This window comes from Streptomyces sp. NPDC107538 (assembly GCF_055657445.1).
The window spans coordinates 1-40728 of the sequence record NZ_JBVKAY010000027.1; the positions used below are offsets into that span (position 1 = coordinate 1).

General features: G+C 70.9%; 29 protein-coding genes. 13 read left to right on the forward strand and 16 right to left on the reverse strand.

Features of this window, described 5'->3' with window-relative positions; translation table 11 throughout:
* Both ACZ7MG_RS42790 and ACZ7MG_RS42795 read left to right on the forward strand, forming a co-directional pair.
* On the forward strand, positions 1-483 hold a 483-nt coding region (locus tag ACZ7MG_RS42790), incomplete at its 5' end, for an ATP-binding cassette domain-containing protein (protein ID WP_471946816.1).
* The gene (locus tag ACZ7MG_RS42795; protein WP_471384102.1) at positions 480-1265 is read left to right on the forward strand and encodes an ABC transporter permease; all 786 of its coding nucleotides are present in this window, start codon (positions 480-482) and stop codon (positions 1263-1265) included. The genes ACZ7MG_RS42790 and ACZ7MG_RS42795, both read left to right, overlap by 4 nt.
* A gap of 131 nt (positions 1266-1396) precedes the next feature.
* Here ACZ7MG_RS42795 and ACZ7MG_RS42800 read toward each other — a convergent pair whose 3' ends face one another.
* A complete protein-coding gene (locus ACZ7MG_RS42800; protein ID WP_471384100.1) occupies positions 1397-2470 on the reverse strand; it encodes a LacI family DNA-binding transcriptional regulator in 1074 nt (357 codons plus the stop codon).
* 94 nt (positions 2471-2564) lie between these two features.
* Positions 2565-3542, reverse strand: coding sequence for a homocysteine S-methyltransferase (gene mmuM, locus ACZ7MG_RS42805; RefSeq protein WP_471384098.1), 978 nt, complete (start codon positions 3540-3542; stop codon positions 2565-2567).
* A gap of 136 nt (positions 3543-3678) precedes the next feature.
* Between mmuM and ACZ7MG_RS42810 the strand changes: the two genes are divergently transcribed.
* Positions 3679-5163, forward strand: coding sequence for an amino acid permease (locus tag ACZ7MG_RS42810; RefSeq protein WP_471384095.1), 1485 nt, complete (start codon positions 3679-3681; stop codon positions 5161-5163).
* A gap of 10 nt (positions 5164-5173) precedes the next feature.
* Here the strand turns inward: ACZ7MG_RS42810 and ACZ7MG_RS42815 are convergent, their stop codons facing one another.
* On the reverse strand, positions 5174-7231 hold the full coding sequence (locus tag ACZ7MG_RS42815) for an autotransporter (protein WP_471384939.1): 2058 nt from the start codon (positions 7229-7231) through the stop codon (positions 5174-5176).
* 266 nt (positions 7232-7497) lie between these two features.
* Here ACZ7MG_RS42815 and ACZ7MG_RS42820 point away from each other — a divergent pair, with 266 nt between their 5' ends.
* Together ACZ7MG_RS42820 and ACZ7MG_RS42825 are read left to right on the forward strand one after the other, a co-directional pair.
* On the forward strand, positions 7498-8580 hold the full coding sequence (locus ACZ7MG_RS42820; protein WP_471384092.1) for a glycoside hydrolase family 43 protein: 1083 nt from the start codon (positions 7498-7500) through the stop codon (positions 8578-8580).
* Between the two features lie 11 nt (positions 8581-8591).
* Positions 8592-10004, forward strand: coding sequence for an RICIN domain-containing protein (locus tag ACZ7MG_RS42825; RefSeq protein WP_471384090.1), 1413 nt, complete (start codon positions 8592-8594; stop codon positions 10002-10004).
* A 24-nt stretch (positions 10005-10028) separates the two neighbouring features.
* On the opposite strand, the gene ACZ7MG_RS42830 is transcribed toward ACZ7MG_RS42825, so the two are convergent.
* Complete coding sequence (locus ACZ7MG_RS42830; RefSeq protein ID WP_471384088.1) at positions 10029-11708, reverse strand: rhamnogalacturonan lyase B N-terminal domain-containing protein; 1680 nt, start codon at positions 11706-11708, stop codon at positions 10029-10031.
* A gap of 191 nt (positions 11709-11899) precedes the next feature.
* Between ACZ7MG_RS42830 and ACZ7MG_RS42835 the strand changes: the two genes are divergently transcribed.
* On the forward strand, positions 11900-12964 hold the full coding sequence (locus ACZ7MG_RS42835; RefSeq protein WP_471384086.1) for a rhamnogalacturonan acetylesterase: 1065 nt from the start codon (positions 11900-11902) through the stop codon (positions 12962-12964).
* Between the two features lie 314 nt (positions 12965-13278).
* Positions 13279-15045: a DUF2264 domain-containing protein gene (locus ACZ7MG_RS42840; protein ID WP_471384083.1), complete on the forward strand. Its 1767-nt coding sequence runs from the start codon at positions 13279-13281 to the stop codon at positions 15043-15045.
* Here ACZ7MG_RS42840 and ACZ7MG_RS42845 read toward each other — a convergent pair.
* From ACZ7MG_RS42845 to ACZ7MG_RS42855, 3 genes are all read right to left on the reverse strand, one after another.
* Complete coding sequence (locus ACZ7MG_RS42845) at positions 14990-16399, reverse strand: hypothetical protein (protein WP_471384080.1); 1410 nt, start codon at positions 16397-16399, stop codon at positions 14990-14992. The two genes, ACZ7MG_RS42840 and ACZ7MG_RS42845, sit on opposite strands and share 56 nt — an antisense overlap.
* Positions 16400-16459: 60 nt before the next feature.
* Positions 16460-17044 carry a TetR/AcrR family transcriptional regulator gene (locus ACZ7MG_RS42850; RefSeq protein WP_471384078.1) on the reverse strand — a complete coding sequence of 195 codons (585 nt, stop codon included), beginning with the start codon at positions 17042-17044 and terminating at the stop codon, positions 16460-16462.
* Between the two features lie 97 nt (positions 17045-17141).
* Positions 17142-18461: a jacalin-like lectin gene (locus ACZ7MG_RS42855; protein ID WP_471384076.1), complete on the reverse strand. Its 1320-nt coding sequence runs from the start codon at positions 18459-18461 to the stop codon at positions 17142-17144.
* A gap of 273 nt (positions 18462-18734) precedes the next feature.
* Between ACZ7MG_RS42855 and ACZ7MG_RS42860 the strand changes: the two genes are divergently transcribed.
* Positions 18735-20468, forward strand: coding sequence for a PHP domain-containing protein (locus ACZ7MG_RS42860; RefSeq protein WP_471384073.1), 1734 nt, complete (start codon positions 18735-18737; stop codon positions 20466-20468).
* 8 nt (positions 20469-20476) lie between these two features.
* Entirely contained in the window at positions 20477-21001 is a 525-nt protein-coding gene (locus ACZ7MG_RS42865) for a hypothetical protein (RefSeq protein WP_471384937.1), read from the forward strand.
* Positions 21002-21028: 27 nt separating this feature from the next.
* On the opposite strand, the gene ACZ7MG_RS42870 is transcribed toward ACZ7MG_RS42865, so the two are convergent.
* From ACZ7MG_RS42870 to ACZ7MG_RS42905, 8 genes are all read right to left on the reverse strand, one after another.
* The gene (locus ACZ7MG_RS42870) at positions 21029-22114 is read right to left on the reverse strand and encodes a glycoside hydrolase family 10 protein (RefSeq protein WP_471384071.1); all 1086 of its coding nucleotides are present in this window, start codon (positions 22112-22114) and stop codon (positions 21029-21031) included.
* Positions 22115-22209: 95 nt separating this feature from the next.
* Positions 22210-22791 (reverse strand): hypothetical protein, encoded by a 582-nt coding sequence (locus ACZ7MG_RS42875; RefSeq protein ID WP_471384069.1) that lies wholly within the window; start codon positions 22789-22791, stop codon positions 22210-22212.
* A 79-nt stretch (positions 22792-22870) separates the two neighbouring features.
* Positions 22871-25792, reverse strand: a complete 2922-nt coding sequence (locus ACZ7MG_RS42880; RefSeq protein ID WP_471384066.1) for a glycoside hydrolase family 2 TIM barrel-domain containing protein — start codon at positions 25790-25792, stop codon at positions 22871-22873.
* A gap of 19 nt (positions 25793-25811) precedes the next feature.
* A complete protein-coding gene (locus tag ACZ7MG_RS42885; RefSeq protein WP_471384064.1) occupies positions 25812-26714 on the reverse strand; it encodes a carbohydrate ABC transporter permease in 903 nt (300 codons plus the stop codon).
* Positions 26711-27676: a carbohydrate ABC transporter permease gene (locus ACZ7MG_RS42890; RefSeq protein WP_471384061.1), complete on the reverse strand. Its 966-nt coding sequence runs from the start codon at positions 27674-27676 to the stop codon at positions 26711-26713. The genes ACZ7MG_RS42885 and ACZ7MG_RS42890 overlap by 4 nt, the downstream gene beginning before the upstream one ends.
* Before the next feature lie 23 nt (positions 27677-27699).
* Positions 27700-28962 (reverse strand): ABC transporter substrate-binding protein, encoded by a 1263-nt coding sequence (locus ACZ7MG_RS42895; RefSeq protein WP_471384059.1) that lies wholly within the window; start codon positions 28960-28962, stop codon positions 27700-27702.
* A gap of 282 nt (positions 28963-29244) precedes the next feature.
* On the reverse strand, positions 29245-30546 hold the full coding sequence (locus ACZ7MG_RS42900) for an ROK family transcriptional regulator (RefSeq protein WP_471384056.1): 1302 nt from the start codon (positions 30544-30546) through the stop codon (positions 29245-29247).
* Between the two features lie 190 nt (positions 30547-30736).
* The gene (locus ACZ7MG_RS42905) at positions 30737-31984 is read right to left on the reverse strand and encodes an FAD-binding protein (protein ID WP_471384054.1); all 1248 of its coding nucleotides are present in this window, start codon (positions 31982-31984) and stop codon (positions 30737-30739) included.
* 165 nt (positions 31985-32149) lie between these two features.
* On the opposite strand from ACZ7MG_RS42905, the gene ACZ7MG_RS42910 reads away from it, so the two are divergent.
* On the forward strand, positions 32150-33157 hold the full coding sequence (locus ACZ7MG_RS42910) for a hydroxyacid dehydrogenase (RefSeq protein ID WP_471384051.1): 1008 nt from the start codon (positions 32150-32152) through the stop codon (positions 33155-33157).
* A gap of 45 nt (positions 33158-33202) precedes the next feature.
* Here the strand turns inward: ACZ7MG_RS42910 and ACZ7MG_RS42915 are convergent, their stop codons facing one another.
* A complete protein-coding gene (locus ACZ7MG_RS42915) occupies positions 33203-33985 on the reverse strand; it encodes a hypothetical protein (RefSeq protein ID WP_471384049.1) in 783 nt (260 codons plus the stop codon).
* 156 nt (positions 33986-34141) lie between these two features.
* Here ACZ7MG_RS42915 and ACZ7MG_RS42920 point away from each other — a divergent pair, with 156 nt between their 5' ends.
* From ACZ7MG_RS42920 to ACZ7MG_RS42930, 3 genes are all read left to right on the forward strand, one after another.
* Positions 34142-35344 (forward strand): helix-turn-helix domain-containing protein, encoded by a 1203-nt coding sequence (locus tag ACZ7MG_RS42920; RefSeq protein WP_471384047.1) that lies wholly within the window; start codon positions 34142-34144, stop codon positions 35342-35344.
* Positions 35345-35456: 112 nt separating this feature from the next.
* Complete coding sequence (locus ACZ7MG_RS42925) at positions 35457-35894, forward strand: hypothetical protein (protein WP_471384044.1); 438 nt, start codon at positions 35457-35459, stop codon at positions 35892-35894.
* Positions 35895-36089: 195 nt separating this feature from the next.
* On the forward strand, positions 36090-40601 hold the full coding sequence (locus ACZ7MG_RS42930) for a Tat pathway signal protein (RefSeq protein WP_471384042.1): 4512 nt from the start codon (positions 36090-36092) through the stop codon (positions 40599-40601).
* Positions 40602-40728 lie beyond the last annotated feature (127 nt).

Genomic DNA, 40728 nt, shown 5'->3' on the forward strand with positions numbered 1-40728 from the left:
CTCGACCCCCGCTCCCGCCACAACATGTGGCAGATCATCCGCGAACTCGTCTCCGACGGCGTCACCGTCTTCCTCACCACCCAGTACCTGGAAGAGGCCGACGAACTCGCCGACCGCATCGCCGTCCTGAACAACGGCAAGATCGCGGCAGAGGGCAGCGCCGAGGAACTCAAGCGCCTCATCCCCGGCGGCCACGTCCGCCTCCGCTTCACCGACCCGACCGCCTACCGCTCCGCGGCCTCCGCCCTGCGCGAGGTCACCCGCGACGACGAGGCCCTCGCCCTACAGCTCCCCAGCGGCGGCACCCAGCGCGAACTGCGCGCCGTACTGGACCAGTTGGACGCCGCCGGCATCGAGGCGGACGAACTCACCGTGCACACCCCGGACCTCGACGACGTGTTCTTCGCCCTGACCGGCCCCGCCGCCGTCACCGGCACCGCCGCCGTCACCGTCCCCAACCAGCCCAAGGAGAACGCCCGATGAGCGCCCTCGCCCTCGCCGTCCGCGACTCGAACACCATGCTGCGCCGCAACCTCCTGCACGTGCGCCGCTATCCGTCGCTCACCCTGAACCTGCTGCTGACCCCGATCATGCTGTTGCTGCTCTTCGTCTACATCTTCGGCGACGTGATGAGCGCGGGCATCGGCGGCAGCGACCGCTCCGACTACATCGCCTACATCGTCCCGGGCATCCTGCTGATGACCATCGGCGGCACCGTCGTCGGGACCGCGGTGTCCGTCTCCACCGATATGAACGAGGGCATCATCGCCCGCTTCCGGACGATGGCGATCCACCGCGGTTCCGTCCTCATCGGGCATGTCGTCGGCAGCGTGCTGCAGTGCGTGGCCAGCGTGGTCCTCGTCGGCGGCGTCGGGGTGGCCATCGGCTTCCGGTCCACGGACGCCACGGTGCTGGAGTGGCTGGCGGCGTTCGGGCTGCTGGTGCTCTTCTCGCTGGCGCTCACCTGGATCGCGGTCGGCATGGGCCTGTCCAGCCCGAACGCGGAGGCCGCCGCCAACAGCGCCCAGCCGCTGATCCTGCTCCCGCTCATCTCCAGCGCCTTCATCCCGGCCGACACGATGCCGGGCTGGTTCCAGCCCATCGCCGAGTACCAGCCCTTCACCCCCGCCATCGAGACCCTCCGCGGCCTCCTCCTCGGCACCGAGATCGGCCACAACGGCTGGCTCGCCCTGGCCTGGTCCCTCGCCCTCGCGACCCTCGGCTACATCTGGTCCTCGGCAAAGTTCAACAGCGACCCGAAGTAACCACCGCAGTGTTCGAGGTAGACGCCGGGATCTCGTACCCCGCGCCCTTCAGGGGCGCGGGGCTGTGTCGATATGCGGCTCCGCCGCGTGGGCGCGATCAGCCACAACCCACCCGCACCCGGCCCCCCACCTCACCCGGCAGACGAGACCCCGCCCCCGACCACCCCCACAGACCCCCGCACCACCACATGCGTCCCCAACAACAGGTGCTCGTCCCCCGACCCAGCGGAGCGCAACGCGGTCCGCACCGCCAGCCGCCCCAGCTCCTCATACGGCACCCGCACCGTCGTCAACGGCGGCCACAGATCCCGCGCGAACGGAATGTCGTCGTACCCCACCAGCGACACCTCCTCCGGCACCGACACCCCCGCCTCACGCAGCGCGGTCAGCGCCCCCGCCGCCACCATGTCCGTCGCCGCCATCACCGCCGTGAAGTCGAGCCCCGCCTCCAACGCCCGCCGCATCGACCGGTACCCGGAGTCCCGGGTGAAGTCCCCGGCCAGCCGCAGCGCGGGATCCGCCTCGACCCCCCGCGCGTGATGGGCCGCCAGATACCCCCGCTCGCGCCCCTGCGCGGTCGTGTGCTCCGGCTCGCCGCCGAGGAACAGGATCCGCCGGTGGCCCCGGGACAGGACATGCGCGCACAGGGCGTACGCGCCGCCCTCGTTGTCGTACTCGATGACCGTGACCGGCGCCCCCGGATCCAGCGGCGGCCGGCCGCACAGCACGAGCCGGGACCCGGCCGCCGCCAGCGCGTCGGCGAACCGCGCGGTGCGCGACCGGTACTCGGGGGTGTCCGCGCCGCCGCCGACCAGGATGACCGCGGCGGCCCGCTGTGCCCGCATCGTCTCGATGAACTCCGACTCGTGCGCCGCGTCCCCGTCGGTGCTGCACACCAGGCAGAGATGCCCGAGCCGGGTCGCCTCGCGCTCCACGCCGTGCGCCATCAGCGCGAACGAGGGGCCGGTGATGTCGTCGAGGACGAAGCCCAGGGTGGGGGTGCCGGCGCCGGCGATCGCCTTGGCGCGGGCGTCGGCCACATAGTCCAGTTCCCGGACGGCCCGCAGGACCTGCGTACGGGTCGCCGTGCTCACCGGATAGACCCCGCCGAGCACCCGGGACACCGTCGCCGCCGAGACCCCGGCCCGTGCGGCGACGTCCCGGATCGTGCTGCGGCCCCCGCCCTCGGCGCTCTTCCTTGTCATGCCCCGCCCCACCCTGCCTCTCGGCAACATCTCGGTAACCGGTTACCCCGGAACGGAGGCTAGCAGCGCGGGAGCCGCGGGTGCCCCCTGTCGGTCAGCCCAGTGTCCTCGCGATGGCCGAGATCGCCTCGGGCCCGACCCGGCAGCAGCCGCCGATCAGCCGGGCCCCGGCCGCTCGCCACGCCTCCACCTGCGCGGCGGTGAACGTCGACCGCCCGGTCCAGCCCCGCGCGGTCGCGTCCCAGACCTCGCCGCTGTTCGGATAGACGACGACCGGTTTGCCGGTGACCCGGACGGCCGTCTCGATCGCGCCGCCCACGTCGTCGGGCGAGCAGCAGTTCACCCCCACGGCGACGACCTCCTCGGTGTCGGCGGCGAGCGCGAAGGCCTCCTCCAGCGGCTGCCCGGCGCGGGTGCGGTCACCGGCCACGGTGTACGACAGCCAGGCGGGTACGTCCAGTCCCCGGAGGGCCCGCAGGAGTGCCTCGGCCTCGTCGGTGTCCGGGATCGTCTCCAGGGCCAGGACGTCCGGGTAGGTGGCGGCCAGCACCTCCAGCCGGGGCCGGTGGAACCGTTCCAGTTCGGCCACGCTCAGCCCGTACCGGCCCCGGTACTCGGAGCCGTCCGCGAGCATCGCCCCGTACGGGCCGACCGAGGCGGCCACCAGCAGCGGGCGGGTGCCGTCCTTCGTCCCGCCTCGCGCCGCGTCCCTCGCCTTGGCCTCGACCGCCGCGTCCACCGCCAACTCGACGCTCAGGGACATGAGTTCGGCCGCCCGCTCGTGCGGGATGCCGCGCTTGCCGAAGCCCTCGAAGGTGGCCTGGTAGTTGCTGGTGATCGCCACGCTCGCGCCCGCCTCGTAGTACGCGAGATGGGCCTCGGTGATCGCCTCCGGCTGCTCCACGAGCAGCCGCGCCGACCAGAGTTCGTCGCTCAGGTCGTGCCCGGCCGCGTGCAGTTGGTTGGACATACCGCCGTCGAGGACGAGGACATCGGAGGCGAGGGCCGCGGCGAAGGGGCTGGTGGACGGGCCGGGGAGGTGCGGGAGGCCGCCGGGTGCGTTGCTGGTCATGCCGACGACGGTAGTCCAGCCCCCAGGGTCGACCGCTGATTGTGTCCAGTCCGTGAACAGATTGCCCACCATGTGGAACGCGGCGGTACGATCACGCCCTCCCCGTCCCACCCCTCCCCATCCCCCGGGAACCGCGATGACCACCAGCACCCCCGAGGCCACCGAGCCCGAACCGACCCCGGCGGCCGAGACCGACGCGAAGCCGAGCACGAGCACGAGCGGGAGCGGGAGTGCCTCCGCCCCGGGCCGCAAGTTCGGTCTCGCCGCGGCGACCGCCCTCGTCATGGGCAACATCATCGGCGGCGGCATCTTCACCCTCCCCGCCGCCGTCGCCCCGTACGGCACGGTCAGTCTGGTCGCCTTCGGCGTGCTCTCCGTGGCCGCCGTCCTGCTGGCCCTGCTCTTCGGGAAGCTGGCCCGGCGCAGCCCGGTCACCGGCGGTCTGTACGTCTACCCGCGCGACGCCTTCGGCCCCTTCGCGGGCTTCCTGTCGGCCTGGTCGTACTGGACGATGTGCTGGGTCAGCATCGCCGCGCTCGCCGTCGGTGTCGTCGGCTACGTCGACGTGCTGATACCCCTGGGCGACAGCAAGGTGGTCCTCGCGCTGGTGGCCCTGGCCGCCCTGTGGCTGCCGGCCGCCGCGAACTTCGCGGGCACCCGCTATGTGGGCGCCGTGCAGATCGTCTCCACCGTGCTGAAGTTCGTGCCGCTGCTGCTGGTCGCCACCATCGGGCTGTTCTTCATCGACACCGACAACTACGGCCCGTTCAACGCCTCCGGCGAGAGCACCCCCGGCGCGATCGCGGCCGCCGCCGCGCTCCTCCTCTACAGCTTCCTCGGCGTCGAGTCGGCCGCCGTCAGCGCCGGTGAGGTCAAGGACCCCGAGCGCACCGTGGCCCGCGCCAGCGTCCTCGGCACGCTCGCCTCCGCCCTGGTCTACCTCCTCGGCACCATCGCCGTCTTCGGCCTGGTCCCGCACAAGGAACTCGTCGAGTCCGGGGCGCCCTTCGCGGACGCGGTCGACTCCATCGCCGGCGGCAGCTGGGGCGGCACGGTGATCGCGCTGGTCGCGGTCGCCTCGATCGTCGGCTGCCTCAACGGCTGGGTCCTGCTCAGCGCCCAGATGCCGTACGCCGCCGCCCGCGACGGCCTCTTCCCGAAGCCGTTCGCCCGCGTCGGCAAGGGCGGCGTCCCCGGCTTCGGTGTCCTCGCCACCGCCGTCCTCGGCACGCTCCTCATCGTCGTGAACTACGCGGACGACCCGGACACCGCCTTCCGCGTCCTCGTCCTCATCACCACGTTCACCGGCTGCGTCCCCTACCTGCTCTCCGCCGCCGCCCAGCTCTACTGGCTGGCCCGCGGCACCCGCGAACGCGTCCGCCCCGCCGGACTCGTCCGCGACCTGATCGTCGCCGCCCTCTCCTTCGCCTTCTCCTTCTGGCTGATCGCCGGCGCGGGCTACGCGGCCGTCTACCAGGGCGCCCTGTTCCTCTTCGCGGGCATCCCGGTGTACGTGTGCCTGCGGGGACGGCAGGAGGGGGCCGAGACCGAGACGGGCGACGTCGCCGTCCAGATGCCCGCACACCCTGACCCGGCTCGGCGTCGCCGTACCGAGGGGTGAGACTCCCGTGTCAGCCGGTGGCCGCGTGTCGGCCGCCCCCGCGTCGGTTGTTGCGGCGGCGGGCCACCGGTACCAGGAGTCCGGAGAGGCCGCCGAGGGCGAGGGCGTACGGCCACCAGCCGAGGCCGCTGTCGGTGGAGGCGCTCGCGTTCTGCGTCAGGGTGTCCTGGGTGCCGGGGGCGGAGCCGGAGCCCGCGGCGGTCTTCACGGTCGGCGACGGGCTCGCCTTCGCCTCGGTCAGGACGACGTCGTTGCCGTCGCCGCCCTTGTAGCTGATCCGGTAGGTGTTGTCGGCGAGCTTCACCTTGCCGCCCTCGCGCAGCCCGGTGAACGTCCCGGTGGTCGCGCCCTTGCCGCGGTGGTCGAGGACGGTGACGCGCTCGCCGGGACCGCCGACGGCGGCCAGCGCCGCGAAGTCCAGCCCACCGGCCAGCCGCACCGCCCCGGTCACCTTCAACGGCTTCTCCCGCAGCACCAGTTGTCCCTTCTTGCCCTGGGTGTAGCCGCCCGTCACGGTGAGCCCGGCCACGACCACGCCCTCGTTGGTCACCGCGCCCTTCACCGTGCCCTTGCCGGACAGGGACCCGGTGACCTTCAGTCCGGCGGTGCCCACGTCGAGCCGCGCCCCGGCGGTGGTGAGCCGAACGGTCCTGCTCCGGCCCAGACTCGCTCCGGACCGGAGCGCCAGCGTGCCCTTGGTGACGGTCGTCGCCCCGGTGTAGGTGACCGCGGAGCCCGTCAGGGTGGTGGTGGCCGCGCCCGACTGGGTGAGCGAGCCGCTGCCGCCGAGCCGTGACAGCGTCACCGGCTTCGCGGTGTTCCGGACGATCAGCGAGCCGTTGTTGACCACCTTGGAGAGGCCGCCCTTGGTGTAAAGGCCGCCGTCGCCCCCTGACCTGCCGCTCCCGAGCCGCAGCACGGCGCCCTTCTCGACCGTGGTCGAGCCGTCGTAGTACTGGACGGCGGCGAAGGTGACGTCGTTGCCCTTGGTCCCCGCGATGACGACGTCCCCGGCGCCGGGCGCGGCCAGCGTGTCGTGGAACCTGCCGCCGCCGATGGGGGCGCCCAGGGTCACCGGCCCGTTGTAGTCGAAGGTGAGCAGTGAACGGGAGCGGGCGGCGAGGAGGTTGATGTAGACCGTCTCGGCGGTGCCCGGCATGAAGATCCTGCTCGTGGTGCCGTCGCCCCACTGGACGTTCGCGCCCTTGATGTTGGCGCCGCGCTTGTTGACGTTCTTGCGCGCGGGCGTCCAGTTCAGGGCGGGGTCGCTGAGCGAGGGGTCGGTGTCGCCGCCCTGGTCCGACCAGCTGTACTGGCCGGTGAGGATCACCTTGCTGCCCGGCCGCGACTGGACGTTGATGTCGCTGCCGTACTCGCGCTGGTAGAAGTCCATGCCCTGGGTGACGGTCTGGCCCAGCGGGGTGTCCACGGTCCAGGTGCCCTGGTTGAGGACCTTGCGCGCGTTCGGCAGCGCGGTCGCGAACTCCGGCCGTCCGGCGTTGACTTGAGTGCCGTTGTCGATGACCCCGCTGAAGGGGTGGGTGCCCGACAGGTCCCAGGTCGCCCACAGGAACCTCGGCTGGCTGACCAGGCCGGTGCCGCTGATGGTGCCCAGGTTGTACTGCACGTTCTTCAGGGCGAGCCGCAGGGTGCCGTCGACCCGGATGTTGTTCTGGTTGAGCCGGAACGCCGGGGTGCCGTACGGGTAGTGGCCGATCACCCCGGTCGAGCCGCTGTTCCCGTACTGGAGGGTCGCGCCCTTGGCGACGGTCACCGCGGGCGGGTCCGGGCGGGTGACGGTGACGTACGGGTGGTTGCCGCCGAGCGTCTTCACGCTCTGCCGCTGCCGGGACTTCGGCAGGGTGAAGTCACTGTCCTTGGTGAGGATCAGCGTCCCGCTGCCGCGCACGGTGAGCGTGCCGGTGCCGCTGAACACGCCGTCGTACGTGGTCGTCCCGGACGGCACGGTCACCACCGTGTCCCCGGTGAGCGTGACGTTCCGCCCGGCGAGGACGTCGGCGGTCACGTCGCGGGGGCCGGCGGCGGTCGCGGTCGGGGCGCCGAGCATCAGGGCGGTGACCGCCAGGGCTCCGGCGGCCGACGCTGTCTTGTGGATATGGGTGCGCACGACAGGGAGACGGTCCGGGCGCCGTCCCGATAACAGAAATCCCGTGAGGACCTCGGTTCGGTTCCTGTGAGCTCGTGTTCGTCTCGCGTAACCCGTTGACCTCTCCGTAACGCGCCCTTACCTTTTCGGCGTTCGGAATGAAAGATTCTGTGCGATATGTCGAACATTTCTGTTTCCTTTTGTTCCCCCCTCCGAGAGGAAGCCGCATGGGCCGCGACCACACCTTCCCCGAACCCCCCGACCGCCGCCTGCTCCTGAAGGGCGCCCTGGCCGCCGGTGCCCTCACCGCCCTGCCCGCCGGTGTCGCCCAGGCCGCGCCCGGGTCCGGGGCCCGCCCGGCGTACGTCAACCCGCTGGTCCGCAACCGCGCCGACCCACACATCAACCGGCACACCGACGGCTTCTACTACTTCACGGCGACCGCCCCCGAGTACGACCGGATCATCCTGCGCCGGTCCCGCACCCTGCGCGGCCTGTCGACGGCCGACGAGTCCGTGATCTGGCGCAAGCACGCCACGGGCGTGATGGGCGCGCACATCTGGGCGCCGGAGATCCACCGCATCGACGGCAAGTGGTACATCTACTTCGCCTCCGCGCCCGCCGAGGACATCTGGGCGATCCGTATCTGGGTCCTGGAGAACTCCCACCGGAACCCCTTCAAGGGCACCTGGGTCGAGCGCGGGCAGCTGAAGACGGCCTGGGAGACCTTCTCCCTGGACGCCACCACCTTCACCCACCGGGGCTCCCGCTATCTCGCGTGGGCGCAGCACGAGCCCGGGATGGACAACAACACGGCCGTCTGGCTCTCGAAGATGGCCGACCCGCTTACTCTGACCGGTCCTCAGGTACGGCTGACCACACCGGAGTTGGACTGGGAGGTCATCGGGTTCAAGGTCAACGAGGGCCCTTCGGTCATCAAGCGCAACGGCCGGCTGTTCATGACGTACTCGGCGAGCGCGACCGACTTCAACTACTGCATGGGCCTGCTGACCGTCGACGCCGACGCCGACCTCATGGACCCCGCCAACTGGTCCAAGTCGCCGACCCCGGTCTTCACCAGCAACGACACCACGAAACAGTACGGGCCGGGCCACAACAGCTTCACCGTCGCCGAAGACGGCCGCACCGACGTCCTCGTCTACCACGCCCGCCAGTACAAGGACATCGTCGGCGACCCGCTCAACGACCCCAACCGCCACACCCGCATCCAGCGCCTCGGCTGGAAGCCCGACGGCACCCCCGACTTCGGCGTCCCCGTAGCCGACACCCCCACCCCGAACACCCTATAAGGAGAGCTGAGATGAGACGTGCGTACGCGATGCTCCTCGCGCTCTGTCTGGCCCTGGCCGGCGCCCTCGTCACGGCCGGTCCCGCCCAGGCGGCACCGCAGACCGTCCCCAACGGCACCCAGTTCACCGACAGCGGCGGCAACCCCCTGCACGCCCATGGCGGCGGCGTCATCAAGGTCGGCTCGTACTACTACTGGTTCGGCGAGAACCGCAACACCGACAACACCTTCCGGTACGTCTCGGCCTACCGCTCCACGGACCTCAAGACCTGGGAGTTCCGCAACCACGTCCTGACCGAGGCCACCGACCCCGAGCTGGCGACCGCCAACATCGAGCGGCCGAAGGTCATGTACAACGCGGCCACCGGCAAGTTCGTGATGTGGATGCACAAGGAGAACGGCGTCGACTACAGCGAGGCCCGCGCGGCCGTCGCCGTCTCCGACACCGTCGACGGCAACTACACCTGGCGGGGCAGCTTCCGCCCGCTCGGCACCCATATGTCCCGTGACATCACCACGTTCGTGGACACCGACGGCACCGGCTACATGATCTCGGCGGCCCGCGAGAACTACGACCTCCAGATCTACCGGCTCACCGCCGACTACACCGGCATCGCCGCCCTCGTCGCCGACCCCTGGCACGGCGGCCACCGCGAGGCCCCGGCCCTGTTCAAGCGCAACGGCGTCTACTTCATGCTCACTTCGGGCGCCACCGGCTGGAACCCCAACCAGCAGCAGTACGCCACCGCCACCAGCATCGCGGGCCCCTGGACCGCCATGGCCAACGTCGGCGACTCCACCACCTTCGGCTCGCAGACCGCGTACGTCCTGCCCGTGCAGGGCACCTCCACCACCTCGTACCTCTACCTGGGCGACCGCTGGGGCAACTCCTTCGGCGGCACCGTCAACGACTCCCGGTACGTGTGGCTGCCGCTGACCTTCCCGACCTCCACCACGATGTCCATGTCCTGGTCCCCGGAGATCACCGTCGACACGGCCACCGGCACGCTCAGCGGCACCAGCGCCACCTACAACACGCTGATCGCCCGCCACTCCTCCAAGTGCGCCGATGTCACGAGTCAGTCGCAGTGGGCGGGCGCCCAGATCAAGCAGTACACCTGCAACAGCGGCAACAACCAGAAGTACTGGTTCAAGTCCGTCGGCAGCGGCTACTACCAGCTGACGACCCGTCACAGCTCCCTGTGCGTCCAGGAGAACGCCAACACGGTCACCCAGGAGACCTGCAACTCCTCCTCCACCGCCCAGCAGTGGTCGGTGGTGACCTCGGGCTCCTACGTCAACATCGTCTCCCGCGCGACTGGCGAGTGCCTCGACGTGAACGGCGCGTCCACCGCCGACTCCGCCGCCGTCATCACGTACACGTGCAACGGCGGCACGAACCAGCAGTGGACGCGCGGGACATGACGGTAAGTCAGTCCCACCGGACACTCAGTTCAGCAGGTCGATCGCGTCGATCGCCGTGCCCGCGCTGAGGTAGGAGGTCGTCCCCGACCCGCTCACCACGTTGATCCGCAGCACGTTGTACTGACTCGTGTCCGTCTGCCAGGCGGACGCCGGGACGCTGTAGGTGAACGTGTGGTTGTTGCCCCGGTAGGAGCCGTTCGTCAGTGAGCGGGTGTTCGGCTGGGTGGGTGGGGAGGGGATGGCCGAGGTCCAGTCGTTGACGGAGATCTGGGGCCGGCCGTTGGCGTAGGCCGTCGTCACGCCGATGCGCAGGGTGTGGGCGGCGGCGGCCTGCGCGGCGGTCAGCCGGAAGTAGACGAGGAGACCGCTGTTCACGTCCTTCCAGAGGTAGCAGGGGAAGGCCGACGTCTCGGTGCCGCTGCCGATCACCACGTTCCCGGTCCAGGACGCGGCCCGTACGTCCGACGGATGCGCGTACGTCATCAGGTCGGCGTTCTTGAAGCCGCTCGGTGTGCCGTTCCAGTCGTTGATCCGCCAGATCGCGCCCGCGTTGGACGGATCGTTCGATGACGGGATCGCGATCGAGTTCAGCGTCGTCGTCCCGCCCGCGCTCACCGACACCGAGGTCGTGTACACCGCCAGCTCACCCTTGAAGACGGTCAGCGTGTACGTCCCCGGAAGGACCCCCGGGATGGAGAAGTAGCCGTCCGACGCCCGAGCCGAACCCCAGTACTGAGCAGCGGAGTTGGCGAGTCCGACCGTGTACGCGTACGACGTGTTCCGGCCCGTGATGCCGACGCCCGCGACCCGGCCACGGCCGCCCGCACCCACGTATCCGGACAGGCCGAGCGAGTCCGCCCAGGAGGTCGTGAGCGTGCCCGGGAACAGTGACGAGGAGGGCGCGCTGCCGTCCGTGAGGGCGATGACGTACGGGCCCTGGAGGCCGAACCGCTGCGCCTCGGTCTGGTTCTGGCCGTAGTACAGGATCTCGTACAGGCCGCCGCCGTCCGCGCTCTGGTGACGCAGCAGCGAGCGGTAGAAGGGGCCGCCGGAGGCCTTCTCGTGGTTGCTGCGGACGACGTACAGGCCGACGCCGTTCGCCGACCAGCCGACGTAGTTGTAGTCCATGACCCGCAGTCGGGAGAAGTGCTTCGAGCGGGTCTGGCCGTCGGACTTCCTGAACACGTCCGAGGCCTCGATGGTGCTGTTCGTGTACGTGTACGAGTCGGGCTCGTCGTTGAGGAACAGGCCGGCCTTGACGCGCAGGATGAACCGGGTGGCCGAGACCGAGGTGTCGGCCTTGTTGGTCCAGACGTAGATGTTGTTCTCGCCGCTGCGGGCCGCGTAGTAGTGCCTCAGCGTGCCGTAGGTGACCGAGACGAGGATCGTCGAACCGGACTGCCGGATCGTCACCGTGGAGCTGCCGAGGCCGGACTCGATGTGCGAGTTCATACCGCCGTAGCCCTGGTACTCCGTGCCCCGGTAGACGAGCGAGGACAGGTCGCCGTTGCTCTTTCTGACCTTGAACACGAGGTTGGCGCCGGTGTCGACGACGTAGTTGGTGCCGTCGTCGGACCAGCCGAACGCCGCCGCGCGTGCCGTACCGGCCAGGGGCCCGGCGAGCGCGGCACCGGCGGCGGTGGCGGCGGTGCCGACGACGAAGCTGCGGCGGCCGATGGGCGCGCTGTCTGGGGATCCGGACATGGGGGTGCCTCCTCGGAGGTGTGGGGGGAGTGCGGGTGATTCGGAAGGGTGACAGTTGAATCGTTTTCGCGAAAGGGCTTTCGCATCAGGGAAGTTGGCGATCGTGTGAAAAATGACGGAGATCTAGAAAGCGCTTGTCAAACGATGTAGCGTCCAGCCGCCGGGTCTTGTCTTCCTCGTGAGGAGCCGCAATGAGACGTTTCACCATCGCCGCGCTGACGGTGGCGACGATCCTGGGGACCGTCCTCACCGCCGTACCCGCCGTACCCGCCGTACCCGCCGAGGCGCACGGGGGCCGCCCCGGGCTCGGCCTGGAGAACTGTGCCGCGAACGCCTGTCACTTCGACGTCCCGGCCGGCACGTACGACGTGACGGTCCGCCTCGGCGGCGCGGCGGCGGCGAGCACGAGCGTCAGCGGTGAGACGCGCCGCACGGTGCTCGCGGAGACGGCCACGGAGGCCGGGCGGCCTGCCGTCCGGAGCTTCACCGTCGACGTCCGCACGCCCGAGGGCGAGCCGACCGGCGCGGACGGCACGCCCGGGCTGGACCTCGTCATCGGCGGCGCGGCGCCCGCCCTCGCCGACATCCGGGTGACCCCCGCGAAGCGGGCGCGGCAGATCTTCCTCGTCGGCGACTCCACGGTCTGCGACCAGCCCGGCGATCCCTACTCCGGCTGGGGGCAGCAGCTCCCGCAGTACCTCCGCAAGGGCGTCTCGGTCGCCAACTACGCCGACTCCGGCGAGAGCACGGTGTCCTACCTCGCCGACTCCCGGCTGTGGGCCACGGTCCAGCCGAAGATCCGGCGTGGCGATCTGGTCCTGATCCAGCTGGCCCACAACGACAAGCAGACCGACGAGGCGACGTACCGGGGCAACCTGGAGACGCTGGTCGAGGGGGTCCGGGCGCGGGGTGGGAAGCCGGTGCTGGTGACGCCGATCGTGCGGCGGTGGTTCAACACGGACGGCACGCTGAACAACGGTACGGCGCTGCTGGTCAACGGGCTCGGCGTGGATCACCCGGCGGTCACCCGTGCGGTCGCCGCGGCGCGGGGGGTGCCGCTGGTCGATCTCACCGCGCGGACCAAGGCGCTGGTGGAGTCGCTGGGGACGGAGGGGTCCAAGGCGCTGTACCTGTACAACGAGAAGCGGGACAACACGCACACGTCGGTGTACGGCGCGACGGTCTACGCCGGGCTGGTCCGTGACGAACTTGTCGCCCAGGGGCTGGTGTCCGAGGGGCGGGTCAGGGTGGGATGAGACTCCTGGGGCGTCCCGACCGGAACCGGGGCGTCCCAGGGCTGTAGGCGGGCGGGGTGGGTGAGTGGGTTGTCGGGTGCGTTGTCGGGAGCGGCTCCGGTGGGGCTTCTCGCGCAGTTCCCCGTGCCCCTGAAAAAGCAGGGGCTGCGCCCCATTGCTTTTCAGACCCGCCCCCGGTCGCCATTCAGGGCCGCGGGGGCCTGGATCTTTAGGGGCGCGGGGAACTGCGCGAGAAGCCCCACGCACCCGCACCCGACGACACACCCCAATCACCCCCACCCACCCCGAACCCCACCCAGAAAGCGGCGCACGCCATGCTCTCCCTGCCCCCAGAGGACCGCGTCCTCAGCCCGTACACCGGCTACACCCGCGCCCACTGGGAGACCGCAGCCGACACGCTGCTCGCCGCCGTCGCGCCGTACGCGACCGCCGACGGCGCGCTGTACGACCTGCCGGGCGACCGCACGAGCTGGTCGGGAAGGCGCTCCGACGGCCTGGAGGGCTACGCCAGAACCCTCCTGCTCGCCGCCTTCCGCCGGGACGGCAACGCGCTCGCCCGCTACGCCGACGGCCTCGCCGCCGGAGTCGCGGGCGTCTGGCCCCGCATCGAGGACCGCAGCCAGCCCCTCGTCGAAGCCGCCTCCATCGCCTTCGCCCTGCGCGTGACCCGCGACCTGCTCTGGGACCACCTCGACGACACCGTCCAGCAGCGCACGGCGGCCTGGCTCGGCGACGCGCTCACCGCCGAACCCTGGCCCTGCAACTGGGAGCTGTTCCCGGTGACGGTCGGCGGTTTCCTCGAAGAGATCGGCCACGAACCGGAGTTGGCGCGCCAGGTCATCGACCGGCGCCTGGACCGGATCGAGCAGTGGTACCTCGGCGACGGCTGGTACACCGACGGCGACGGCCGCAAGTTCGACTACTACAACGGCTGGGCCATGCACCTCTACCCCGTGCTGCACGCCTGGCTCGCGAAGGACGAAGCCCTCCTCGCCCGCTACGGCGACCGCCTCTCCGTCCATCTCGGCGACTACGCCCGCCTGTTCGGCGGCGACGGCGCCCCCCTCCACCAGGGCCGCTCCCTCACCTACCGCTTCGCGACCACCGTCCCGCTCTGGCTGGGCGCCCTCACCGGCCGTACGCCGCTGTCGCCGGGCGAGACCAGACGGCTGGCCTCGGGTGCGCTCAAGTACTTCCTCGACCGGGGCGCCGTCGACGACCGCGGCCTGCTGTCGCTCGGCTGGCACGGCCCCAACTCCGCGATCCTGCAAGAGTATTCGGGCCCCGCCTCCCCGTACTGGGCCAGCAAGGGCTTCCTCGGCCTCCTCCTGCCCCCGGACCACGAGGTGTGGACGGCGACGGAGGAACCGGGCCCGGTGGAGCGGGCGGACGAGCTGCGCCCCGTCGGCCCGCCCAACTGGCTGCTGCAGTCCACACGTTCGGACGGCCTGGTCCGCCTCCACAACCACGGCAGCGAGGACGTCCGCTACGACCCCTTCTACACCCGGCTCGCCTACTCGACGGTCACGGAACCGGTGCCGCTCGCGGAGCCCCCGGCGTCGTACGACAACAGCGTGATCGTCGGCGGCGACGCGAGCCGTACGGACATCGAGCCGCTGGGAGTGGGGGAGGGGTGGGCCGCGTCCCGGCACACGGTCGGTGACGGCGGTGTGCGGGTCACCAGCCTGGTGGTGGCCCGGGGCGCGGCGGAGGTCCGGGCCCACCTGGTGGCGGGCGCGGTCCCCGGTACGCCGGTGCGGATCACGGGATGGGCGCCGGCGAAGGGCGTACGCGCGGAGCTGCTCGCGGCACACGACCTGTCGTCGGACGCGGACGCGGACGCGGACGCACCCGGCCTCGGACTCGTCGGCCGGACGGGAGACGATGCGACCCTCTTCGTCGCCCTCGCCCGTCTCACCGCCGACCCCGACGCCCCGCCCCTCCCGGAGCTGGTCTCCGTGGAGGTGCGGGGAGCGTACGAGGTGGGCCTCACCTGGGCCGGAGGCGAGCGGGCTCACTTCGTGTTCACGGAGTCAGACGAGCGACCTTCAGCGTCTTCGTGGTCGGTGACGCCCCGTTGAGCGGGGTCGTGTAGGACGGGGTGACGGCGGCGTAGGCCCAGGTCAGCGTCCCGTCCTTGAGGACCGCGATGTCACCGGAGATCCGCGCCTTGACGACCTTGTCGGCGCCCTGGAGCTTGCCGTTCCAGTCGACGAGGCGGAAGTGGGTGCCCGTGAACGTGCCGGTGCAGGTGCCGCTCGCGCACTTGGCGTTCTTCAGGGTCTCGTAGGAGACGAGGAGCCGGTTCTTGCCGTACGGGGCGACGCGCACGTTGACGTGCTCGGTGCCCTTGGCGGAGGTGAGGTAGACCGGCTTGCCCGAGGGCGTGTCGCGGTTCTTGAGGAACGCGAGGGCGACCTGGTGGGTGCTGGTCTTCGGCTTGACCGTCCAGCCCCGGCCGCTGGAGTCGTCCGGGTTCTTCTTGGCGGAGGCGGCGCCGCGCGAGGCGAACGCGGTGGCGTAGCGGCCGCTGGAGGACTTCACCAGGTCGCCGGTGCGGCCCGCGAAGGTGCCGCCGCAGTAGCCGGCCCAGCACTGCTCGCGCTGGACGACGGGCGCGTTGTCCGGGGCGGCGATGCCGGTCGAGACGAAGAGGCCCGAGCGCCAGTCGTCGAAGCAGAGGGAGGTGAAGTTCCCGGTGGTCTCGGCGCGCAGGGCTATGCCCTCGTTGTGGGAGCAGCCCCAGCCCCAGCCGCCGCCCTGCTTCTTGCCGGTGGAGCCGACATACGCGAGCTTGTCGCCGAAGTGGCCGTCGGCGAAGCCGCCCGCGCCGTGCACGACGAAGTAGGCGCCGTACTTCTTGCCGTTCCAGGCGAGCTGGCCGTCGAGCAGCGGGGCCGTGTCGTTGCTGGACTTGCCGGTGAGCTTGGTCCGCCAGGCCTGCTTGCCGTTCTTGTAGCGGACGAGCGCGGCGGCCGTCTCCTTCCACTTGTTGGTGTCGGCGACGCGGGTCAGCAGCGCGAACCCGTCGTTGTGCGCGACGAGACCCCCGACCTCCTTCGTGCCCTTGACCACCGTGTCGGCGCCCGAGCGCTTCCCGGCCGCCGTCAGCGGGGTGACATGGACACCGTCCGACGCGGGCCAGGCGACCCGCAGGGTGCCGTTCGGCGCCACGGCCGTCGCCGTCCGCGTCCACTCCCGGCTGTTGTTGTAGCCCGCCGAGAGATAGGGGAACTTCGCCGACAGGCTCACGGTCGTGTTCGTGACCGTGAGGTCACCGGCCGCGGCGGGCGCCGAGGGCGCGGCCCCGGCCGTCGCGTACCAGGCGCCCGCCAGCACGGACGCGGCCACGAGCGAGCCGATGACGGGCTTGCGCGCGAGGTGGCGACGGCGGTGTCTGGGCGGGGCGGAGGGGGTGGGTGTTGCAGATGTCATGTGCTGGGGTCGCCGCGCGGGGGCGAAAGGTTGCCGCCTGGGCGACATATGTTTGAGAACTCAAGCGTGGCCCCTGTCCTCCCGGGGCCAGTGCGTCAGCGCCAGATGCAGTGCCTCGACGGCCTTGTCCCACGACCGACGTACGTCCCGGGGCGCTCCGAACCCGCCCCCGGCCTCCAGCGCGCAGAAACCGTGGAACGTGCTGCGCAGCAGGCGTACGGCGTCGGTGAGGTCGGGTTCGTCGAGGCCGTACGCGCGGAGCATGCCGTAGGTGATCTCGGCGGTGCGGCGCAGCGCGGGGGAGTCGGTGACCAGCACCTGGTCGAGGGGGAGCTGCGTGGCCGCGTACCGGCCGGGGTGCCGCAGGGCGTACTCCCGGTAGGCGCCGGCGAAGGCGGCGAGCGCGTCCCTGCCGGCCCGCCCGGCGACGGCCTCGGCGATGTCGTCGATCATCTCGCCGCCCGCCAGCAGCGCGACCCGGGTCCGCAGGTCCTGGAGGTTCCTGACGTGCGAGTAGAGACTCGCGTCCTTCACCCCGAAGTGCCGCGCCAGCGCGGACAGGGTGACCTTCTCGAAGCCGATCCCGTCCGCGAGATCGGCCGCGGCCTCCACGACCCGGTCGACGGTGAGCCCGGCACGGGCCATGGAGACCACCTCTTCACCTGGAACTGCATGGACCCGGAACGCCAAGGCTACCGCCCGGTGATCAAGGGCCCGGAGGTGAGGGACGCCGGTCCGCCGGTCAGCCGATCGGCGCGTACAGCACGCCCAGCTTGTCGATCTCGGTGCCCGAGCGGCCGGTGAACCCGACGATCTGCCAGCCGGCGGGGGCCGTGAAGGTCTTGGTGTCGCTGGTGGCGGTACCCGAGCTGAGCGTGCGGCCCTTGTCGGTGCCGAAGGCGGCGGAGAAGATCCGGGTACGGCCGTCCTTCTGGCCCGAGGTGAGCTTCACCGAGGTGAGGTGCTCGCCGGAGGCCAGGGTGAGGGAGGTCGCCGTGCCGCCCGTGCCGCCGTGGGTCAGCGTCGTACCGCCGTCGTGCGTGAGCGAGACCGCGTCGAGGCGGGAGGCGCCGCGCAGGGTCAGGGTGCGGGGCGAGACGGACGACGGGAGGTTGTCGGCGTCGTTGTACGCGGTGCCGTGCGGGCCGCCGAAGAAGTCACTGGCCCGCAGGCCCGAGTTGAGCTTCCAGGAGAAGTCGACCGTGTGCGGGAAGTGGTCGGAGAGGTTGCCGCCCGCCGAGTCGAGGAATTTCGCCCAGTCGTTGTTGTAGCGGTTCGCGGTCAGGTCGACCACGTTGCTGTCCCGGTAGAAGACCTTGTCGACGACCTCGCAGTCGTTGGTCGGCGCGGTCGTCGGGCAGAGCAGCGCGTCGGCGCCCAGGGCCGGGGCGACACCACCCTTGATCAGCTGCACCCACGGGTCGGTGAGGCCGTTCTCCGACGCGAGCGAGCGGATGTTGTCGCCGGTGCGCGTGTAACGGGTGTTGGTGTCCCCCATGACGATCACCGCGTTGCCCGCCGAGTTCGCCTTGATGAACTCGGAGAGCTGGGTGACGTTGGCGCGGCGAGCGGCGAGGGCCGCGTCGTCGGAGTCGGCGTTGGTGTGCACGTTGTACAGGTCGACGAAGACCCCCTCGTCGAGCCGCACCCGGGCCAGCGAGAAGCCCTTCGGGGTGAGGCAGTTGGTGCCGGTGCAGTCGTTCCACTTCACCCGCTCGAAGTCCTCGAACGCGTAGTCCGAGAGGGTGTTGAGGCCGTCGCCGAACGGCACCCCGCCGCTGGTCGCGGTGCGGTACGGGTGGTTGTCGCCCGCGTACAGCGCCGCGTGGTAGTTGAAGTCCTCCTGGACGTTCACGATGTCGTACGCCCCGAGGCGCGGTGAGATCAGCGGGGTGTTCACCTCCGGGTTCCCGGAACTGAGCAGCTCCGGGAGGCCGGCGACGTTGTACGTCAGCACGTTGAACGTGCCGCTGGTCGCGGCGGCCGCGGGCGTCGCGCCGGTGGTGGCGAGACCGGTCACGGCCAGCGCGCCGGCGGCGAGGGTGCCGAGCAGGCGTCTCATGGGACGTGCGGGACGTACAGGGCGTATAGGGCTCATGGGGTGCACTCCGGGGGGCGGGGGATGATGAGCGGTGCTCAGGTTCAATGGCAACCAGTGTGACGTGCAAGGTCAGTTGGGGAAACAGTGAAGGACGTGGCGATCCGCCGTATCCATGGCACCCGGTGGCCATGCCTTGATCGTCCGTCGTTCATGTGCCGCCTCGATCCTCCACAGGCGGCGTGGTCGCGTCGCGAAGGCAGCCGTCGAGGGCAGCGGCATCCGGGAGGCGTTCACATGGGGCACGGGCACGGGCACGCACACGGTCATCACCATCACGACCACGGTCATGACCACGACCACGGGCATGACCACGGGGACGTGGCGGCGGCCCCGCTCCCCGCGGCCTTCGACGCCTCCGTGCCCGACGAGGAGCTGAACCCCGAGCAGCGCTCGCGCCGCTCCCTGCTGCGCCGCGCGGGCCTGCTGGGCGCGGGCCTGACCGCCGCGAGCGTCCTCGGTCAGAGCGCGGCGACCGCCCCGGCGTACGCGTCCTCCGGCGGCCGGCGCGGCGGTTTCCTGTGGCTGGCCGGTGACCACCACATCCACACCCAGTACAGCAGCGACGGCAAGTACCGGGTCGTCGACCAGGTCCGCCAGGGCGCCAAGCACGGCATGGACTGGCTGGTCATCACCGACCACGGCAGCACCACGCACGCCAAGATCGGTGTGGACAAGGTCAACCCGGACATCAAGGCGGCCCGTGCCGCGTACGAGGACACGCTGGTCTTCCAGGGCCTGGAGTGGAACATCCCGGGCGCCGAGCACGGCACGGTCTTCGTCCACCCGGGCAAGAACGAGGTCTCCGTCCTCAAGCAGTTCGAGACCGACTACGACGGCAGCGTGAAGGGTGCCTCCGACTCCACGCCCGCCAACGAGGCCCTCGCGGTCGCGGGTCTCGCCTTCCTCGGCGACCAGGTCCGCCGCCGCAAGGTCAAGGACGCCCTGATGCTCGCCAACCACCCGGCGCGGCGCGGTGTCGACTCCCCGCACGAGATCCGCGGCTGGCGCGACGCGACCGGTACGGGCCGCCAGATAGCCGTCGGCTTCGAGGGCGCCCCCGGCCACCAGGCCGCCGGACTCCCCGCACCGCTCGGCATGGCCCGCGCCCGGGGCATCTACGACAACAACCCCAGCGCCAACTCCTTCGCGGGCTACCCCCTGGAGAGCTACCGCACCTGGGGCGGCTTCGACTGGATGACCGCCACCGTCGGCGGCCTCTGGGACAGCCTCCTCGCCGAGGGCAAACCCTGGTGGATCACCGCCAACTCGGACTCCCACCAGGTGTACGCGGACACCGCCGTACGCGGCGGCCCGGACAGCGACTTCACCGCCAACGGCAAGCACACCGACCCCGTCTACGGCGGAAAGATCGACATCACCCAGGGCGACTACTGGCCCGGCCAGTACAGCCGTACGCACGTCGGCGCCGACGGCTTCTCCTACGCCGCCGTCATGGACGGCATCCGCGCCGGCCGGATCTGGGTCGACCACGGCGGGCTCCTCAGCGGCCTCGACGTCCGGGTCTCCGGCGGCAGCCGCTGGGCCACCCTGGGCGGCGCCCTGCACGTCAGGAAGGGCACCAAGGTCACCCTGACCGTGGACGTGGCCCTGGCCGGCGGCGCCAACTGGGCGGGATTCGTCCCCCAGTTGGCCCGCGTGGACGTCATCCAGGGCGAGGTGACGGGCACGCCCACCGACAAGGACACCTTCACCGCGCCGACCGCCAAGGTCGTGAAGTCGTACGAGGTGAACAAGTCCACCGGCACGGTCCGTCTCACCTACGAACTCGGCAAGGTCGACCGTCCGCTCTACGTCCGGCTGCGCGGCAGCGACGGCAACCGCTCGGCGGTCGGCGCGAGGGGTGCGGCCGTCGACCCGGCGGGCCCCGCGATCGACGTCGTCGGTGACGCCGACCCGTGGCGCGACCTGTGGTTCTACTCCAACCCGGTGTGGGTCCTGCCCTCATGACCGCGACCATGGCCAAAGCCACGACCCTGTATGCCCTCACCGTGGACGCGGAGGTCGTGGATCTGCGCGCGGCCGATCACCTGCTCCACACCCTGGCGGCCGAACTCGCCCTCCCCGAGGGCACGTTCGGCTGCACCCACCTGGTACGGGGCGATCGGCCGCGGGTCGCCCTGTCCCTCGCGGTGCCGTCCCGGCCGCTCCTGAGCACCGTCCAGGAGCGGCTGGCGGCCCGCGCCCACGAGGTGGCGCCCGGCACCCCGGACGCCATGGGCCGGGCCGTGATCTACCCCGGCGTCACGGCCCTGACCGGCACCCTGACGGTCGCGGACGTCCTCGCCCGCTCCGCGATCACCCGGGTGACGGTCCTGGGCGCCCCCGGCGAACCCGCTCCCGACACACGCTTGGTGACCCAGAACCACGTACGCCCGCACTGGCACGACGGCGAACTGGTCCTCACCGCCATGCCCGCCGTCGGCGGCACCCTGGTCCCCTTCGAGGTCCCGGAACCGACACCGTGCTGTGCGGACCACTGAGGCCCGGCGGCGAACCCGGGGCGTGGCTCACGCGTTGGGGTTGAGCCCGTTCGACAACCCCGTGTACGCCGGCTTCGCCGCATAGCTCTCGTTGTACGGCAGGGCCGCCCCGTACCCGCTGAACGTGCCCGGCACCCAGGAGTGCTTGTCCGTCAGCCCCCAGGTGGTGACGCCGGCGCAGCGCGGGACACCGAGGCAGTTCTCGCTCGCCGTCTTGTAGTCCGTGGACTGCTGGGCGAGTTCGGCGGTGGAGGCGGGCAGCGGGATACGGATGTCCAGCTCGGTGAGGGAGACCTCCAGACCGAGGTCGGAGAACCGCTTCAGGTTCGCCTTCATCGAGCCGGGCACCCCGCCGAGCACGAAGTGGGACTGGAAGCCGATGCCGTGCAACGGCACACCCTGGGCGAGGAGTTGCTGCGCCAGCGCGTACAGGGCGTCGCTCTTGGCGTTGTCCGCCTCGATGTTGTAGTCGTTGATGTACAGCTTCGCGCTCGGATCGGCGGCGTGCGCCCAGCGCAGGGCGCTCGCGATGTGCGCGGTGCCGAGCTTGTCCTGCCACACCGAGGACCGCATCGAACCGTTCTCGTTGAACGCCTCGTTGACCACGTCCCAGGCGTAGATCTTCCCCTTGTAGCGGCCGACCGTGGTGTCGATGTGCTTCTTCAGCAGCGTGTTCAGCTCGGACGCCGAGAAGTTCCCGTTCCTCAGCCAGGACGGCAGCTGCGCGTACCAGACGAGCGTGTGCCCGCGTACGCCCTGGTTGTGCGCGACGGCATGGTTGACCAACCGGTCGGAGGCGGCCCAGTTGTAGCTGTTGCGGCTCGGCTCCAGCGCGTCCCACTTCATCGCGTTCTCGGCGGTGACGGAGTTGAACTCCCGGTCCAGCACGCCCGTGTACGCCGCCTCCCCCTGAAGCGGCCCGTCGGCGACCGCGGCCCCGATCTTCACACCCCGCGCGTCGGCGTACCCGCGCAGCGTGGTGGCCGCCGAGGCGTCCGGGGTGAGCTGGGGAACCGCGACGGCGGTGGTGACGAGCACCCCCACGGCGGCGAGGGGCAACGGACGGAAGAAGCGACGTCGGCGGTGGTGCGGCCGGGACGAGGGGAGGGACACGGCGACTCCTACGGTGTGGGGGACGCGGACGCGTCACTCCTGGGTCGCCGCCGACCGCCGTACGGTTGCCGCCCGTCCCGCGGGATCCCCGCGCCTCAGCCGCAGGCGCACACCCCGTGCAGCGCCTCCAGCGCCGACCACGCCGCCCCGTCCCGCTCCGCGTCGAAGACCAGCGGGGTGAAGTCACGGTCCCGGTCGAACACGACGTAGGCCTCGGCGATGTACCACAGACCGCCGGTCCACTCCTCGCGCCGATGCGACCGGGCCAGCGTCCGGCCGCAGGGCGGGCAGCCGATCCAGGGGACGAGTTCCGAGGTCTCGGACGGCGGCTCCGCCAGCACCTCGTGCGCGGGAATCGTGCTCTCGGCCCCGTCCCCGAACACCCGCAGCCGCGCGGGCCGCCCGGGATCCTGGACCAGCCCCACGATCTCCGCCCCGTGCCGGTCCCACACACCCCACACCTCGGCCAGCACCGCGATCCGCGTACGCGCCGTCTCGTCCACAGGCAACCGCGACTCCGTGAGCCGCTCCACCAGCGCCCCCAGCCCCGCCTCCTGCTCCCCGATGTCCCAGCACCCCTGCACGAGGTCGACATCCTCCGCGTCCGGAAGCAGCGCGGCGAGACGGGACCATATGACGGCTTCGGCGGCGTACGCCGCCAGACGATCGTCGTTCATCGGGCGAGCGTAACGGGACGGGAGGCGGCCGACCGGCCGCCTCCCGTCACTGCCCTCACCGCCGTCCTACGATCCCGTCCTACGATCCCGTCGTCGAGAACACGAACGAGAACTCCGTCGGCTCGGCGAGCAGGTGGTACTGGGGCAGCGGCCCCGGGCCGCAGGACTGGGAGCCGATGCCCATCTGGGCGTGGTCGAGGGTGACCCAGACCGTGTTGCCCGCCTGAAGGTCCGTCAGGTGGGCGGCGGCGTCCAGTTGTTCGGTGGTCCAGCGGCGGGCCGTGAACGAGAACTCCGGGTCGCCGTCGATGCGCAGTCCGCCCAGCTCCGCCCAACGGACGTCGGGACGGGTGCCGTTCTCCTGCGGGCGGAGGTACGGTGTCTGGAGGTCGTCCACCGTGGAGTGGTAACGGCTCACCATGGAGGCCGACTTGGTGTCCGGGTAGCCCTCGCCGGGGCCGCCGCCGTACCAGGTCACGGCGTCCGCCGAGGACAGTCCGAAGCGGATGCCGAGCCTCGGCAGCGGGACGGTCCACTCGCCGTCCGGCTCCACCGACACGGTCAGCCTCAGCCGGGTGTCGTCGGCGGTCCACCGGTACGTCGCGCGCAGGCCGACCTCCCGGGCGGCCGGTGCCACCCGCGTCCGTACGGTCAGCGCGTCGGCGCCCAACTCCACCCCGTCCAGGCGGTGTTGGACGCGGTGCAGGCCCAGCTCCCGCCACAGCTTGCTGTAGCAGGTGTTGCCGTTCCAGGCGCCCTCGTCGTTGTCGGTGGTCGCCCGCCAGACGTCCAGCCGCAGTCCGGTCACGTCGACCCCGCCGATGGTCCTCAGCGCGCCCGTGGGGGCGTCGAAGGAGGCCGGGCCGAGGTAGATCAGCTTCTCGCTCGCCGTGGGACCGTCGCCCGGTGTCACCGTCGGCAACGGGCGTTCCACGACCGGGAGTTGGGCCCACGCCACCTGGTGGTCCTTCCGGCCCCAGGCCGTGTCCCCGGCCAGCAGCGCCCGTACGGTCCACAGCGCCTCGCCCGCCGGTCCGCCGGCCGGCGGCTGCGGCAGCTTCACCTCGGCCGACTCACCGGGCCGCAGCGCGGGCACCGAGAGGGCCCCGGCCTCGATCGTCTTCCCGTCCACCTGGTACGCCCACTCGAAGGCCAGCGAGGACAGGTCCTGGAAGTCGAACGCGTTGCGCACCCGGACCGTCCCGGCCGAGCCGTCGCCGTCGATGCGGACGGGCTCGATGACCTTCTTGAACTCGATCAGACCGGGGGAGGGCGTCCGGTCCGGGAAGATCAGGCCGTCGCAGACGAAGTTGCCGTCGTGCAGCTCCTCGCCGAAGTCACCACCGTAGGCGTAGCCCAGCTCGGGGTGCTTCACGCCGTGGTCGATCCACTCCCAGATGAAGCCGCCCTGGATGCGCTCGTGGGCCTCGAAGATCCGCTGGTAGTCGGCGATGCCACCGGGGCCGTTGCCCATGGCGTGCCCGTACTCGCAGAGGATGTAGGGGAGCTGACGGCGCTTGTGGGGGCCGCCGTCCAGGCGCTTGCCGATGCGCTCGCTCTCGGCGTGGTCGGCGTACATCCGGGAGTAGACGTCGGTGTCCCGGCAGTCCCAGTCGCCCTCGTAGTGCACCAGACGCGAGCCGTCGCGGCCGTGGATCCACTCGGCCATGGCGGTCAGGCCCCGGCCGGTGCCCGCCTCGTTGCCGAGGGACCACATGACGACCGAGGGGTGGTTCTTGTCGCGCTCGACCATGCGGGCCGCGCGGTCCAGGAGGGCCGGGGTCCAGCGGTCGTCGTCGACGGGGTTGTCCCGCCAGTTCTGCTCGGTGAAGCCGTGGGTCTCCAGGTCGCACTCGTCGATCACCCAGAGGCCGTACTCGTCGCAGAGGTCGAGGAAGGCCGGGTGCGGCGGGTAGTGCGAGGTGCGGACCGCGTTGAGGTTGTGCCGCTTCATCAGCAGCACGTCCTCGCGCATGGTCTCCAGGTCGAGGGAGCGGCCCTTGACCGGGTGCCACTCGTGCCGGTTGACGCCCTTGAAGAGGATCGCCTTGCCGTTGACCTTGAGCAGGCCGTCCTCCAGGACGACGGTACGGAACCCGATCCGCAGCGGGACGCGTTCGCCCGCCGTGACAAGCTCACCGTCGTACAGCTTCGGCGTCTCGGCGGTCCACGGCTCGACCGGGACCGTCACTGGCTCACCGGTCGCGACATCGATGTCGAGGGCGGGCACGAGGACCCGGCCGTCGACGTCGGAGTCGACCCGCAGGGTCCCGATCCCGCCCACATGGTCGTAGGAGGCGTGCACGAAGAAGTCGGCGGCGCTGCCCGCCGGGCGGTGCAGCAGCGTGACGTCCCGGAAGATACCGGGCAGCCACCACTGGTCCTGGTCCTCCAGATAGGAGCCCGCGGACCACTGGTGGACCCGGACGGCGAGGACGTTCCCCGCCGGCTTCAGCAGGTGCCCGACCGCGAACTCGTGCGGCAGCCGGGAACCCTTGAACTCACCGATGTCCGTGCCGTTCAGCCACACCCGGGCGCACGACTCCACACCGTCGAAGCGGATCACGGCGTCGCCGTCGATCACCGCCCCACCGTCCGCCGACCAGTCGTCCGGCAGGTCGAAGTACCGCAGATGGTCACCGGTCGGGTTCTCCGACGGCACCCTCGGCGGATCCACCGGGAACGGGTACAGGTGGTTGGTGTAGATCGGCGCCCCGAAGGCCCCGTCGCCCTGGAGGACCCAGTGCCCCGGGACGGTCACCTCGGCCCAGCCCCCGGCGTCGTACCCCTCGGCGGCGAACGAGTCGTCCTCCGCGTCGGCGGTCGGCGACAGCCGGAAGCTCCAGCCGCCGTTCAGCGACAGGGACCGGGCGTCGGAGGACGCGTACCAGGCGCGGGGCGGCAGGGCCCCGCGGCCCGGGGACACGTCCTCGACGTAGTCGACGGATGGGGCGGCGACGGCGCCGGTGGCGCCCGTCGTGGCGGTGGTGCGGAAAGACATCGGTCTCCTTGCTGATTTCCTAGCCCTTGATGCCAGTCTGCGCGATGCCCTGCACCAGCCAGCGCTGGAGGAAGAGGAAGACGAACACCAAAGGCAGGATGGAAATGGCGGTGGCCATGAAGATCAGATGGAAATTCACGGTCTGGCCGGTCATGTAGTTCGAGAGCGCGACCTGCACGGTCCACGCGCTCGGGTCCTGGCCGATGACCAGGGGCCACAGGAAGGAGTTCCAGCCGCTGATGAACGTGATCGTCGCCATCGCGGCGAAGAAGTTCAGCGAGTTGGGTACGACGACCCGCCAGTACGCGCCCATGTAGCCGAGCCCGTCCACCCGCGCCGCCTCCTCCAGCTCCTTGGGGAACCCCAGGAAGTACTGCCGGAACAGGAAGCAGGTGAAACCACTGAAGAGGCCCGGGATGATGAGACCTCGGTAGGTGTCGATCCAGCCGAGGGACGACACCAGCACGAAGCTGGGCACGAACGTCACGGCGGTCGGGACCATCAGGGTGCCGAGGACGGCGTAGAACACCTTGTTGGCGTGCTTGTACGGGATACGGGCGAGGCCGTAGCCGGCGAGCGAGCAGACCAGCAGGGTGCCGACGGTGTGCAGGACGCCGACGACCGCCGAGTTCCACAGCGAGCGCGCGAAGTCCACCGACGGGTCGTCGAACGGCTCGCTGATGTTGCCCCACTGGATGTCGGTGGGGAACCACTTCCATTCCTCGCCCGTGATCTCCGGGTCCGTCATCAGCGCGTTGCGCACGATCAGATAGAACGGGATGAGGAAGAGCAGCGCGGCGAAGCCGGTGGCGAGGTACAGCCCGGTCGAGCCGATCACACTGCCGGTGCGGACCCGGCGCGGCTTGGCCGCCGCGTCGACCCGGTCGACGCGGTCCGCCGGAGGTGTCGTGGTGGTGGTCACTTGGCCTCCTCACCCCTTCCGAATCCCATGAACTTGCCCTGGAGCAGGGTCACGAGGCAGATCAGTACGGTGAGGATCAGCGCGCCCGCACTGCCCGCGCCGTAGTCCTGGCTGTCACCGAGCGCCTTGTAGTACAGCTCGACCAGGGGCGGTCTGCCCCAGGTGGTCTTCGACAACAGGTTGAAGAACTCGTCGAAGGCTTGGTACGCCGCCACGAGCAGCAGCAGGATCACGGCGGTGGAGGTCGCCCGCAGCTGCGGCAGGGTGATGTACCAGAAGGTCTGCCAGCCGGGCTTCGCGCCGTCGATGGCGGCGGCCTCGTACATCTCCTGCGGGATGTTCTGCAGGGCCGCGATGAAGAGGATCATGTAGAAGCCGGCCTGGAGCCACAGCCGTACGCTCAGGATGACCAGCCAGTACCAGGGGGGGTCGGGGCTGGCCAGCCACGCGGTGTTGTCGATGCCGAACAGGCCCAGGAAGGTGTTCGCGAGACCGAAGCGGACACCGTTGAAGATGGACATCTTCCAGACCAGCGAGGCGGCGACATAGCTGACCGCCGTGGGCAGGAAGAACACCGAGCGGAAGAACGCCCGCATGAAGCGGAGCCGGTTCACCATCAGCGCCAGGCCGAGCGAGGTGGCCCAGGTCAGCGGCACGATGAAGACAGCGAAGATCGTGAAGGTGACGAGGGACCCCATGAAGTCCTCGTCGGTCAGCATCGTCACGTAGTTGTCGAGCCCGATGAACTCGCTCGGCGTGACCGTGAAGCGGGCCTCGAAGAACGACAGATAGAGGCTCCACAGGATCGGCAGATAGACGAAGATCGCCAGGCCGATCAGGAACGGCCCGGTGAAGAGCCAGAAGTTGAAGGTGGGGGAGCCCCGCAGCCCCCGCCGCGGCTTGGCCGGAGTGGCCTTCGCCGGGGCGGGGCTGGAGACGCCGTCCTTGGTGATGGTCGACATGTCGTGGGTACCTGTCCGCCGGCCTATCCGAAGAGCTTCTTCAGTTCCTTGTTGACCTTCGCGTCGGCCTTGGTCAGCTCCTTGTCCGGGTCGCCGCCCTTGCGCACGGAGTTGGCGAGGACGTCCTCCAGGGCCGTGATGCTGGCCTGGGTCCAGCCGATGTTGTCGAAGTGGCCGAACTCGTTGAAGAGCTTCACGCCCTCAGCGGGCAGACCCGACTTCAGCTTCTCGGCCGAGGCGGCGATCGAGGTGCGCGGCGGGATGTGGAAGCCGTAGGAGAGCGCCCAGTCCTCCTGGTACTCCTTCTGGTCGATCCACAGCCACTTCACGTACTCCTTGGTGGCTTCGAGGTTCTTGCCCTTGGCGTTCACGAACATCGACCAGCCGCCGTTGTAGACGGACTGCTTGCCGGCGCTGCCGACCTTCGGGAACGGGAAGATGCCGAGGTCGTCGCCGAGCGCCTCCTGCATCTGCGGCATCGCCCACATGCCGCACCACTGCATCGCGGTCAGGCCCTGGTTGAGCGCCGACGGGTCCCAGAAGTCGGTCGGCGCGTCGAGCAGCAGGTCACCGCTGGTGAACAGCTTGCGCAGCTGCTTGAAGCCGTCGACGACCGCGTCCGTGTGGTAGGCGATCTGGTTCTTGTCGTCGAGGTGCTGGGCACCGGCCGACCAGATCAGCGGGTTGACCATCGAGTGCAGGGTGTTGCCGAGGTAGGCGCCCTTGACCTTGTCCGTGGTCAGCTTGGCGGCGGCTTCGGCCAGCTCCTCCAGCGTCTGCGGGACCTCGACACCGGCCTTCTCGAACAGCGACTTGCGGTAGAAGAAGAACTGCGGGTCGTCGATCATCCGGATGCCGTAGATCTTGCCGTCGACCGTGTGCGACTGGATGTCGGCCTGGTTGAAGTCGTCCTTCACCGGGTCTATCAGGTCGGTCAGGTCCGCGACCTGGCCGCTCTCGATCATCTGCAGCTGCGGGTGGAACTCGAAGCAGTCGGGCGCCTTGTCCGTGAGCAGCGAGGCGAACAGCTTGCTCTCGAAGTTGGAGCCGGTGATCCACTGCGTGGTGACGTTGGACTCCTTGTAGGCCTTCGCGTACCGCTTGATGGCCTGCTCGGTGCCCGCCTCGCCATAGGCGTGGAAGTACTGGTTGAGGCCCGCGCCCCCACCGCTGCTGCTTCTGCCCGTGTTGCCGCCGCACGCTGCCAGCCCGCCGGCGGCGGCCAGACCCAGCGCGGCCCGCAGGGCGGTACGGCGGTCGAAGTTGCTGTTCCTGAATGCCGACATGCTGACGTCCTTGTCTCGAGTACGGCTGCGGCTCTGCGCCCATGGCTCGGCGGCTCAGTGCCAGTTGGCTCAGTGGCTCAAAGGGGCTTGCGGAGCGGGACGTTAACCTTCGGCTAAGGCTTCGGCAAGGGGTTGGACGAAGTCTGTTCGAAGCGTTGTATTCGGTTCGGTGGTCCGAACGTCCGGGCGGCGCAAAGGGGTTGGTCAGGGCGGTGCGAGGGGGGTGACGGGTGGGTGAGGGGTGGGTGAGGGCCGCCGGGTCAGGGTCCGGCGGCCCCCGGCTCAGGGGTGGGGATGCAGGCGCTCGCGCTCCTCGGAGCGCCCTCGATGGCGTACGGCGGACTTGACCGGGGCCGCGACCGGGGCGGCGCGTTTGCCCGGTTTCTGCCCGACCGACTGCAGCGCGCCCTCCAGCGCGAACGTCGCCGCGCCCAGGCACGCGGGGTCCGTGGGGATCTGGGAGAGCACGATCTCGGTGGCGGCCCTCGGCCGCGGCAGCGCGTGCCGGGCGACGGCCTCGCGCACCTCCTCGACCAGGGGCTCGCCGAGGGCCGCCGCGACCCAGCTGCTGAGGACGATGACCTCGGGATTGAACAGGTTGACCAGGTCGGCGATGGCCGCGCCGAGATAGCGGGCGGTCTCCCGCACCACCTCCAGCGCCTCCGGATCCCGCCGGGCCACCCCCTGGGCGAGCGCGGCGATGGTGGCGGTCTGGTCCTCGGGGTGCAGCAGCGCGCTGTCCGGATGCAGCTCCCGCAAATTCAGCATGATCCCGGCGGCGCCCACATACGTCTCCACGCAGCCGTGGTTGCCGCACCGGCACCGCCGGCCGTCCAGCACCATCGTCGTGTGGCCCCACTCGCCGGCGCTGTTGCTCACCCCCCGGTGCAGCCCGCCGTCCAGGACCAGCCCGGCGCCCACGCCCGTGCCGAGGGTGACCACCACGGCGTCCCCGCGCCCGCGGGCGGCGCCGAACCACAGCTCGGCCACCGCGACCGCGCGCAGCGGATTGTCCAGGTACAGCGGGTAGGCGATGTGCTCGGTCAGCAGGTCCAGCAGGGGCACGTCGTGCCAGTCCCAGTTGGGTGCGTACTCCGAGATACCGGTGGCCCGGTCGACCTGCCCCGGCACGCTCACCCCGACGCCCAGCACCCGGGCGCCCTCGGTACCCGCCTGCGCCACCACCGAGCCGACGGCGGCGGCGACATGGCCGACCAGCTGCTCGGGCAGCGTCTCGCCCGCCCGGACGTCCTCCTCGGCGCGGGCCAGGACGTTCAGCGCCAGGTCGAACAGCTCGACATGGACGTACGTCTCCGCGATGTCGACGCCGATCAACGCGCCCCCCGACGCGTTGACGGCCACCAGTCCACGGGGGCGGCCCCCCGCCGAGTCCTCGAACCCGACCTCGGTGATCATGCGGAGGTCGAGCAGCTCCCCGACGAGGGTGGCGACCGTGGCCAGACTGAGCCCGGTGGCCGCCGCGAGCTCCTGCCGGGAGGTGGGAGACTTGGCGATGATCTGGCGCAGCACCTCGTAGCGGTTCGCGGTGCGGATGTCGCGTGAGGTGCGCTTCACCGACGACATGATCCCCTCGATCCCTCCAGGCCAGGACGAGGCCTGTTGCCCCGGCGCCGCGCCAGGCTATGGCGCGGAGAGACTTTCGACAAGGGGTTAGGAAAGGGGGTTTACGAAGTCCCCCGCCCCACCGCCCACGATGGCCGGACCCCGACCACGCCCCGACCCACCAGGCGAGAGCCCCGCGAACCGGCCCGCCTCAGGCGCCGAGCGCCTCCCGTACGAACGGGTTGCGGAACTTGCCCGCCGGGTCCAGGGCGTCGGCCACCCGTCGGAAATCGCCCAGGCGGGGGTACAGCCGTCCCAGCTCGGCCGCCGGGACCGTGAAGACCTTGCCCCAGTGCGGCCGGGCCTCGAAGGGGGTGAGGACCTCCTCCACTCGCCGCACCACCGGCAGGACGGGCGCCGCGTCCGCGATCCAGGTGAAGTGCAGCGCGACCGTGTCCCGGCCGTACGCCGGGCTCAGCCACTGCGCGTCGGCGGCCACCGTCCGCACCTCGCAGACCTGGAGCACCGGCGCGACGACATGCCGGATCCCGTCGAGCGCGTCCAGCGCCTCCCCGGCGAACGTACGCGGCAGCAGATACTCCGACTGCAGCTCCTCCCCGCTGCTGGGCGTGAACTCGGCCCGGAAGTGCGGCAGCCGCTCGTGCCACGGCCCGGGCACCCCGAACTGCTCGGTGCAGTTCACCGCGGGCATCCCCGGCACCGGATGCATCGCCTCGGTCGCGGGCGCGGCCCACGGAAAGTCCGCCTCCGGCCGGTCCGTCCGCCGCTTGACCCACACCTGGTCGAAACCGGAGTGCCGCCAGCGCGTGAAGAGGCTCACGCTGTACGCCGCCGCCGACACCGCCTCGAAGTCCAGCCCCGCCAGCGGGAGTTCACCGAAGACCCGCTGGCCCACCTCGAAGGCGGGCTCCAGGTCGAGGGTGAGCGCGGTGACCACACCGAGCGCCCCGAGCGAGGTGACCGCCGCGCCGAACCGGTCGTCGCCGCGCGCGAGCGTCAGCGTCGTCCCGTCCGCCGTGACCAGCTCGACCTCGCGCACGGCCGCCGCCAGCGGACCGTTCCCGACGCCCGAGCCATGGGTGCCGGTGGCGACCGACCCGGCCACCGAGATGTGCGGCAGGGAGGCCATGTTGTGCAGGGCGAGACCGTGGGCGTGCACCGCGCGGGCCAGCTCCGCGTACCGCACCCCGCCCCCGACCCGTACCGTACGGGCCGCCGTGTCCACCGCGATCTCCGGCGGCAGCCCCGTCAGGGACAGGAGCACCCCCTCCGGGCCGGGCTCCGCGATCTCGTTGAACGAGTGCCCGCTGCCCAGCACCCGCACCCGCTCGCTCCCCGCGACCAGGGCCCGCAGCGCGTCGACGGAGGCCGGCCGGTGCAACTCCTTCGCGGTGTACGTGATGTTCCCGGCCCAGTTGGTGATGGTCTCGGTCGTCATGCCTGATGTCCTCCACGATGCGCGAGCCGTAGCCGTCGAGGGCCATCCTCCCCGCCCCGGGTGCCGCCCGGTTCATTGACCTCCCGGCGAGCGCCTGCCTACCGTAGAGACCGCTTACTATCGCCTGGCCTCGCCCTTGTTCGTGCCCAGCCGGAAGGCCCTTCCTTGCCCGAACGTCCCCGCGCACTGTTCGCCATGACGGCCGAGAACGTTCCGCAGGTCTTCCCGCCGGAGGTGCTGGCCCGGCTGCGCGCGACCGTGGACCTCGATCCCGCCCTGATCGCCGAGGACTTCACCGACCCCCGGGTCCGGGAGGCGCTGGCCGAGGCCGAGATCCTGGTCACCGGCTGGGGCTGCCCCCGTATCGACGCGGCGGTCCTCGACGCGGCCCCGAAGCTCCGCGCCGTGCTGCACTCGGCGGGCTCGGTGAAGGGCTTCGTCGCCCCCGCCGTCTGGGAACGCGGGATCACCGTCTCCACGGCCGCCGCCGCCAACGCCCTGCCGGTGGCCGAGTACACGCTCGCCATGATCCTTCTCGCGGGCAAGGACCTGCTCGTCCGCCGCGAACACCTGCGCGCCGAACGCGTCTCGCCGGGCTGGGGGTTCGTCCCCGGCATCGGCAACCACGGCCGCCGCGTCGGCGTCATCGGCGCCTCCCGCATCGGCCGCCGCGTCATCGAACTGCTCCGCCCCTTCGACCTGCGGGTGAGCCTCACCGACCCCTACGTCGACGAAGCCGGGGCCGCCGCCCTCGGCGTCCCCCTGCTCCCGCTCGACGACCTGCTGCGCACCTCGGACATCGTCACCGTGCACGCCCCCGACACCCCCGAGACGCACCACCTGATCGACCGCCGCGCCCTCGCCCTGATGCCCGACGGGGCCGCCCTGATCAACACCGCGCGCGGCGCCCTCGTCGACCACGACGCGCTCGTCGACGAACTGCGCGCCGGGCGCCTCTCCGCGATCCTCGACGTCACCGACCCGGAACCCCTGCCCGCCGACTCGCCCCTCCTCGACCTCCCGAACGCCTTCGTCACCCCCCACCTGGCCGGCTCCCAGGGCAACGAGGTCGCCCGCCTCGGCCTCGCGGTCACCGAGGAGGCGGAACGGCTGGCCGCCGGGGAGGAGTTGGCGTACGCCCTGGACCGGGGGGTGCTGGAGCGGACGGCGTGAACGGGCCCCCGGGTGTGCGCGGGCGCGGGCGCGGGCGGGGGACCGTCAGGAGGCGCGCGATGGTCCGGCGACGAGGTCACCGAGCCGGGCGACCGTGAACTCGACCTGCCCGTTCCCCTCCTCCCACTTGGCGATCAGCGTGCAGCCGTCGCCCGCGAGCCGGAACCCGTCCGTGTCGTTCCTGGCGTACCAGAGCCCGTCCTGCTCGCTGCAGAAGTAGCTCAGATGGTCCCGGAGTCCGGCATCCGGCAGCACGGCCAGGGCATCCGCCCACTCCTTCTCGGCCTCGGCCTCGAACGGAATCGTGCTCCCCGGCCCGCGCCCGAGACACAGCGCCACCCGCATCGCGTCGAACAGCGTGCCGTCCGAAGCGAGGCGCGGAGCGGCGACCCCCCACTTGTCGCGCAGTTCGGCACCGGTGAGACCGATGCCGTGCCGCTCCAGCACCGGGGCCAGATCCGCGCCCCGGACGAGGCTGCGCGCGAAGCACGCCCGCTCCAGGTCGCGGGCGAGGGCCGGGGACAGCCCTGACCTGTCGATCTCGAAGAGGGAACGGCTCGCGTCGAACGTCAGCAGATGCTCGCCGTCGTCGAACGGGGAGTACTCCCAGACGACCGGTTCGGCCCCGCGCAGGGCTTGCGGGTTCGCCCACGCCGCGAGCCGGCTCAGCCCGAACTCGTAGAGAAGGTTGCCGTCGAAGTACGCCGCGTACTCCGCGTCCGGGTCGAAGGACGACAGCGGCCGGTCCAGCAGAATCTCGAACGCGCCGGTCAGCTGCTCACGCCAGCGGCCGTCGGCGTCCGCCGACAGAGGTGCTCCAGGTGTCATGCCGGGAACCTACTGACCCGGACGACCCATGGGTCACGCGCCCTCCGGGGCCGGCGCGGAAATACGTAGGGAGTTCGGTAGTCCCACTTATCCGGACTGTCCGTGAGGGGCGATCGGCGTACCGTACTGAGTGTCCAGGTCAGAACGGAGTTCGGCATGCCACACCCAACTCGTCGGGAGACCGGGGGAATCGGAGCGCGGATCGAGGAAGTGAGCGCCCTGCGCGGCTACTCCCTCAGAGAACTCGGGCGACGCGCCAGTGTCTCCCCGTCGATGCTCTCGCGCATCATCAACGGTGAGCGGCAGGCCAGTCCGGCCATCGTCTCCGCCGTCGCCCGCGCCCTGTCCGTCAGCATCTCGGTCCTGCACGGGCAGCCCTACATCCACCAGCTCCAGGCCGACCAGCTGGACCGGCTGACCACGCCGATCAGTACAGCCCTGGACGACTGGGACATCCCGCTCGGCGAGGGCGACCCACCGCCCCGGACGCTCGCCGAACTGCGGGACACGGTGGCCGGGCTGGAGCGACAGCGTGCCCGCGCCGAGTACATCGAGATCGCGCACGAACTCCCGGCGCTGCTCGCCGAGGCCAACGCCCATGTCCTCACCCAGCGTCCGGGGCATGCCTTGGAGCAGGCCGCGTGGCTCCAGGCGGAACTGTGCCGCACGGTGTACGTGGTCGGCCGTCAGATCGGCTTCCTGGATCTCGCCCGGCTGGCCCTGTCCCGGATGGCCGTCGCGGCTCCCCGGTCCGGCGATCCCCGGCAGGTCGCCATCGAGAGGTGGGACCGCGCCCAGCTGATGGCGGACGCCGCACGCCATGACCGGGGGGTGCTCCTGGTCCGGCAGGCGCTCAAGGACCTGGACGACGACGGCGAACAGGCCACGAAAGCCGTGCGCGGCGCCCTGCACCTCAAGGGTGCGATCCTCTCCAGCCGCCAGGGAGATGTCAGAGGGGCGGACGACTGGCTGGCGGCCGCCGGGGAGATCGCCGAGGAGACGGGCGAGACCCGTGACTACGGGCTCGTGTTCGGCCCGGTCAATGTCGTCATCCACAGCATGTCGGCGTCCAGCGACCGCGACCGCCACGCCCGCGCCCTGGAGAAGGCCCGCAAGGTCCGCCTCCCCGACGACTACCCGGAGGCCCGCGCCGGCCACTACTGGGTGGACCGGGCCCGCGCGGAGACCTGGACGGCGAAGCACGGCGACGCGTTCGCCTCGCTGGCCCGGGCCCGCAAGGTGGCGCCGCAGCAGACCCGCTACCACCCGGGCGTCCACGAGACGGTGGCGACCCTGCTGCGGGCGCGGGCGAAGGCGCCGGGGGAGCTGCTGGAGTTCGCGAACTGGTGCGGCGTGTAGCGGTTCGGGCAACGCCGGTCAAGGACCCGGGTGTTGACAGTCGGTCAACGCCAGGGCCTTGCCGGACCGGCACGATGTGACGGTACGCACCACTCCGTCCTTGGAGCCCACTTTGACCGACCCCCGCACCACGATGGATCCGCCGCCCTTCCTCGGGCTGCCGCCCGACGAGCCGGTGCCGCCGTCGGACTGCGACGTGTGCGCCGCGCTGGCCCGCCGGAGAGCCGAGGCCAGGGCCCGGGGCGACCTGTCCGGCGTGTCGGACTGCAACGTCCGGATCCGCGGCCACCACCAGCCGCCGCCCCGTAAGCCGGAGGAAGCCGTGAGCGGGGACGAGCAGGAGCGGCGGCCCGCTCCCTACCGGCCGCGCCCGCTCGTGGTCCCGGACCACCTGCCCGGCGAGACGGAGTACGGCCTGTTCATCGACCATATGACCGGCTGTGCCGACTGCGGCTACGGACAGGTCCAGTGCGAGCGGGCCACCGAGCTGTGGCAGGCGCACAAGCACGCCAGGAAACAGGCCAAGAGGCCCCCGAAACAGCGCACTTGAGCCTCTGAGTCGCGGACTCCGCGTGGTTGCCGTGCGGTGCTCGTCGCACGGCAACCGTTATCTGTTTTCCCCGGCGGATCGAAATTCTTTCTGGCCACCGACATCTTGTCGACCTGGGCAAGCGCCCTCTAGCTTCCACAGAGACCGTTTTCTATCGCCGGTCTCCGTCGAGGCACCCGGCCGGGAGGATTCCGCATGCCCGTCTCCAGAAGATCCGTCCTGACCACGGCAGCGGTCGGCACCGGCACGCTCGCCCTGACCGGCGGCCTGACCCCGGCCACCCCGGCGGTCGCCGCCGAAGCCGCGACCGCCGCCGAGGCCGACGCGGCGGCGGAGGGCGCCGGACGGCTCGACGTCATCGACTTCGGGAACCCCGACTCCGAGACGGCCCACGACTTCCACGGCCCGGACACCGAGCCCGTCGACGGCAACGCGGGGGACAGGGCACGCGTCGCCAAACCCCTCGCCACCCCCGGCATCAAGGGCGGCGACCTCCGCTTCACCCTCGCCGTCGACCCGGTCCACCAGAACCACCTGACCGTGAAGTTCTGGGGCGGCGACACCTCCTCGTACAAGACGATCGCGTACATCAACGGCGAGCAGATCGGTTACCGCCGCTCCGGCGACTACGAGGCCCTGAACACCGGCACCAGCCGCCCGCTCCCCGGCCGCTTCTTCTACGCCACGATCATGCTGCCGCTGGAACACACCCGGGGCCGCACCCGCGCCGAGATCACCCTGCGGACGTACGACAACGCCTTCTCCGCCAAGGTGACCGCCGACTCCCGCGGCTACTACCGCGCCTACACCCACACCGGCACCCACCTCGCCCTGCCCGACGACGACCCGCGGGCCGACTTCACCCCGCCCACCGCCACGGTCGCCGCCCTCGACGACACGGCGAAGCAGGCCCTCGTCGACGGCTATGTCGCCGATCAGGTGAAGCTCTTCAACTCCCTTTCCGCGAAGGTGGATTCGGCCGCCGACGGCAGGCTGTCGATCGTCCGGTACGTCGAGGAGCTGTTCTTCTACGCGGGCGCGCTGGCCCGCGCTTCCTGGTGCCCGGCGACCACTCCCGCCGAGCGGAAGGCGGCACTGCTGCGGGTCTTCAAGTGCGTCGACAACCACACCAAGGACTACTACGGCAACACCAGACTCCTCGCCTGGGGCGGCCACCAGGGCGACTGGGGCGGCTACTACGGAGCCCTCGGCCAGGCGCTGTACCTGGTCGAGAACGTCATCGCCGACAACGATGTCTACGGCCGCGAAGCCTTCGACTCCTTCCTCGACGAGCCGTTCGTCACCGGCACGTCGGAGGGCGCGACATCCCTGAAGGACGTCGACCGGGACGGCGGCCCCCTCACCCGCCGCGCCGCCTGGGAACGCGTCCTCAAGGCCAACTTCGACTACGCCCGCTCCCGCCTCTCCTACATCTACAACCAGGTGATGTACACGTACGAGGGCGCCTGGGAGGCCCACGAGGGACTCCGGGTGATCGGCTCGCCGTTCTACGAGGGCCGGGCGCGCAGCCACCGCATCGTCGGCGAGGCCCTCGGCTGGGAACCCTTCCTCGGCGAGGAGGTGCTGGTCGGCCCGGACGGCCAGGACCTCGACCTCTTCCACTCCCTCTTCCAGCACGACACCACGGCCCGCTGGACCGACGACTACATCAAGTACGTCATCAAGGGCCTGGCCCGCTCCAAGCTCGACAAGAACGGCGACGTCGTCCGCCGCCTCCCCCTCGGCACCCACTTCACGACCATGACCGAGGCCGGCCACACCCGCGAGAACGGCTACGTCGCCAACTACGGCGAGGCCACCAACTACCTCCCCGAATGGTTCCACCGCACCCGGGGCCACGCGGGCGACGAACAACTCAACGACAGGATCCTGGAGTTGGCGCTGCGCAACCTGCACGCCCGCTCACACGCCCGGATGACCGACCTCGACGACAATCTCAAGCGCACCATGCGCATGGAGATGGTCATCGACGAGCGCAACACCAACTTCCCCGGTTTCCCCGGCTATGTCCTGCGCATCTCGGAGGGCAAGCTCCTCCACTACGTCTCCCTCGCCCACCACATCGCCGAGCACCCCGAGCGGTACGCGGGCGAGAAGTGGACGCGGACCCGTGAACACGCCCGGGAGGCCGTGGGCTTCGCCCAGCAGCAGATCGCGGACCACCAGTACTTCGGCACCTTCTCCTCGGTGAAGTCGAAGAACAAGTACGACCTCGAACTCGGCGAGACCTGGGCCTGGTTGAAGACCCAGCCCCCGACCGGCATCGTCCACCCGCACACCGACTTCGCCTACTACACCCCCGCCGAACTCACCGCGCTCGGCGTCCGCACCGCCGACTACGAGCGCTTCGCCTGGGTCGACGTGGACTGCATGTTCGTCTCGCTCCGCGACGGCGACACCCACCTCTGGGCCCATCTCAACGAACGCCAGCGCGGTTTCGCCCGCAACGGCCGCCTCCACGTACGGCACCCCGACCGCGACCACATCGTCCAGATCCACACCGAGGGGCTCTTCCGGTACGAGGACTACTGGGCCCGGATGGACAACATCGACGTCGACTTCATGGAGGACCAGCAGACCGGCGACGGCACCGCCCTCCAGGCCCTCGCCGGCGAGATCGCCCCGATCACCCTCCAGCCCGGCGTGGGCACGGTTCACCGCGAGAACTTCGAGGCCGACCACGCGTACTCCGGCTACCCGGACCTCCTCACGGCCCGCTACGGCCGCTACCTCTTCGTCTTCAACACGACCCGGAAGGCGTACGGCAACGAGCACACCTACGAGGTGGCGGTGCCGGACGCGGGCTCGGGCGTCCTCGATATGGTCAGCGGTCGGAAGCTTCCGGTCCGGGACGGCAAGGTGACCGTACCGCCGAAGACCGGTCTGGTGCTGCGCCTGGAGTCGGAGGAGACGGCCCAACTCCCGCCCTCCCACGTCGACTTCGTCCACACCCTGCCCGGCGACGACTCGGTGATGGTCACCTGGCAGACCACGGCGGGCGCCGCGCACTACGAGGTGCGCCGGGCGACGCGACGGCGGGGCCCGTACAAGCTGCTCGCCGCGAAGGAGAAGGGCCGGCACTTCACGGACGACTCCGCGCGCTCCGGCGAGACGTACTTCTACACGGTCACGGCCGTGAACCCGGTCGGCCGCGGCGCGGCCTCGCACACCGTCGAGACGCGGGTGCGGCCGTCCGTGTCGGCAGGGCTGCGGCGGACCGGCTGGCGCGACGACGCCCTGCACCACGCCCGCAAGGGCAGCGCGCTCGTGCGCGGCTCCTCCGTCCGTGTCCTGGGCGCCCGTGGCGACGGCCTCGGCGAGGGGGACGACTACCGGGTCCTGTCCCGGGGCATCGAGGACGAGCTGCACTTCGTGAGCCGTCCGGCGGCGGGCGGCTTCACCCTCACGGCCCGCGTCGACACCGCACGCGGCCCCCTGACCGGCCTGATGCTCCGCGACCGTCTCACCGCCGACACCCGCCACGTCTACTTCGGCGCGGACGCCGACGGCCGCCTCGTCCTCCACACCCGCACCCGGGACAGCCGCCACGACTGGCAGGACGACGTCCGCTCCCCGGTGACCCGGCCGCTCGACGGCCGCACCCTGGCCGCGACCCCGTGGCTCCGGCTCATCCGCGACCTCAGCACCCACCGCGTCCACGGCCAGGTCTCGACGGACGGCCGCACCTGGGTGACGGTCGCGAGCCTGTTCGCCCCCTTCCCGTACGCCGTCCACGCGGGCGTCGCGGCCACGGGCGACGCCGACTTCGCGAAGGCCGAGGTGGACCCGCTCGGCAACGGTTCCGTCCTCGTCGCCCTGGAGCGGGACGGCGACACGGTCACCGTCCGCTGGAACAAGCCGGAGGGCGCGGTCACGTTCACGGTGGAGCGCGCCACGGACGGCGACGGCGGTGATGGTGACGGCGGTGATGGCTGGGTGGTGCTCGCCGGCGGCCTCCGGTCCTACGCGCACGACGACAAGGGGCTGCGGCACGGCAGGCGGCGGTACCGGGTCACGGCGGCCCTGGCGGACGGCGGCACCCGGGTCTCCGCGCCCGCCACCGCCGTCGCCGAGACCTTCGCCGACGTCCTCGCCCGCGCCCGGGCGACCGACCCGGCAGCGTGGACGAAGAAGAGCCACGCGGCCTTCACGGCCGAGCTGGACCGGGTGGAGGCGGCGACCGGGAAGGACGAGGACGCCCGGATCGACGCGGTGTACGCGGCGTACGAGCTGCTCGTCTCCCGGGAGACCCTGCTGCGCCGCAGCGAGGTCACCGCCGCGATGGTGAAGGCCTCGACCATCGCCTGGCCCGGCACCGGCACCCAGGCCGCCAACGGGTGGCGGGCCTTCGACGGCGACACCGCCACGTACACGGACACGCTCGCGGCGGACAGCTGGATCGACATCGACGCGGGTGCCGGTGGCACGCTGCGGGTGGACAAACTGCGTGTCCTGCCACGCGCCGGGTTCGCGACCCGGGCCACGGGGACTGTGCTGCGGGGTTCCACTGACGGGGGAGCGACCTGGACGGACCTCCACACGATCGGTGTGACGACAGACGGCGCCTGGTACGAGGCGGCCCTGCCGGCCACGGCGTCGTACCCCCTCCTCCGCCTCCACGACACCCACAACGGCCGCTGCAACCTGACCGAGGTCCAGCTCTGGTATTACGCGCCGGAGGACTGACCGGGACGTCGGGTTCGTCGTCGGGTGCGGGTGGGTGGGGCTTCTCGCGCAGTTCCCCGCGCCCCTGAAAGTGCCGCAGGCCCTGACGGGCCTGCCCCACTTTCGGGCCGAAAAGCACGGGGCGCAG

Excerpts from the sequence above, each read along its gene's own strand:
- ACZ7MG_RS42865 (WP_471384937.1), top strand. The coding sequence starts at position 20,477 with ATGGCCAAAGCCACGACCCTGTATGCCCTCACCGTGGACGCGGAGGTC.
- ACZ7MG_RS42905 (WP_471384054.1), bottom strand. The coding sequence starts at position 31,984 with ATGACGACCGAGACCATCACCAACTGGGCCGGGAACATCACGTACACC.
- ACZ7MG_RS42810 (WP_471384095.1), top strand. The coding sequence starts at position 3,679 with ATGACCACCAGCACCCCCGAGGCCACCGAGCCCGAACCGACCCCGGCG.
- ACZ7MG_RS42800 (WP_471384100.1), bottom strand. The coding sequence starts at position 2,470 with ATGACAAGGAAGAGCGCCGAGGGCGGGGGCCGCAGCACGATCCGGGAC.
- ACZ7MG_RS42900 (WP_471384056.1), bottom strand. The coding sequence starts at position 30,546 with ATGTCGTCGGTGAAGCGCACCTCACGCGACATCCGCACCGCGAACCGC.
- ACZ7MG_RS42855 (WP_471384076.1), bottom strand. The coding sequence starts at position 18,461 with ATGAGACGCCTGCTCGGCACCCTCGCCGCCGGCGCGCTGGCCGTGACC.
- ACZ7MG_RS42930 (WP_471384042.1), top strand. The coding sequence starts at position 36,090 with ATGCCCGTCTCCAGAAGATCCGTCCTGACCACGGCAGCGGTCGGCACC.
- ACZ7MG_RS42840 (WP_471384083.1), top strand. The coding sequence starts at position 13,279 with ATGCTCTCCCTGCCCCCAGAGGACCGCGTCCTCAGCCCGTACACCGGC.
- ACZ7MG_RS42915 (WP_471384049.1), bottom strand. The coding sequence starts at position 33,985 with ATGACACCTGGAGCACCTCTGTCGGCGGACGCCGACGGCCGCTGGCGT.
- ACZ7MG_RS42880 (WP_471384066.1), bottom strand. The coding sequence starts at position 25,792 with ATGTCTTTCCGCACCACCGCCACGACGGGCGCCACCGGCGCCGTCGCC.
- ACZ7MG_RS42825 (WP_471384090.1), top strand. The coding sequence starts at position 8,592 with ATGAGACGTGCGTACGCGATGCTCCTCGCGCTCTGTCTGGCCCTGGCC.
- ACZ7MG_RS42795 (WP_471384102.1), top strand. The coding sequence starts at position 480 with ATGAGCGCCCTCGCCCTCGCCGTCCGCGACTCGAACACCATGCTGCGC.
- ACZ7MG_RS42895 (WP_471384059.1), bottom strand. The coding sequence starts at position 28,962 with ATGTCGGCATTCAGGAACAGCAACTTCGACCGCCGTACCGCCCTGCGG.
- ACZ7MG_RS42820 (WP_471384092.1), top strand. The coding sequence starts at position 7,498 with ATGGGCCGCGACCACACCTTCCCCGAACCCCCCGACCGCCGCCTGCTC.
- mmuM (WP_471384098.1), bottom strand. The coding sequence starts at position 3,542 with ATGACCAGCAACGCACCCGGCGGCCTCCCGCACCTCCCCGGCCCGTCC.
- ACZ7MG_RS42890 (WP_471384061.1), bottom strand. The coding sequence starts at position 27,676 with ATGTCGACCATCACCAAGGACGGCGTCTCCAGCCCCGCCCCGGCGAAG.
- ACZ7MG_RS42875 (WP_471384069.1), bottom strand. The coding sequence starts at position 22,791 with ATGAACGACGATCGTCTGGCGGCGTACGCCGCCGAAGCCGTCATATGG.
- ACZ7MG_RS42860 (WP_471384073.1), top strand. The coding sequence starts at position 18,735 with ATGGGGCACGGGCACGGGCACGCACACGGTCATCACCATCACGACCAC.
- ACZ7MG_RS42845 (WP_471384080.1), bottom strand. The coding sequence starts at position 16,399 with ATGACATCTGCAACACCCACCCCCTCCGCCCCGCCCAGACACCGCCGT.
- ACZ7MG_RS42835 (WP_471384086.1), top strand. The coding sequence starts at position 11,900 with ATGAGACGTTTCACCATCGCCGCGCTGACGGTGGCGACGATCCTGGGG.
- ACZ7MG_RS42920 (WP_471384047.1), top strand. The coding sequence starts at position 34,142 with ATGCCACACCCAACTCGTCGGGAGACCGGGGGAATCGGAGCGCGGATC.
- ACZ7MG_RS42815 (WP_471384939.1), bottom strand. The coding sequence starts at position 7,231 with ATGCTCGGCGCCCCGACCGCGACCGCCGCCGGCCCCCGCGACGTGACC.
- ACZ7MG_RS42830 (WP_471384088.1), bottom strand. The coding sequence starts at position 11,708 with ATGTCCGGATCCCCAGACAGCGCGCCCATCGGCCGCCGCAGCTTCGTC.
- ACZ7MG_RS42850 (WP_471384078.1), bottom strand. The coding sequence starts at position 17,044 with ATGGCCCGTGCCGGGCTCACCGTCGACCGGGTCGTGGAGGCCGCGGCC.